The sequence below is a fragment of the Roseibium limicola genome (genome assembly GCF_017313085.1).
Lineage (GTDB): Bacteria > Pseudomonadota > Alphaproteobacteria > Rhizobiales > Stappiaceae > Roseibium > Roseibium limicola.
Genome location: NZ_JAFLNF010000002.1, coordinates 57,672 through 115,342 on the forward strand (window position 1 = coordinate 57,672; position 57,671 = coordinate 115,342).

Here is a 57,671-nt window from a genome sequence, read left to right on the forward strand (position 1 = left end):
TCAAGTTGCAGCATCTTGGCCGCCTTGTCGGTGCGGGCTGCGACTTCCGCCTTCGGGTGGCCGGTCATCTTCAGGCCGAAGCCGATGTTTTCAGCCACGCTCATATGCGGGTAAAGCGCGTAGGACTGGAACACCATCGCGACACCGCGCTCCGACGGGCCAACCCGTGTCATGTCCTGCCCGCCAATGGAAAGCGCGCCGGCGGTGATCTCTTCCAACCCGGCGATCATCCGCAAAAGGGTGGACTTGCCACAGCCTGAAGGGCCGACAAAGACGCAGAATTCGCCGTCTTTCACCTCAAGGTCGAGGTCCTTGACCACAGTGACATTGCCATATTGCTTGCGGATGCCACGAAGGGTCACATCAGCCATGATCGGGGTCTCCCGTGGTGGGTTCTAGTTCAATCAAGAGCGCGCTTTCCGGCCGCAGCATGGGCAGCGGCAGACCGGCAGAGGTCAGGCTGACGAGACTGAAGTCGATCTTGCCGGCCAGCAGATCGGATTGGCCTTCGGAGATGCGGATGAAATCGGGCTGCTGCGGCGTACGGTCGGCGATCCGCCACCGCCCGCCGAATTGGGTGATATGGGTCGGCAAGCGCAAAGGTGCGGGCTGTTCTCCGACCATCTGCGAGCCTTGTGCAACGATGACCGCAATCCGCTCAGCAGAGGCCGCTCCCCAGACATACCGCCCATCGACAGGGTCCAGGCGGAACTGTGTCCCAGGCGCATGCAACAGCTTCCGCAAGCGCTTGTGCAAGGCGATGAACTGGGCCAGTTCGTCCTGCTCAGGCAGCGTCATGTTCAGCGGGTTCAGCTCGACGCCGAAATGATAGGCCATGGCGACCAGGGACCGGAACGACAGGCTGAGCTGTCGGCCGGTCTGGTGGTTGGGGCTGGCCGATACATGGGCGCCCAGCAGTTCAGGAGGAAAGAACTTCGAGGCGCCGTGCTGGATTTCCAACCGCTCCAGAGCATCCGTGCAGTCGGAGGTCCAGACCCGATGGGTATATTTGAGCACGCCATAATCCACCCGGCCGCCGCCAGAGGCGCAACTCTCGATTTCCACCTTCGGATGCGCTCTGCGGATGCGATCCATCAACCCGTAAAGGGCGCGCATTTGTCGGGCCGTTGCTGCCTTGCCGTCTCGTCCGCCGACATGGGTCAGATCGCGGTTCATATCCCATTTGATGCAGGAGATATCATGGGATGACAGCAACGAGTCGATCTTGGCAAACAGATAGTCGGCAACCTCGGAGCGCGTCAGGTCCAGAACAAGTTGATGACGCGACAGACGAAGCGGGCGCCCTTCCACCTGCAGCACCCACTCCGGGTGTGTCTCGAAAAGCCGGGAAGTCGGATTGACCATTTCAGGCTCGAACCAGAGGCCGAACTCCATCCCGAGCGACGTTACATGATCAACCAACGGGGCAAGTCCGTCGGGGTATTTGGTGGTGTCGATGTCCCAGTCACCCAGACTGGTGGTGTCGTCATCGCGACGGGCAAACCAGCCGTCGTCCAGGACAAAACGCTCAATGCCCAGTTCGGCTGCCTTGCTGGCCTGATCTTTCAGCGATGCCACCTTGTGATCGAAATAGTTGCCTTCCCAGGTGTTAAGCGTCACGGGGCGTGGCGTCATGACATCGCCTGGCCAGGTGATCAGCTCCTGCCGCACGAAGCTATGGAAGGCGGCACTATCGGCCCCGGCATAGGCGAGCGGGCTGAGATAGCTTTCACCGGGATCAAGCAACATTTCCCCCGGCTCGAACAACTCCCCCATATGCACGAGGCGTCTGCCGTCGTCGCAGCGGTCGATAACGATCTGGTGGTTGCCGCTGAAGCCGAGGGCCACGCCAAATCGTTGGTTCGCGCTTTCAACGAAGAGCATCGGAAAGCGGTCATGCGATGTGCGCCCGCGGCGGTTTTCCTGCAACCAGATGCCGGTTCCCAATTTCTCGCGGCGGGTCTGAAATTCCCGCCCCCACATCCCCGTGAAGCTCTCGACGGTTGCGTCTTCCGCCAAGGTTGGAAAGGACCCGGCCATGCAGCGATCGAGCTGATAGGGCGCATCTCCGTCATTGGTCAGGCAAACTTGCGAGGAAACAACGCCGCCCTTGTGTGCAGACAGAGTCAGGCGCAGGGACATCCGGGCGACTGTATCTGTCGCGGCGAGGGCAAGGCGACCTTCGCTTTCCTCTGCAGTCCAGTTGCAAAAGCCGAGGACGAAATCCCTGCCGGAGCGGTGGCCGCAAATCGCCGGCCAGCCGAAAAAACCCATGCCGCCTGTCGGCAATAGAACCGCGGAGGCAACAGCTTCATCCATGCCGTTGATACGGCTGGCACGCTCAATAATCGGCGCATCAGACGCTTCGGACGGGCCGAAGGAGATGACTTCGGGCATGGCAATCGACCCGTCCGCCGCGGGCAGGCGAAGTGTAACCGTCAGCCCGTCAGGGGAAGAAAGCGAGACGATACGGCTCATCCTTTGGTTGCTCCAAGGGTTAGCCCGGCAATGAAATGCCGTTGCATGAGGAAGAACATCAGAACCGGCGGCAGTGCGGCAATGATCGATCCGGCCGAAACAAGATGCCAGGCGGCGACCCATTGGCCGTTGAGGGCGTAAAGCCCGGCGGTTACCGGCATGGCGTGCTGGCCCTGAACCAGAACGGTGGCCCAGAAATAGTCGTTCCAGATGAAAGTGAAGACCAGCACGGACAGGGCGGCGATTGCCGGGCGCATCAAAGGCAACACGATGCGGGTGAAGATCTTCCACTCCGAAACGCCTTCGACACGGGCTGCCTCAATCAGCGCAAAGGGCAGGCCCTTGATGAAGTTGCGCATGAAGAGGGTGCAGAAGCCTGTTTGAAAGGCCACATGGAACAGCACCAGTCCGAAGGTTGTGTCGTACATGCCTGCCTTCAGGGTCATGTCGCGCACCGGCACCATGAGGATCTGGAAGGGAATGAAATTCCCGGCGATGAACATGAAGAACAGCAGAAGATTGGCGCGGAAATTGTAGACCGCCAAGGCAAATCCAGTAAGGCAAGACAATGCCACGGCACCGATTACCGTTGGAATGGTCACCTTGAAGGAGTTCAGGATGTACCAGCCGATGGGCGAGTTCTGAAAGACGGCGGTATAGTTCTCCACGCCGGCGAAGCTCGATGGAATCCCGAAGTAATTTCCGGCAGCAAGATCACCGGCGGGGCGCACCGAGGTAACGGCAACGCCGATGAGCGGCAGCAACCACAGCACCAGTGCCATGGGCAGCAGCAACTTGTAGCCGATCTGCGCCCAGCGTGCGGATTTCTGAATGGGTGTGGGGAACATCAGCTGTTCCTTTCCTGGGACAGCATGCGCACGATGAACAGGGTGATGAACACCATCATGATCAGGAACAGCACCACGGCAATCGCCGCGCCATAGCCCATGCGGTAGCCATACTCGGACAGGGCCTGCTCATACATGAAGTAGGAGAGGATCTGGCTTGACCCGTAAGGACCGCCAGCCGTCATGATCGACACCAGGTCGAAGGACCGCAGCGAGCCGATGACCGTGACCACCAGCGCGATGAAGCTGGCTGGGGCGAGCTGAGGCAGGATCACATGCCACAACAGCTTCAACCCCTTGGCACCGTCCATGCGAGCGGCTTCTACCTGCTCTGGGTTGATGTTGTTGAGCCCGGTCAGATACAGGATCATGCAATAGGCGGTTTGCGGCCAGAGACCGGCGACGATAATGCCGTAGGTGACAAAGCGTTCGTCGGCCAGGATGGCGATCTGTTGCCCGGTCAGCTTTTCGATCAGGGCTGAAAACAGCCCGAAGTCCGGTGCGTAGAACCAGGTGAACATCAGGCCGACGACAACCTGAGAAATTACGAAGGGAAAGAAGAACAGCGACTTGTAGAGCCGGATGCCCATCACATTCTGGTTCAGGAAAAGTGCCACGGCCAGACCGCCAGGGATCGCCAGAAGATACAGAACCAACCAGAGGAAGTTGTTTTTCAGGGATGTGTAGAACGTGTCGTCGTCCAGGAGTTCGATGTAATTGCCGAGCCCGATCCACGCCTTGTCGCCAAGGCCATCCCATTCGTGAAAGCTGATCCAGATGGATTGAACAATCGGGATGAGCACATAGATCGCGAACATCAACAACCCCGGGAGCAGAAACAGCCAGGGTGTGAGAGTGCCTTTGTGCTTTTTCCAAAGCGCAAGCGACGGGGCAGGGGCAGGGATCACGGGTTCCATCCTGATGAACGCGGCAACGACAAAGATGAACGGGGACCCGACCCGAAGGCCAGGTCCCTGCTCGGGAGGAAACACCTCTTATTTGTAGACGCGCGCGCGCACCTTCTCGAGACGCTTCAGGATGGCATCGGCCTTATCCGGCTTGACCATGAATTCCTGAAAGCCTTCCATGCCTGCCTTGGCCATAGCTGCCGGAGCGTCCCGGTCATAGAACTGGGCCAGCGCATAGGCGTTTGACAGCATGTGGAAACCGGCATCCAGATACGGGTCTTCCGGGGTTTCCGACTGGCTGTTGACCGGAAGTTGGCCAAGCGTCTTGTTCATGCGGGTCTGTGCCTCCGGAGAGGCGAGGTAGGCCAGGAACTTCTTGGCATCTTCCTTGTTCTTCGCGCCCGATGGAATGTGGAACGTGTCGGTTGGCGCTTCCTCAGCCATCGGCAGACCAGGTGTGATCTCGGGGAACTGCAGGAAGCCGATCTGCTCGTCGGTCAGGCCGCCATCCTTCATGGTGGCGACGGCAAAGTTACCCATCAGATACATGGCGGCCTTTCCCTGAACCAGATGCGGAATGGCATCCTGCCAGTCGATGGCGGCGTGATTGGCAACGAAGTACCCGGGCTCAACGAGTTCGGCCCATTTGTCGAAGACGGCTTTCACACGCTCGTCTGTGTAAGGGATCTTGCCGGAAGTGAGGTCCATGTGGAACTCGTAGCCATTGACCCGCAGATCCAGGTAGTCAAACCAGCCTGCCGTCGGCCAGAGCGCCTTGCTGCCGATGGTGAAGGGTGTAACGCCGGCTTCCTGCAGCTTGGCGCAAGCGGCCAGAAGCTCGTCCCAGGTTTTGGGGGGCGTGATGCCCTGCTCGGCGAAAATGTCTTTCCGATAATAAATGCCCCACTGATAGTAGGTGTAGGGAACACCCCACTTCTTGCCGTCGATGGTCATGGAGGCTGCAGCCGACTTCAGCTGGTCGTTCAGTCCGTTGTCTTCCCAGACGTCGCTGACATCTTCAAACAGCCCTGCGTTGACGAAAGGCGCCATGCGATTGCCGGCATACCAGGCGGCAACATCCGGCGTCTCGGCAGTCAGGAAATTGCGAATGGCGGACTTGTAGCCCTCGTGATCGAAGTTGTTCCATTTCACCGATATGTCGGGGTGCACTTCCTCGAAGCCGGCGATCAATTCTTCCATCGCCTGTTTCGGCGCCGGATCGGTTTGATCGGAGTTGAGAATGATCTCGCCCCCGAAGGCAGACGTCGACATTAGGGCAGCCGAAAAGGCCAGTCCTGCAAGCTTGTGGAGCCCGGCAAGCTGTTTGATGAAGGTCATAATTTCCTCCCTATGACCATGTGAAGTCATTCTTTTGAGCCTTGCGAGGGCCGTCTCCTCTACGGGTGTCCTCAAAGGCGTAGATTGATTTTCGGGAAAAGGAAGATAGGATCTACCCATATTCCAAGGAACAGTTCCGGGATCCTAAGATTATGCAATTTACGCGTAGGGAACTCAAAGACGAGTCCGTCCCGGTGCATCCCGAATTGAACCCGCGTCACCCCATGGTGATTTTTGACGATCACCGGTTTTGTGCCGGTGAAGCGCTTGATGTCCACGCCATGCCGGGACCGCACATGCACAGCCAGATCGAGTTAAACTTCCTGCTTGAAGGCCGCATGAGCTATTGGTTCGATGGCCGCGAGCTGACAATTGATGCCGGACGGCTGTGCCTGTTCTGGGGCATGATCCCGCATCAGGTGACCGACACGGAGGCGCCGACCCGCTTCGTCTGCTTCTATGTGCCCATGGCCGTGTTCCTGCGGTTAGCGAACATGGATGGCCTGCGCGACGCGATCTTTCGCGGTGCCATGGTGGAAGCGCTGGAAGTGCGCTCCTATGATAGGGAGATCTTCCTGAGATGGCGCGAAGAGCTGCTGTCCGGCGACGAAGGCCTGGCCGAAATTGTACGGAACGAGCTGACGGCCCGCCTGTTGCGCATTGCCCGTGATGGTTGGCGGGACCTGCGTGAGGAAGGCTCGGCGATTGCCGGCTTTCACGCCATGGAAACGGAACGGGCCCGTCATGTTGAGGGAATGCTGCGGTTCATCACCGAAAATGCGCTGGAGGGTATCGGAGTAAAAGATGTGGCCTCGGATCGGGGGTTGCATCCAAATTACGCCATGACCCTGTTCAAGAAGGCGGTGGGACACACCATCAATCAGGCGATAGCCCGCAACCGGTTGGACACGGCCCAGTCACTGTTGATCTCCACCGACCTGCCAGTGGTCGACGTGGCCTTTGAATCCGGCTTCGGGTCGGTTTCACGCTTTTACGAGGCCTTTTCCCGACGCTTTCACGACAAGCCGACGGTGTTTCGCAAGCGCATGCGCGAAAAAGGGCTGGCGACGGCGGCGTCCAACTGGAGCATCAGCGCCCAGGGAGCTTCGGGGGCAGGCTGAATATAGAGACCTTTAGGTCGCGCTCCTCATGCCGTCTCGACGTCATGCGCACGGACGAAATCGGCAACAAAGGTCTTGAGTGTTTCGGTCTGGCGGTAGCCCTTGCGCAGGATCAGCGAAAACGTACAGGTATAGGAAATTTCTTCGGGGAGGACCGGCACAAGCGCGCCGGTTTCCACCAGAGGCTGAGCAAAGTGTTCAGGAAGAAAGCCGAGATACTGGCCTGACTGGATCAGCATCAGTTGCGGCTCGATCTGATGGACGGTGGCCTCGATCGGTCCCAGCATAAGTCGTTTTTCATCTGCTGCCCGCCAATAGCCGCGCCGAATGAACGCGTGGTGTCGCAGACTTTCCATTGACACAGTCGCGCCGGGCGCAAACAGCGGATGGTTGTCGGCGGCGTAGAGATAGTGCTTTTCATCATAGAGCTTAGTCGCTCCCAGCCCAGAAATCAGGTGGGGAAAGCTGCCGATGCCGCAATGGTAATCGCCGTCATAGACCTTTTGCTGCAGCACCTGGGGACGCTCCTGCATCAATGTCAGAGAGACCGACCCGGCACGCGATTTGAACAGCGAAATAGCGTCGGAAATACGCGCCTTCGGATCGCTGACCATGCTGTCCACCAGACCGATTCTCAACTCGCCTGCCAGTGTTCCACGTAGGGCGCCGATTTCCGCATCGAAGTCGCTGATGCCCTTGAACAGGCGCCGGGAGGCGTCCAGCACCACCTGACCTTTTTCCGTCAGCCGAAAGCCGGTGCGGCCCCGCTGGCACAACTTGATGCCAAGCCGCTGTTCCAGCGCTGTCATATGGTTGGAGATGGTGGAGGCGGAGATGTTCAACTCAGCTTCTGCCGACGAGAACGCCCCGTGACGGGCCACGGCTTCAAAAACCTGAAGAAGCCGCAGGTCGCTACCGGAAAAACGCATGAGAGGGATCTGGCTCTTACTTTGAGAATTGCAAAAGTGAGATTTGATAATCGCTTATTTTATGAAGCTGGGCCAGAGGCTAGTTTGATTAAAGAGTTGGCGTGATTAATTCGCAATCAGAAGAGGCTGGAATGACGTTCAATCAACCGCTTGGCGGCAATGATATGCCGCGCTTTGCCGGTCCGGCCAGCATGATGCGTCTGCCGGTTCAGGAAACCTTCGAGGGGCTCGATGCCTGCTTTGTTGGCATTCCCTTGGACATCGGTACGTCGAACCGCTCGGGCACCCGTTTCGGGCCGCGCCAGATCCGGGCTGAATCTTGCATGCTGCGACCTTACAACATGGGCACCGGGGCGGCGCCCTTCGACAGCATCCAGGTGGCTGATACAGGTGATGTGGCGCTGAACACCTTTGATCTGAAGGACAGCGTCCGACTGATTGAAGAGCATTATGACCGCATTCTGCAGTATGACTGCATTCCTCTGGGACTCGGCGGCGACCACACGCTGACCTATCCCATCTTGCGGGCCATGAAAAAGAAACATGGCCCGGTGGCGCTGATCCACATCGACGCCCATGCCGATATCAACGACGAGATGTTCGGCGAGAAAATCGCTCACGGCACACCCTTCCGCCGCGCTCTGGAGGATGGCTGTCTCGCCGCCGACAAGGTCTTTCAGATCGGCTTGCGGGGCACCGGTTATTCACCCGAGGATTTCAATTGGTCGCGGCGCCAGGGCTTCACGGTCATTCAGGCGGAAGAATGCTGGCACAAGTCGATGACGCCGGTCATGGCCGACATCCGTGCGAAGATCGGCGATCATCCCGTTTACATCACCTACGACATCGACAGCCTCGATCCGGCTTTTGCACCGGGAACGGGCACTGTTGAAATCGGTGGCCTGACCATCTGGCAGGCCTTGGAAATCATCCGCGGCTGTCGAGGCCTCAATGTGGTGGGCGGCGATCTGGTGGAAGTTTCTCCGCCCTATGACACCAGCGGCAATACGGCGCTGATCGGCGCCAATCTTCTCTACGAAATCTTGTGCATTCTGCCGGGCGTCAAATACGAACCCCTCTGACCGTCCGGCCAATAAACAACAAATAAAATAGCCTTTCAGATAGATGGAGCAGTCATGACCAGCAGTACTTCCAGCAGAAATCGACGTCGTATGTTGAAGACAGCGGCCGCAACCTGCGCCCTCGTGGCCAGTACACTCGGCGCCCAGGCGACCGAGGAATTGAATGCCCTTGTCTGGTGCGACCACACGGACCCGGAATTGATCCTGCCGTTTGAGGAAAAGTTCGACGTGCGCGTCAACCTCAAGGAATATGAAGGCACCGGCACGGCCATGGCCATTGTCGAGCAGTCCCAGCCGGGCGACTGGGATGTCTTCGTCATCGACGGCGTTGACGTGCCACGGGCCATTGATGCCGATCTTCTGGCACCTCTACCGAAAGACCAGTTGCCGACCGGCGATCTGTTCCCGGCACTTGTCATGCCTGAAAACCATTCGCGCGATGGCGAAGTCTACGCCATCTCCGAGAAGTTCGGCTACAACACCATTTCCTTCAATAAGTCCAAGGTCGACCCGGAAGATATGAAGGACATGACGGTTCTGTGGTCCGACAAATACAAGGGCAAGATCGCCGTCTATGACTATTATCTGCCTGTGATGGGCATGGTTGCGGCGGGTCTCGGCAAGACCACGGCCGACCTTACAGCCGACGACTTGCCGGAGATCAAGGAAACCCTGTTCAAGATCAAGGACAACGCCAAACTGGTCGGTGAAGTGGTCTCCTCCCAGACCGCGATTGCGACTGGTGAAGTCGACATTCTTGTCGGCGGCGGCGAATGGGTGACTGCAGGCCTCGCGGCCGATAATCCGGATCTTGACTGGATCCTGCCGGAGCAGGGCGCCATGCGCTGGTCCCAGTCCATCGGGGTCTTCAAGGACAGCGAGAAGAAGGATCTGGCGACCGAGTTCGTCAAATACATCCTGTCGCCGGACGCCCAGGCCAAGCTCGCCACGTCCTCCTGCTATTGGGCAATGCCCGCCAATGCCAAGGCTGGTGAAAAGATGACCGATCAGCAAAAGACTGCTCTGCGCTGGGACGATCAGGAAGCCTACATCGCCAACTCCCAGCTTTATCCGGCGCCGAGTGCCGAGCTGGATGCGCAGATGCAGGATGCCTGGACCGAGTTCCTGCAACACTGAGCCTGACGGCGATCACACTGAACGGGATCCACGAGAATGACTGCAAGAGCCAGGCAAACCTCGCATGACCTGAAGCCCTGGGGCTTTGTCGCCCCCGCCCTGCTTTGGACCCTCTGCTTTTTCGTGGCTCCATTCCTGGTGATGGCTGCCATGAGCCTTTGGGAGAGGGTCGGAACGGATCTGGTCGCCAGCTGGAGCTTCGTCAACTACGCGAAGTTCTTCGAGCGCGGCCATTACCTTGAGGCCATGCTGAACTCTCTGGAAGTGACGGTCATCGTTACCGTCACTTCCATTCTTCTGGCCTATCCCTTCGCCTGGATCCTGGCGGAAAAGGTTCCCGCGCGGTGGCAGCGTCTGGCGCTGGTGCTGGCCATCCTGCCGTTCTGGACCTCCTACGTCGTGCGCTCCTATTCCTGGCTGCTGGTGCTCGCCAACAACGGTGTCATCAACCAGGTACTTCTGGCCATGGGTATCGTCGACGACCCACTGAGCCTGGCCAATTCACGTTCGGCCACGGTGATCGGTTTCGTCCACTTCTTCGTCATGCTGCTGACGCTGACAATCTACGCCAACCTGGTGCAGTTGCCGCCGAATTACCGCAAGGCGGCGCAGGATTTGGGGGCAAACGGTCTGCAGACCTTCTGGCATGTCATCCTGCCGCTGACCCTGCCGGGCATCATGGTCGGCGCGTTTCTGACTTTCGTTCTGTGCATCGGCGACTACATCACGCCGCAGATCCTTGGCGGCAATCAGGAACTTCTCATGCCGCAGGTGATCATGCTGCAGATTGGCCGCAGGGCGGATTTCCCCACTGCTTCGGCGCTTGCAATCTTGTTGATGGTGGTCGTCACCATCGCCTACCTCGGATTTGCCCGGTGGATCCGGCTGGAAAGGGCTTGAGCAGATGAAACGCTTTTCCGGACGATCCATTGCGTCGGTTCTTTATGCCCTGGCGATCTATGGCTTTATCTTTTTGCCGGTTGTGGTGCTGGTGCTGTTTTCCTTTCAGGATGGCCGCTTCCCCATACCGCCGTTCAAGGGATTTTCCCTGCGCTGGTATGAGGCCGTTCTCGCCGACAGGCGATTGATGGAAGCGTTGACCAACTCGCTGGTCGTCGCCATCCTCTCGTCAGCCATGTCGGTTCTGCTCGGGTTTCTCGCAGCCTACGGGATTGCGCGGTTCATGCTGCCGGCCAAAGGGTTGCAACGCGGCCTGCTGACGGCGCCGCTGACGGTCAGCTATCTGATCATCGGCATGGGCCTGCTGATCACCTTCAATTGGCTCGGCATACCCAAATCCCTGCTTGCGGCGGGCATCGGTCATGTGGTGATCAACATGCCGCTGTGCTTTGCCATCATCTACAGCCAGATGGGCGACCATCAGGCCAACATAGAGCGCGCCGCCCGCGATCTAGGTGCCAGGGAGTGGCAGGTTATGACCCTGATCACCGCGCCAATGCTGTGGCCCGCGCTTTTCGCCAGTTTCTTCCTCTCCATGACCTTTTCCTGGGACGAGTTCATCATTTCCTTCCTGCTGACACGTTTCGACGTCACTCTGCCGGTCGAGATCTGGAACCTGTTGAGATCCGGTCTGAACCCGAAGACCAATGCGGTCGGCAGTCTGGTGTTCGGCATCTCGGTGGTGCTCCTCCTGGTGCTTGAACTGGTCGTCTTCCGAAAGGCCAAACGGTCATGACGCAGCTCGCCGTTGACGTTCGTTCGCTTACCCATTCCTATGGGGACTTCAAGGCACTTGATAATGTCTCTCTGGCCGTTCCGAACGGTGCCTATACGGTGCTTCTGGGCCCGTCCGGCTCGGGCAAGACCACGCTTCTCTCCGTGCTGGGCGGCTTTCTCGTGCCTCAGCAGGGAGAAGTTCTGATCGAGGGGCGGGACATGACGTCCGTGGTGCCGGCCAAGCGGCCGACAACCACCATGTTTCAGGACTATGCATTGTTCCCGCACATGAGCATTGCCGACAATGTGGCTTTCGGGCTGCGGATGCGCGGCGTCGGCAAGAAAGAACGACTGACCAAGGCGATGGAGATGTTGTCGCTGGTTGGTTTGGCCGATGAGAAGTCCAAGAAACCGCATCAGTTGTCCGGCGGTCAGCGCCAGCGTGTTGCGCTGGCCCGTGCCCTTGCGGTGGATCCGGTGGTGCTGTTGCTGGATGAGCCGCTGGGGGCTCTCGACTTGAAACTTCGTCGGCAGATGCAGAGCGAGTTGAAAGCCATTCAGCGCGAAGTTGGCACGACCTTCGTTCACGTGACCCATGATCAGGAAGAGGCGATGGCCATCGGCGATGAGATCGTCGTGATGAACAAGGGCCGGATCGAGGATCTCGGCCCGCCCGAGCGGGTCTATTTGAAGCCGTCCAGTCGCTTTTCCGCGGGGTTCATGGGGCAGAGTTCTTTCGTCAGTGGCACGGTCGTGTCACAGGACCCTCAGACATTGCAGATCGATACGGTCTTTGGTCGTCTGCGCGTGCCGACCAGGGAACAAATATACTCCGCCGGAAGTGCTGTCGTTCTGTCCATGCGCCCGGAACACCTTGTTCTTGGGACGCCGTCGGCAATCAATCTGTCTCTCGGCACGGCGACAATTCGCGATGTGACCTTCCAGGGTGCGCACCACTTGGCGAAACTGCAGCATCTCGACGCCAGCGGCCTTGAGCTGACAGCGCAAGTGCCCCAGAGCGGCCATCCGCAAGTCGGAATGGAAGTTCAGGTTTCCATTCATCCGGATCATCTCGTGATCTTGAAGGACTAAGGGAGATCTCGATGCTGGAACGGGTAGGGGCGGACGAATGGTACAAGGTCGAGAGGGTGGGCGATGACGTCACCTACATCTGCGAGCCGCACATTCTTGAGTTCTATCGTTGCAACATCTGGCACGTACGCGGGCGCGATCAGGACATGCTGGTCGACAGCGGCATGGGGGTCGTCTCCCTGCGCGAGCATGTGCCGCTGGTAACAGAGCGCGCGCTGGAGGCCGTGGCCAGCCACACCCATTTCGACCACATCGGCTGTCATCACGAGTTCGACAAGCGCACGGTGCATCGCTGTGAATGTGATCTCCTGGCTCATCCGACCCGCAAGAACACTCTGGCCGACCCTTACGCCACCGATGAGATCTTCACCTGCCTGCCACCTGAGCCCTACGTTTCCAGCACCTATGCCGTCAAAGGCGCGCCTGCGACTCGGGTGGTTGATGATGGCGATGTGATTGATCTTGGCGACCGGCATTTCGAGGTAATTCACACACCCGGACATTCTCCCGGCGGCATAGCGCTTTGGGAAAAAGCCAGTGGCATCCTGTTTTCAGGCGATATTCTTTATGATGGGCCGCTGATCGAAGACACCTATCACTCCGACATGGGCGACTATATCGCCAGCATGAAGCGGCTTGTCGATCTGCCGGTGCGCATTGTCCATGGCGGGCATTTCCCAAGCTTTGCTGGCGAGCGCTACCGCCAACTCATTCAAGACTGGCTCACCACGCACGACGCGTGAGGCGCACTCATTAGGTTCACTACGGGTTCCAGGTGCGGGTCAGGGCTGAGATCAGGGCCTGTACTGTAGGGCGTTCCAGATGACGTTCCATGGTCAGGAAATTCAGGCTGGCGGGTACGCTGACGGCCTCGGCAACCGCCAGGCCGGAGGTTTGGCGCTCGTGCAGTGCGATGGATTCCCGGCATAGGCTCAGGCCGACGCCGGCCCTCACCATTTCCAGCATGGAGGCTTCCTGGTCGACCAGCGCGACCACGTTCTGCCGGGTGTGATACTTGTCTGAAATCGCGGCCAGAAGCCCGTGATGGGCCGACGTCGGCGGCGTACCGATCCAGGGCAGGGCGGCAAGCGCTGCCCAATCGGCATGTTCCACCCGTGACTGCCAGCCTGGCGGAGCAATAACCCGGTAAGAGAACTCTGCGAGTTCAATCCGGTGCAGCGGTTCATCACCTTGCTGCGGCAGGGTTGCATCCGGAGCGCAGAGGAAGAACCCTGCGTCGATCTGGCCGCGCGTCAGCCGGTTCAGGATGTCTCCGCTGACGGCGTGGCCAAGCTCCGTCGTGATGTCCGGAAACTCCGAACGCAGCCGCTTCAACAGCGGGCCCAGGCGGATAAAATCCGGATCAACGATCGTACCTATGCGTAGGGTTCCTGCGATGCGGCCGCTGCGGCGCCGGGCACTTCTCCGAAAATCCGCCATTGCCTCCAGCACCTGATCCGCCTTGGCGACCAGAGCTGTCCCATCGTCAGTCAGCTCCAGACCGTTGCTTGTCCTGCGAAAAAAGGTGGTTCCGGTTTCCTGCGCCAGTCGCTTCAACTGATGACTGACCGCCGGCTGAGTCAGGTTGAGGATCTCTGCGGCGCGCGAAACACTGCCCTCTCGGGCGACGGTAGCAAAAGCCAGGAGGGCGTTGATGTTGAGCAGGTGAGCCATATAAATATTTTTAATATCATTCTGAGGGAATTGTCATTGGATATTTTCGTCCGCGCTCGCTAGCAATTCTGGCAATGGGTTGAGGGAGGAAACTATGCCGGGCGACTTGACGTTTGATTATATCGTGGTGGGCGCAGGGACAGCCGGTTGTCTGCTGGCCAATCGCCTGAGCGCCGATCCCAACAACCGCGTCCTGTTGCTGGAAGCTGGCAAGCCCGACAACTACCACTGGATCCACATTCCTGTCGGCTACCTCTACTGCATCGGCAACCCGCGCGCCGACTGGCTCTACAACACCGAACCGGATAAAGGACTGAACGGTCGTAGTTTGCGCTATCCGCGCGGCAAGACGCTCGGCGGCTGCTCGTCAATCAATGGTATGATCTACATGCGCGGTCAGGCGCGCGACTATGATGCCTGGGCGAAGATCACTGGCGAAGACGCCTGGTCCTGGGACAGCAGTCTGCAGGATTTCAAGCGCCACGAGGATCACCACAAGCTCGACAAGGGTGCTGATCCGGAAACCGGCCACAACAGTCGCTTTTCCGACATGCATGGCTCCGGCGGGGAATGGCGGGTGGAAAAGCAGCGATTGCGCTGGGATGTACTCGACAGTTTTGCTGATGCCGCTGAACAGATTGGCGTCGAGAAGACCGATGACTTCAATTCAGGCGATAATGCCGGCGTCGGTTATTTTGACGTCAATCAGCGCTCCGGTTGGCGGTGGAACACCTCCAAGGCATTCCTGCGTCCCATAAAAAACCGCAAGAACCTGACGGTCTGGACCGAGGCACTGGTGGAAAAGTTGACTTTCGATCAGGCCGATGGTCTGCGCTGCAATGGTGCCGTCGTCCAGCGCGCCGGTCAGTCCGTCAGTGTTTCCGCGCGCAAGGAAGTGGTCCTGTCCGCGGGGGCAATCAACTCACCGCAGATCCTGCAGGTCTCTGGCGTCGGTCCGGCCGGTCTGTTGCAGAGCCACGGCATCGATGTGGTGCTGGATGCGCCGGGCGTTGGTGAAAATCTTCAGGACCATCTGCAGATCCGGGCGGTCTTCAAGGTGGCCGGCACCAAGACGCTGAACGCGCTTGCCTCTACGCTTTTCGGCAAGGCGATGATCGGTCTGGAGTATGTTGCCAAGCGCTCCGGCCCGATGAGCATGGCCCCCAGCCAGCTCGGGGCTTTTACCCGCTCTGACCCGGCCCGTCCGCACGCCAATCTGGAATATCATGTTCAGCCGCTCAGCCTGGATGCCTTCGGCGAGCCGCTTCATGCCTTTCCGGCCATCACGGTGTCGGTCTGCAATCTGAACCCTTCGTCTCGCGGTCATGTGCGCATCGGCTCAGGCGACTTTCGCGATGCGCCAAAAATCCTGCCGAACTATCTGGACACGGAGGAAGACCGGAAGGTTGCCGCAGACAGCCTGCGGCAGGTGCGCCAGATCATGGCCCAGCCGGCCATGGCGGCCTATGCCCCGGAAGAGCATAAGCCGGGCGTTCAGTATCAAAGCGATGCAGAGCTGGCGAAACTGGCCGGTGACATTGCCAATACGATTTTCCATCCCGTCGGCACTGTCCGCATGGGGCGCGCTGATGATGCGGCAGCGCCGCTCGATCCGCATCTGCGGGTCAAGGGAGTTGCCGGATTGCGCGTGGTCGATGCGTCGATCATGCCCGAAATCACCAGCGGAAACACCAATTCGCCCACCCTGATGATTGCCGAAAAGGCATCTCAGTGGATCCTGGCAGGAGCGTGAGGCACCGGGCTGACCCGTTGGCGTGTCAAGAGATGTGATAGGCGGTAGCACCCCTGAGATGAGTGCCGCATTGCGCAGAATGGGTAAGCACTTACCGTTTTGGCATGGCATAGTGGCGCAGGTGGCGTTTCTGGGCGGCGATGCGGAATTGGGCATTGGCGGCGCCATATCCGGAATAGCCGCCTTTTCTTTCGACGATCTCGAAGAAAAAACCTTCCGCATAGGTCGGACTGTAGAGCTGGAAATACTCGCCGCCCTGATCGTCCCGGTCGTAGAGAATGCCGCGCTGCTTGAGCATTTCCATGCGGTCTTCCTCCAGGCCGAATCGCGCATCCAGGTCATCGTAGTAGTTGGGCGAGATCACCAGCGGTTTGAAACCGTTGCTTGTCAAAGCCTCCACCGTCTTGAAGATGTCGTGGCATTCGAACGCGAGATGCTGAACCGGCGAGCCGAAGCTTTCCTCCAGAAAGCGTCCTGCAAAGGTTCGTGCGTTTTCGGCCCCGTTAAGAGTCACGCGGAAGCTGCCGTCGGCGTTCTCGATGGCCTGACTGCGGACGAGACCGGCTGGATCGACCACATCAACCATCGGCGTCTTGTGAGTGTCAAACAGCGAGGTGTTGAAAAGAAGCCACGTGAGCATGTCTTCATAGGGCATGGTCTCGGCCACATGATCAACACGGGTCAGGCCCGCGTTGATGACATTAGCCCCGGTGCTGAGTGGCGTGAATTCCGTTTCCCAGACCTTCGCAAGATCACCTGACCTATCGACAAAATGCATGATCCCGCCTCCCAGTCCGCGGATCGCGGGGATTTCCAGCTCTCCCGGTCCGACAGGCTGAGAGAAGGGCGCAGCTCCGAGGGCCTTGGCACGTTCGACCGTTGCCTTGGCATCTGACACTTTCAGCCCGATGTCGCACACATTGGTGCCATGGGTCAGATAGGAGGAATGGGCAAACCCGGTCTGGTCCGTATTGACGACAATTCGGATATCGCCCTGCTGCCAAAGGTCAACCGCCTTGGCGATATGCCGTTTGGTCTTGGCAAAGCCGAGGGTGGAGAGCATGGCACCGAGTTCGCTGGCTTCCTGCTCGTTTGCAGCGAATTCAACGAACTCGATCCCTTCCACTTCGACGCGGGGTGGCATCGACGGCACCTCGATCTTGATGTCGGGTTCGGTGCGGCGAACCTGGTCCATCAGGTAGACGAGTGAGCGGTGACCATCCTGTGAAATCGAGCGGGCAGACCCGCCGCGGAATTGGTCGTTGAAGATCTCCAGAGAGATCACACCGTCATATCCTGTGGCCGCAATCGCGCTCATGAAGCCGGTGACGTCCAGATCGCCTTCGCCCGGCATGTTGCGGAAGTGGCGGCTCCAGTACAGCAGGTCCATGTCGATCATCGGCGCATCGGCCAGCTGAACGAAGAAGATCTTGTTGCCCGGAATGGAGCGGATGCTCTCGTTGGGAACCTTGCGGGCAAGCGAATGGAAGGTGTCGAGGATCAGACCGACCTGATCATGGTCGGCCCGGCGGACAATTTCCCAGGCGTCGCGGTGGTCATTGATGTAGCGACCCCAGGCCAGCGCCTCATAGCCAATGCGCACACCATGCTCTTTTGCAACATCACCCAGCGCGTTGAGGTCGTTCGCCGCACGGTCGATGCCTCCAAGCGCCAGTGGAGAGACATTGGAGCAGATCAGTACCAGATCAGTGCCCAGCTCGTTCATCAGGTTGAACTTCCGCCTGGCCCGTTCGAACGCCCTGGAGCGTTGCGGTTCTGGCATTCCCTCAAAGTCGCGAAACGGCTGAAACAGAGAGATTTCCAACCCGTGATCGCGCACCATCTTGCCAACGTCCCGAGGACTGGCGTCAAAGGCGAGAAAGTCGTTCTCGAAAATCTCCACCCCATCGAAACCGGCGGCAGCTATGGCCGCCAGTTTCTCACGCAGGTCTCCGGAAATCGAGACGGTCGCAATCGCGGTTTTCATCTGAAGTTTTCTCTCGATCAATAGCCGAACAAGCGCGGCAGCCAGAGGACAGTTGAAGGCATGAATGTGAGGATGAAGAGCACCAGAACCTCCACCAGGAAGAACGGTAGGATGGCCCTGGTTATTCGGGCCATGCCGACTTGCGCGACCCCTTCGGCGACGAAGAGACACAGGCCAAGGGGCGGTGTGATCAGGCCGATCATCAGATTGAAGATCACCAGAATGCCGAAGTGCACGGGATCCACACCCAGCCCGACGGCAATTGGGTGAAGGATCGGCACAAGCACCAGCATCGCCGCAATACCCTCCAGAAACAGGCCGACGAAGAGGAACAGCAGCATCGCAGCCAGCAGGAACGTCGTCTGGCTATCGACGTTTGTCAGTACCCAGTCGGTCAGCATGTTGGGCACGCGGTTGTAGGTCAGCACCCAGTTGGCAGCCGATACCGCACTGATGATGATCAGGATCACCGAGCTGTCGCGCATGGCCCCGGCGAAAAGGCGCGGCAGAGCGGACAGTTCGATGTTGCGATAAACGAACAGTCCGAGGATCAGCGCATAGGCAACCGCGAAACTGGCCGCCTCTGTCGGCGTGACGATGCCCAGCAAAATAGATCCGACGACGAAAACCGGCATCAGCAGCGGGAGAATGCCGCCCAAGACTGCCGAGCGCGCAGACGGAATTTCCATGTCGTCATCTACGTCGGACTGGTCGATCTTGACTGTCAGCATGACATAGGCAGACAGGAAGACAGCCAGCAGGATGCCCGGCATCACACCGGCAAGAAAGAGCGCTGGGACCGAGACGCCAGAGACGATCAAGGCATAGATGATCACCGGAATAGACGGCGGAATGATCGGCCCGATGACCGAAGAAGCTGCCGTGAGCGCGGCAGCGAAAGCCCGCGAATAGCCGTGCTTTTCCATTTCCGGAATAAACACGCGGCCAAGTGCAGAGGTATCAGCCACAGCGGAGCCCGACAGACCGGCAAAGATCACAGAGGCCCAGATGTTGACCAGTGCCAGACCGCCACGCAGACGGCCCACAAGCACGTTTGCGAAGGCAATGATACGGCCGGTGATGCCGCTTTCATTCATCACTTCGCCGGCCAGCACGAACAACGGGATAGCCAGAAGCGGGAAGGAGTTCATGCCCTTGAACATCTCCGTTGCGACAATACGCAGGGAGTAGGGGGCTTCGCCGAAGCCCATAAAGACCAGCATGCTGGCGAAAATCGTCACGGCGATGGGCACACCGGCGACCAGCAGCAGGATAAACAGCGCGTAGATCATCTTATGCTGCCTTCTTGTTGGCCGAGAGGCGTTCGATAAAGCGGATCAGGGCAGCAACGGCCAGAATGGCGCCGCCGATGGCCATGGCATATTGCCAGGTGCCGACCTTGCCGATCCAGTTCAGCCATTCCAGGCCAGTGGTGTCGGCAAGCCAACGTCCGGTGGAGCGCAGGCCGGAAGAGGTGATATGGCCGCGTCGTGCTGCGTATTCATGTCCGGACACCATCAGTCCGACGCCGGCAGCAACGGTGATGAGATCGACTGCCGCAAAAAGGCGTTCGCGCAGTCGGAAGGACAGAAAATCCGTGAAGATCGTAAAACGGATGTGGCGGTCCTGGAGATAGGCCAGGGCCAATCCGAACATCACGCCGTAAATGGTCAGATAGATGGGAAGCTCTTCACCCCAGGACACCGATTCACCGACGGTGTATCGACGCAGCGAATTGATGAAGATGATGGCGAAGACAAGCGCCATTGACAGGCCTGCGCCAAAGCCGAACAAGCGGCGCGCAAGAAAACCGACCATAGACATGATATTCGTCCTGAAAAAGGGGACCCGGACAAGCCCGCCCGGGTCCTTCGTTATTGCTTATTCGCTGGCCGAAGCGGTCGCCGTCTGGAGACGATCGATCCATTCTGCATCCGCGCCGAGTTCACCGCGCAGATAGTCAATCACAGCTGGCTGAGCTTTTTCAGCAAAAGCTGCGATTTCGTCGGCTGTTGGAGAATAGACCTGCATGCCTTCTTCCTGAACCTTGTTGACACCTTCAGCCGAAGTCCACTGCTGAATGGAGCGGCCCATGTTGCCGGCGACGACGGCAGCGCGCTTCACGACGGCCTGATCTGCGGCCGAAAGACCAGAGAAGAACTCGTCAGAGATGACAAGGAAATCAGCCGCGTAGACGTGACCATCGAGGGTCATGTACTTCTGCAGCTTGTGCAGGCCGTTGTTGTAGATCACGCCGACCGGGTTTTCCTGACCATCGACAACACCGGTGGACAGTGCGTTCGGCAGTTCGGTCCAGGCAATCGGGGTCGGCTCGCCACCCAGCCCATTGACCATTTCCAGGTACAACGGGATTGGCTGAACGCGGAACTTCAGGCCCTGCATGTCTTCCGGCTTGCGGATTTCACGGGTGTTGTTGGTGAAGTTACGGAAACCAGTTTCGCCATATGCAAGTGTGCGCAGGCCGGTCTGCTCCAGGCAATGTTCCGCGAGCGCGTCGCCGAATTCGCCGTCCAGAACCTTCCACGCAATGGTTGCGGAAGAGAAGGTGTAGGGAATGTCCAGAACGGAAGCCGCCGGGCAAACTTTTGACATGGCGCCGGAGATCAGAACCATCTGAGTGACATTGTCGATCGCCTGGTTGACCAGCTCGTCTTCGTTGCCGAGCGCACCGGCCGGGAACAGATCGACGGTCAGATCGGTTTCGCCTTCAACGATGTTCTTGAAGACGTGTGCGGCCGCACCCTTCTTGGATGCAGTCCAGTCGTCCGGATCAACGTGAGCAAGACGGATTGTCTGGGCATGAGCCGCGCTGGCCAGGCCGATGGAAAGCAGCGTACCGGCTGCCAGCTTCACAAAATTGAATTTCATACTGTCCTCCCAAGAGACGTTAGGTTTCCGCAGCTTCCTGCGAAAGAGTATCGAAGGCATCAAACGTTGCCTTCATCCGTACCGGGTCGGCAGACCGACCGGTAAAGAGCTGAAAGGCTCGCACGGCCTGGAACACTGCCATGCCGGAGCCGGGCAAGACGCGGCAGCCTTTGGCGCGCGCACTTGCAAGAAATTCGGTTTCCAAAGGGAAATACACAATGTCGGCCACCCACAGATCCGGGTGGATCAGGTCGGCAGGGAAGGGCATCCCCGGTGATTTGGCCATGCCGACTGGTGTTGCATTGACCACTCCGTCCAGACCGGCGGTCGACTGTTCCGTGATCGCCGACAAGGCTTGCGCTGTAACGTCGGACCGGTTTCCGGCCACCTGCTCCGCCAAAGCCGCGGCCCGTTTCGGGTCTGCATCATAGATTTTCAGGCTTTTGACGCCGCAGTCAGCCAGTGCATGGGCAACGGCGACGCCAGCACCACCCGCACCGATCAACAGAACTTCGTCACGTTTTGCTCCGCCCATGCCACGGGTAAAGCCTTCGGCAAAGCCCCAGAGATCCGTGTTGTGGCCATAGGTCTTGCCATCGCGGAAGACAACCGTATTGACCGAGCCAACAGCCCGAGCGTTGTCCGAGAGCGTATCGAGCAGCGGCAGAATGTCGATCTTGTAGGGGAAGGTGATGTTCAATCCATCGAAGCCGGACAGTTCCGCAGCGCGCACCAGATCAGCCAGTGCCGGAGCTCCGCTTGAGAATGTGTCTGTATCGATGATCTTGTAGACGGCGCGCATGCCCTGGGCTTGCGCTTCCGCCATATGCATCTCCGGCGTCCGGGATTTCTGGATCCCCTTGCCGATAAGACCAGCCAGCAAAGACCCTTTTTGGGTGCTCATGACCGGTTCCTCCCATTTCATTTCTTGTTGTGACGGAAATTGTACTATTCAGTTAATTGTGTCAATCACTTTGTACACAGGGGTTAATTCTGCTATCCAGCAGCCTTGAGAGGGAGGCACCGAGCACATATGGCCGTTGAAGATTTCGCAGCAGCACCGAAGGGCGGAAAAACCGGGTGGAAACAAGACCCTGAGGGGGTTCGCGCGGATATCCTGGCGACGGCTCTGGCAGAGTTTGCCGAGAGTGGTTTATCGGGCGCTCGCATGGATGAAATCGCGGCGAAAACCCGCACATCCAAGCGCATGATCTACTACTACTTTGGGAGTAAGAACGAGCTGTATCAAAAGGCTCTGGAGGAATCCTACCGGGCAGTGCGCTCAGGCGAGGAAGCCTTGGAGCTGGATCACCTCGACCCTGTATCCGCCCTCAAGCGACTGACGGAATTCACCTTCACCCACCACCGCGAGAACCCGAACTTCATCCGCCTCGTGATGATCGAGAACATCCACAAGGGGCAGTATCTGGCCCAATCGGATACGATCAAGAACCTCAACCGGGCCGCAATTGCCAACCTGGATGCACTCTATGAGAGGGGGGTCAAGACGGGCGTATTCCGCGAAGGCCTGTCACCGCTTCGAATCCATTGGCTCATTTCGGCTATCAGCTTCTTCAACGTCTCCAACGCGACGACATTCTCTCTGCTGTTCGGCTCGGAGCTCTACGGAGACCTTGGCCAAAAAACCGCCTGCCAAGACGCCAGCGACGCCGTCCTGAATTTCGTTCGGGCGCAGCCGTAACAACCAAAAGTTCCAGCTTTGTGGAGGTAGTTTCCTTGGCTTTTCTCTGGTGCCGATGCCAGCGAGGCTTAGTCGTCGACCTCTGTCGTTACAATCTCGATGAGGGCGGAGAACATGGAAATGCCGTTTTTGAGGATCTCGTCCGGAAAGTCATAATCAGGATTGTGCAGGTCAGGCTGCGCTTCGCCCGCGCCCAGCCCGAACATAGCACCGCCGTACCGCTTGGTGATCTCGCCAAAATCTTCGCCCCAGCGAAACGGCTGATCAATCGCGACAAAGGCATGCCCCGTCATCTCGGTTGCCTGCCGGATCATGTCGAAGCCGATTTGTCCATTTGTGGTCGCCGCGAACTCTTCGCGGATATCGAACGACACAGTCAAGCCATCGGCCTCAGCCAGTTCCGTCGCACAGGCCATAAGCTCTTGCCACATCTCCTCAACAACCGCGCCCAACTCGGCACGCAGCGTGAAATGCGCTTCGCCCTGTCCGGGACAAATGCCTGATGCCTGAACACCCACCTGGGAATAGACCGGAACAACAAGAGCGTAAGCATCCGGGCGATCATACTTCGCCTGAATCTCGCGGGCCTTCAGCGTCAGTTGCGCCAGGGCAAACGACGGACTGAAGCCGGTTTCCGGCTGGGCGCTATGGGCTTCCTTGCCCGCCATTTTAATGCCGGCATATTTGACCTCTGAAGCGAAGGTTCCCGTCTTGCAAATCACAGCACCTGCGGAAAACCCCGGTAGATTGTGCAGGGCGAAGGCATGGTCCGGCTGAATTTTCTCAAAATTTTCATGCTGGCAGCAAGAGCGCGCACCACTGCCTGTTTCTTCATCCGGCTGAAAAAGCAGAACCACACGGCCCTTTTGCGGCCTGTCTGCAAGCGTCTGCGCCACCCCGGCAAGGATCGTCATGTGTCCGTCGTGGCCGCACTTGTGTCCAACCCCGTCATGAAGCGAGCGATAGGCAATATCATCGTTGATTTCATGGATCGGAAGCGCATCAAGCTCACAACGGATCAGCACCGTTTTGCCAGGCGCCTTGCCCTCGTAGATCGCAGCAAAGCCAGCGCCACCAAGCTGAACAAACGCATCCGGCTTGGCGTGATCTTCCAGGAAACGCCACATATGTTTCGCGGTTTCCATCTCCTGGCGAGACACTTCAGGATGGGCATGCAGCCAATGACGCAGGCTGATCAATTGATCCATGTTGATGTTCAACGATTTGCCTTTTCTCTCAAGCAAGCGCCGCACGGACCATGCCCGCGCGGCCTGTGTTCAATCCCGGTGTGTTACCCCAAGGCGCTTCAGCCCAGGGTTTCACGCACCACGGCTTCTGTGGTCGTGATAATGATATCGGCCTCATCCTTGGTCAGGCAGAACGGCGGAGCAAACCCAAGGATATCGCCCTGTGGCATGGCCCGAGCAATGACCCCCTTGGCAGCCATGGCTGCCGAAATCTTGGCGCCCACACCAGCGGAAGCATCAAAGAACTTGCGGCCATCCTTCTCCTCGACGAACTCGATCGCCGCTAGCATGCCGACGCCGCGAATATCCCCGACGTTCGGATGATCCGCAAGACGCTCACGGAAGCCAGCCCGCAGATAATCCCCTGTGACCGTATTGTTTTCGATCAGGTTCAGGTCATCCAGCAGCTTCAGGTTTGCCACCCCGGCCGCCGCCCCGATCGGGTGTGCAGAATAGGTCCAGCCATGACCGATCGGACCGAACTCGTCAGTGCCGTCTTCCAGAACCTTCCAGACCTTGGCCGACACAATGGAGCCGGACAGCGGTGCATAGGCGGATGTCAGCCCCTTGGCGATGGTGATGATATCCGGCTCCATGCCGTAGTGAGACGAGCCCATCATGGATCCGGTCCGGCCGAAGCCCGTCACGACTTCGTCGGCAATCAGCAGGATGTCGTGCTTCTTCAAGACCGCTTGAATGGCGGCCCAATAGCCTTCCGGCGGCGGCACGATGCCGCCCGTGCCCAGAACCGGTTCGCCGATAAAGGCTGCAATGGTGTCCGGCCCTTCTTTTTGAATAAGCTCTTCCAGCTTCTGCGCGCAATGATCGGTGAAGTCAGCCTCCGACATGTCCAGATCATCGCGGCGGAAATAATACGGCGCCTCGGTGTGAATGACCTGATCCAGCGGCAGATCGAACTTCTTGTGGAACAGTTCCAGTCCTGTCAGCGAGCCGGTAACCAGGCCCGAACCATGATAGCCGCGCCAGCGCGAGATGATCTTCTTCTTCTGCGGGCGCCCCAGAATGTTGTTGTAGTACCAGACCAGCTTGACGTTGGTTTCATTGGCATCAGAACCTCCCAGGCCAAAATAGACCTTGGACATATGGGCCGGTGCACGGTCCATCACCATCTTTGCCAGGGTGATGGAAGCTTCGGTGCCATGGCCAACATAGGAGTGATAATAGGCCAGCTCATGCGCCTGGGCAGAGATCGCTTCGGCAATTTCGGTACGGCCATAGCCGACGTTCACGCAGTAGAGCCCGGCAAACGCGTCCAGAAGCTTCTTGCCATCACGGTCTTCGATATAGACCCCCTGGGCACCAGAGATCACACGGCTTGGCGTTTCACCGCGTGCATGCTTTGCCAGATGTGTGGAGGGGTGGAAAAAGTTCTCGCGGTCCCATTGGCTCATTTGATCGTTGTGCAGCATATTTTTGCTCAGCTCCAGTCTCGGCAAACGTATTTGATTTCGGTGAATTCTTCGAGGCCATGGCGCGCACCTTCACGCCCAAGGCCTGATTGTTTGACGCCCCCGAACGGAATGGGAGGGCCGGTAACAGATGTGCGGTTGATCGCGACCATGCCGAACTCGAGCGCCCGCGACATCCGGTAGATGCGTTTTGGGTTTTGGGTGTGGACATAGGCAACCAGCCCGTATTCGGTGTCATTGGCACGGCGAACGACTTCGTCTTCGCTGTCGAACGGCGTCAAGGCAGCCACCGGACCAAAGGTCTCTTCACGCATGATGTCAGCTGAATCCGGCACATCCACGAGCACAGTCGGCTCAAAGAACAAGGAGCCGGCCGAATGACGCTTGCCGCCCAGGGCAAGGCGCGCGCCCTTGGACATTGCATCGGAAACTTGCGCTTCCTGTTTCTGTACCAGCCGCTCATGCATCAGCGGGCCGATGTCCGGATCGTCCTTGCCGGCATCGACCGTCAGCACGCAGGCAGCCTTGATGAAGCGCTTGCAGAATTCGCTGTAGATCTCGCGGGCAATGAACATCCGGTTGGCGCCCAGGCAATCCTGACCACTGGTGGCGAATTTAGCCGCTATCGCCTCGGAGACGGCACGGTCCAGATCGGCATCCGCAAAGACGATAAACGGCGCGTGGCCGCCCAGCTCCAGCACGAGCCGCTTAACGGTGCCGGCGCATTGGCGGTAGAGCAAACGCCCGACCTCGGTTGAGCCTGTAAACGACAACGCCCGCACGCGGGTATCAGAACACCAGGGCGTCACCACCGTTTTGGCATCACCTGGCAGCACGTTGAACACACCCGCCGGCACTCCGGCCTCATGCGCCAGCTGCGCCAGAGCCAGCGCCGATAGCGGTGTCTCCTGGGAGGGATGGGCGACAATCGTGCAGCCTGCAGCCAAGGCCGCAGCCGCCTTGCGCGTCACCATCGCGGAGGGAAAGTTCCAAGGAGTGATCAAAGCCACGACGCCAATTGGCTCTCGCCAAAGCTCGACTTCGGCGTCTTTCATGTGGCTGGTGATGCCCTCCACATTGGCGCGTTTGGCCTCTTCGGCGTAAAACTCGACAAAGCTGGCGGCATAATCAATTTCGCCCCGCGCCTCAGAGATCGGCTTGCCTTGTTCTGCCACCATGATCTGGACGAGCTGTTCACGACTTTCGACAATTTTTGCGTGCCATTGCTTCAGGACAAGGCTGCGGTCCTGAGGCAGGAGAGCGGCCCACGCTCCGAAGGCGTTCCACGCCGCGGCGACGGCCTCTTCGGCCATGTTCGCGTCCATTGCGTCGACCGTAGCGATTGCTTCGCCCGTCGCCGGATCTGTTACTGCAAAGCTGGGTTCGGCTTGTCGCCAAGTGCCATCGATATAGCCCCCGGATTTGACCAAAGGCAGCTGCTTCAGCGGCACTGTCTGTTCGTCGTTCTTCGTGGCCAACATCAGATGCCCTCCATTGGAGGGACTTTAGGAGTTTACAATAGAAGATGGAGCCGAAGCTCTCTGCAAAGCCAGAAGAAAATTCTGACGAATGGCTTAAAAGCAGCTCATTCGTCTGCGTCGATTGAAAACAGGTGCAACGGCGGACCTGAACGGCGAACCGTTTTGGTGACGACATAGGAATAGTAGCGAGCGATATCGCCAGAGGATTCCAGCACAGATTCAATCAGGTCCTGATAGGCCTCGATGTTGGGTGCAACAACCTGGATCAGATAGTCATAGCCACCTCCGATGGCCCAGCATCCAGTGATCTCTGGATGTTCACCAACGGTCCGCTCAAAAGATTGAAAACGCGCAGCCGCATGGGAATCCAGCTCAATTGTGACGAAAACCGTCACTGCACCCGGCAGCTTGCGCAGATTGATTTCAGCCCGGTAGCCTGAAATCAATCCGGATTGTTCCAGGCGTCGTAGCCGCTCCCAGCAAGGCGACGGCGACAGCCCGACCTTTTCCGCAAGGGCAGCTTTGGTAATCCGTCCGTTATCGGACAGAACGCGGAGTATCCGAAAATCAATGCGATCTAACTTGAGCATCTCGCTTCTATATCGGTGCACCCAAACGGGTTCAACTCATGAGACTAACCGCAGTCACCCAGACCCAAGCCCGATTGAGCCCAAGAAAGCCCGTCGAATTTCTTCGAGGGGGCTTTTGCCCCAAGTCGCGCAAACACCCTACGACCCATAGCGTTAAAATCGAGACGGGGAAAACCCGCCTGAGGTCGCCGGGCAAATGCCAAGCCTGTGAGATACCTCTAGGACTTATCGATTTTCTGGTTTGCGAGCTCACGCTTGCGATTTCCGATGTAAATCAGCGCAATGGCTGCAAGAAGCAGGAAGATGGCGCCCCAGCGTTGCCCATCAAGCGGATACGCCTGATTGCCCAGCCAAGCGAAATTGTCGATCAGCAGGCCCATGGTCAGTTGTCCTGCCACGACAGCGACAGTCGCTGCGGCAATGCCAATGAGCGGCACCGAAAAAACCATCGCGACAATGTAGAACACACCAAAGAACGCGCCCGTGAGTTGCCAGCGCGGCGCTTCCAGCAGGCTCGTTTCCTGCGGAACCTGGACAAACAGAACCAGCAAAACGCTGATCAAAGCCCCCAGCACGAATGTCAACCAGGCCGTCGCCAGAGTGCCAACCGCCGAACCGAGACGACCGTTGATGCAAGATTGCACGGCCAGCGTGACGCCCCCGATAAGGGCGAGGGGGATGAGAATGAAGCTAAGCATTTTGACCTCAACGCGTAAGAATGAGAGCAGCTGCGATCAACGCAAGGGCACCGAGGCGATACAGGTCGACCCGTTGCCGCGGCACACCGAAGGCACCAAAGTGGTCCAGCGCCAACCCTGACGCAACTTGCCCAAAAAGGATCGCCACCATGGTGGTGCCGACCCCTATGAGCGGTGTCACAGTGGTGATGATAACGACGTAGACGGGCCCGAGGACACCACCTGTAAGCATCCAGCGCGGTTGGGCGAACATCTCCGGCAAGGCACGATGCCGTGCAAAAACAAGGGCCAACGACAAAAGCAGGCTTCCGACAAGGAAGATGCAAAGCGTTGCCGACATATGTCCAACGTTCTCGCCCAAGGGCCCGAGCAGTCCCGCTTCGACCGACAGGCCCATACCTGCGACGAAGACGACGAGAAGTGTAAGAATTTGGGTCACGATGCCTCCTTTGGCTTCTCGCCAGAGCTAGAGACATGTGCGATGGACAACAATCTGCGATCTAAGGTAATATCATTTGCAATATGAGCAATAATCTTAATCTGAATGGACTTCGTCTTTTCGTTGAGGTCGCCGCGCATGGCAGCTTTAGCGAGGTCGCCCGTCGGCGTGGCTTGCCCGTTTCTTCTGTGTCGCGGCACATCAGCGCTTTGGAACAGAGCCTGGGACAGAAACTACTGGTACGAAACACACGCTCGCTGCGATTAACCGACCATGGCCACGGATATTACCAGGCCGTGCGCGATGTTCTGAGTACTCTGGATCTGGCGTCAGAGCAGGTTCGCGGCAGTGCAAGCGAACCGCGTGGCGTCTTGCGCATCAACGCTCCCCTGGCGTTTGGGCGCCGCCATATCGCGCCGCATCTAGCGCTCTTTCAGGCGCGTTTTAATGCGCTTGAAGTGGAGCTGACGCTCACCGATGCATTGATCGACCCTATCGCGGACGGGGCGGACGTCATCGTGCGCATCGGAAGCCTGAAGGATTCCACGCTGCTCCGGCGAAAGCTCGCAGATCAGAGTTTCGTCGTGGCAGCGGCACCTGCCTATCTCGAACGGCATGGAGTGCCTGTCAAACCGGATGATCTCAGCAAGCACAATTGCCTGATTTACAGAGGCCACAATGGCGAAATGCCATGGCGTTTGCGACAGGGGGAGGAGCAAGTGCCTTCTCTGTCTGTGAACGGAGACCTGCGCAGCAATGATGCCGAGAGCCTCATTGCCGCTGCTCTTGCGGCTCAGGGCATCGTGCTTTTTCCGACCTGGCTTCTGCATGAGCATCTCGCCTATGGGTATTTGCAACCAATCCTGACTGATTGGCTTGCTGGCTCGGAACAGACAGATGGCGCCATCCACCTGCTTTACCCGGAAAACCGGATGCTCTCTTCCAAAGTCAGTGCCTTTCTGGATTTCCTGGGCGAAACCGTCGGCCGTCCAGCCTACTGGGACCGACCAGTTTCACTAACCTGACAGCGCCTTTTCGTCTGCAGGTTCAGCAAGAAAAATATCCATAAATTCAGAGAATTTTGACGGGCGAGCCATTCAACGATGGCAGGGATTGGTCTGTTAAAATTGCCAAAATGGATATATCGACCAAACCATTTTCTTTCTAGCACTTGATGAAATTGCACCGGAGATTGAGGTGCTCTGCGACACTGCGAAAAGACAGAAATTCTTCGAAAGGGCCGAAAATGCAAGTGCTGGACCGCGTCGAACTCTACTTGGTAAAAACGCCCTTGCCAGCACCGCATAGGCCCTCATGGATCCCCGGAACGGTCCGAACCCAGGTCTCGATGTGCATTGTTCGGTTCATCACCAATGACGGTATCGAGGGATGGAGTGGTTTTCCTGCGGCGGGTCGCGAGCGCGCCGGGCTTGGAGACCTTCTCGCCAGCCTTTTTCTTGGTCAGGACACTTCAGACATCGAAAGCCTGTCAGAGCGTATCCAGATCATGGCTGCAGGAGGCAACTTCAACTGGTGGCTCGAGCCAGCCTTTTGGGACATCAAGGCCAAGAGCGCCGGTCTGCCACTCTACAAACTTCTTGGCGGATCCCACGACCGTATCAAGCTCTATGCCTCCTCAGGAGAACTTCGAGCCCCTGAGGCACGGCGCGATGAGGCGGAAGCGCGGCTCGCTGAAGGCTTTGACACGCTGAAAATCCGGGTCCATGACTTTGATGAATCCATGGATATCGAACATATTTCCGACGTTGCGACCTATATGCAGGGAAGGATGAAGATCTCGGTTGATTGCAACCAGGCCTTCCGGTTGACCCAGAACGGTGACGCGCCGCTGTGGTCGCTTGAGCGGGCCAAACGCTTTGTCGATGCGGCAGCCGATGTCGGGCTTGCCTGGGTGGAAGAGCCGTTGTTCGGCGAATGGCATGAGGAAATTGCCAGACTCACAACTTACGCGCGCGTTCCCGTCGCCGGTGGCGAACTTCATGTCATGGGCCACCGCGAGCTGGAGCGGATGTTGAAGATGGGCTGCTACAACATCTATCAGCCGGACGCGATGTGGGCAGGGGGTGTTTCACAAAGCCTCAAGGTCGCCGCGCTCTGCCGCGAGCAGGGACTGAAGTTCACGCCGCATTGTTGGTCAAACGGCTTTGGCTTCATCGTCAACGCGCATGTCTTTGCCGCCAGCGGCTTTGCCGGAGAGGCGCTGTTTGAATATCCGGTCTCACCGCCCGGCTGGATCCCGGAAGCGCGCGACATAATTTTCACACATCCCTTCCTGCACGACAATGGCTGGTTCAACCTGCCACAGACATCTGGACTGGGTTTCGAGATTGATTTGCAGAACCTTGAAAAATACGGACGCTGCTTCTTCAAGGCCAGCCGCAAAAGCGTTCACTGGATGCCAGAAGCGATTGCTGATTTTTGATCGGGCAGAAACACAACTTACCGTGGTGCTGCCCGCCTGCCTGGCTTCGGTGTGGCGGGTTATACGAGAAGTGTAGAAGGAGAAAAGATACGACAGCGGATCACGTCGCAGCATACTCTGACATGGGGCGCGCTTGCGGAAAATGCCGGGCCGGAGATGCCGACAGAGAATGACCGGACACGGGCAGAATGATGTCGGAATAAGTCCCGGCCTGTAGGACCGCTTGCGGACCACCAAAATGCCAGACTACACCGCAGAGCCCGTCGTCGCAGCGCGGATAGAAACCCACTGCCAATTCGTTCCTGGTATGCCGCGCTCTAAAAAAGTATTTCCGAAGCGTAAGATTGCTCAGCCATCTTGTTTCGAAGGTCCCTTCGAAAGACACGCCTCTCAACGCCTGCCGTGTCCGACTGAGGCTTTTGAAGCGTGTGCCACGCGAAGCTTGCGCGCTGTGCCCTCCGAACTGGTGCGCCACAGCTTTTATCTGCTTTCACAATATCATCAGACGCAGTAAGCATCCTGATCTTTGAATTTTTGGGACATGTCATGGCGCAAAATGCCGCTATCTATAAAGTCGAGCTTTCAGTTTCCGATATGGATCGTCATTATTACGACACCCATAAACTGACCGTTGCTAAACATCCTTCAGAGACGGATGAACGGCTGATGGTGCGTATTGTCGCTTTCGCACTAAATGCCCACGAGCATCTGGAAATGACAAAGGGCCTTTCAACCGATGACGAGCCAGATATTTGGCAGAAAAGCCTGAGCGGTGAACTTGATGTGTGGGTGGCCCTTGGACTTCCCAGCGAAAAACTGATGCGCCAATCCTGCGGCAAAGCCGACAAGGTTGTCGTCTATCCTTACGGTGGCAGGACGGCCGAGATGTGGTGGGACAAGATCAAAAACAGCACCTCCCGTTTTGAAAATCTTCAAGTGACAAGTTTCTCCGAGAAAGACACGACTGAACTGGCAAAACTGGCGAGCCGCACGATGAAGCTCCAGGTCAATATTCAGGACGGCGAGGTGATGGTCAGCGTCGGTGACAGCATCGTTTACGTTACCCCGTTAAAATGGAAGACTGCCGCATAACTCATGATTTTCTGGTGCAAACATGGACGTGGTTTATGCAGTGGCACATCTGACCCGATGTGATTTCACGAGCGTTTGCACTTAAGCTTTGCTGGGGCGTGCTAGAGATTTCCAGGATGACATGTCCCCGACAGAATGTCGGTCGGATTGCTTAAGTCGCCCAAAAATACTGCGTATATTCAACCAACACATCTTTTCAAGCATTGCATCACGGAGGCGGGCAGGGACTGTCTGTGCCCGGCGCCAAATTTGCCAGAGGTTTTCGCGTTCCCGCGCTGCGGCGGATCAGGAGAAAGCTGATCAACCAGGATTCTGCACTACGCGTTTTTTACCCGGCGGTATGTGGTTTCGGCGCGCTTTGGTGAATTTGTTGCGCAGTGTTTTGTTAATTTTATATACTTGACTATTAAACTCATATTTGTTTTCTGAGGCGCGGGATGATCAGTGTTTGTACTGATATCCGGCCAAAGGAGATTGGTATGATTACCCGGGTTGGAACCTGTCTGGCGTTGTTGATGGCGCTTCCTGTTTTTTCGCCAGCAGCCCTGCATGCTGAGACTGCTTTCATCGATCATCGAGGCAAGACAATCACGCTTCAGGAACCACCCAAGCGGGTCGTGACAATTGTCCGCTCGACGCCGATCATCTACCGCGCGATCGACGACACGGCCGAGCATATTGCCGGCATGAACAAGGATTCTCTGGATCGGTATTTCACCAAGGGCATCTACACCGAAATTCTGCCGGAAATGTCTTCCATAGACATCAGCGCGGCCCAGGAAGGCTTCGTCCCGAATGTGGAAGCGATCCTGGCGATGAAACCGGACGCTGTCATCCAGTGGTCCCATGACGAAAAGCTGATCGAGCCGCTCGAGCGGGTTGGCCTGAAGGTGGTTGGCTGGAAGTGCTGCACGGAACAGGATCGCCTCGATTACCTGACGCTCACCGGCTACATGACCGGCCGCAACGATCGCGCTCAGGCTATTCTGCAGGCGCAGCTCGACACATTGAAAGTGTTGGAAGACAAGGTTTCCGGTCTGGAAGCGGCATCGCTTCCTTCCGTTCTGCATGTCGATCAGGTCGGAGATCAAATTCGCATCATCGCCAATGGCTCGCAGAACCTTGCGCTCAGCGGCGTCACCAATCCGGCCGCCGACGACAGCGGTGAATGGTGGCGCACTGTCGATTTTGAACAGCTGCTGGTCTGGAACCCGGACATGATCGTCATTCCGGCCTATGCGACAGAGCTCAATCCGCAGGACTTCTTTGACAATCCACTGCTTTCCAACCTGGATGCGGTCAAGGCCAAGCGCGTCTACAAACAGCCGGTGTTCGCCCGCACGCCCGATGCGCCGGAAATCTTTCTGACGTCGGTCTGGCTGGCTGCGGTTGCCCATGGTGCGGACTATGCACCGGAGTTCGGAACCAAGATCCACGACGTCTACAAACTGATCTATGGCGCCGACCTGACTGCGGATCAGATGAAGGCCATTCTCGAACTTAAGAACAATGCACCTGCCAAAAACTATGTCGAAGTCTTTGGCTGAGGCTCCTTTTCCCGGACATGAGAAGCGCGGAACCTGGCGGAGACTGGCAACAGTCTCCGTTCTTCCGGTACTGCTCATCTTGCTTGTTCTGGCGATCCTGTATTCCGTCACGATTGGCCGATATAATCTCTCCGTTCACGAGGTCGCGCTGATCCTGATTGACAACATTCAACCGGTCGCTCAGCCGAGCTGGGAGCCGGTGGAAGCGGTTGTCGTCGAACAGGTCCGCCTGCCTCGGATCATTGCAGCCGTCATCATCGGCTTCGGCCTGTCGATTTCCGGCGCGTCCCTGCAGGGGCTGTTTCGCAACCCGCTGGTCGACCCGGGTATCATCGGCGTGACGTCCGGCGCTGGGTTTGGTGGAACGCTGGCGATCCTCCTCGGCATGCAAGGCTATACCAAGCTTTCGACGGCGTTCCTGTTCGGACTGTGCAGCATCTTTCTGGTGAAATTTCTGTCGACTGTGCGCGGACGCACCAGCATGTTGACCCTGGTTCTGGCGGGGGTTGTCATCTCAGCCTTCTTTTCCGCCGCGATTTCAATCGCTAAATTGCTGGCCGATCCGTTCCAGAAGCTGCCAGCCATTACCTATTGGCTGATGGGAAGCATCGCCTCCACCAGCTATTCGGACGTGCTGTTGATCGCCGTCGCCGTCGTGCCAGCATCCATCGCGATCTATCTTCTGCGCTTCCAGATCAACCTCATGTCGTTGGGGGAAGAAAAGGCCCGCGCCCTGGGGACCCGGGTTGTGCTGGTGCAATGGATTATCCTTTTGGCGTCGGCGCTCATTTCGGCGGGTGTTGTCGCCACGTCCGGCATTATCGGCTGGGTCGGGCTGGTGATCCCGCATGTGGCCCGGGCCATCGTCGGCGCCGATCACAAGCGGTTGCTGCCGGTCTCCGGAATTATCGGCGCGATCTATCTTTTGATGGTCGACAACCTGTCTCGCACCCTGACGACGTCGGAGATACCTCTGGGCATTATCACCGCCCTCGTGGGGGTTCCGGTGTTTGCGATCATCTTGCGGCGGCTGCACACGGTCGGGGGATGGTCAAGTGATTGAAGTCAGAAACCTTACGGTCGAGCGCGGAGGGAAACCTATCCTTTCGGGCTATGAGTTCTCTCTCGAAGCGGGCGGAATTTTGGCCGTTCTCGGCGCCAATGGTGTCGGCAAAACGACACTCATCAACACGCTGATCGGTGTTCTCAAGCCGCGGCAAGGAACGGTTCAGGTGAAGGGAAAAGTCGGCTTTGTGCCGCAGCTGTTTGAGGTTCCCTTCGCCTATTCCTGCCTCGACATTGCGTTGATGGGACGCGCGCGCCACCTTGGCCTGTTCGGCTCTCCGGGCAAGAAGGACTTTGAAATTGTCCGCCATTATTTCCGGATGCTCGGCATTGAAAGCTTGGAAACGCACGCATTCAATGCTCTCAGCGGCGGGCAGCGTCAGCTGGTAATGATCGCCCAGGCGCTGGTATCGGAATGCGAGCTGCTGGTGCTCGATGAGCCCTGCGCGGCACTTGATTACAAAAACCAGGACAAGGTTCTGAAACTGCTTCACCAGCTGCAGACGGAGCATGGGCTGACGATCATCTTTTCGACCCACATGCCGCAGCATGCCGTGGAAATCGCCACGGATGTGCTCTTGATGACCAGCGGAACACACTTCATGAGGGGGAAGACGGTGGATGTGCTCACATCCGAGAACCTCTCCACACTATACGACCTCCCGATTGCGCGGGCGAACTTCGACGGATTGCCCAAACATACGTTTGCCCCGGTCTTCAGGCAGCAGGAGGTTCGCAACGATGGACGAAGCGACTAAGCGTATGAAAGGCATTGCCTTTATTCACTGGGGCAACGGCTGGCAGCTGCGAAGTTGTCAGGATTTCCGCTATTACATCGACGATCTCATCTACATTCATGACCTGCCGAAAGTTGACCTGTCCGCCTATCACGCGGTGATCATGCCCGACGCAATGGACGCCGAGGCACCGCGGTCCCATGCGCGGCAGCTGAATGCCTATCTTCATGACGGCGGGTTTCTGATTGTCTGCCTGCAGGGCCACGCCGACTGGCTCGACGTTCCCGGACTCGAATGGCGACCGGGCAATTGCCGCGACTGGCTGTGGTGGACGAAAGGCGAAAAGCTTGAGGTCCGTCTCTCCGATCCGGTCCACCCGATCACTGCATCCCTGCCGATGGCTCATATGAGCTGGCACTGGGGTGGCTCCTACAATGTGCCCGAAGGTGCACGCTCCATTCTGGAAATCGACGACAGCGGGAGGAGTCTGTTTCTCGACTTTCCGATGCTTCCCGGTGGTGGGCGCCTGCTGCTGACGACCCTGGATCCGCATTCGCATAACGGCCAGCGGTTCATGCCGGCGACGACGCGTTTCTTGCAGTCGTTCTATCCGTGGTTGAACCGGGAGCTGGGCATCGAGCGGTGCGTTCCGAACCGCTTCACCTATCTGCAATGTTCTCACGTGCCCAGCGAGTGGCATCCGGAGTGGATTGAACGCAGCCTTCAGGAGGCCGGGTTCGAGACGCTGTTTGCACCGCTTTATGATCTCGGGGCTGACCTATTGGCCAAAACCGACACGCTCTACATTCCCAGCAGCCACGACGAATTCTTCTTGAAGTCTAGGGCCGACGAATTGGTGGCGTTTCTGGCGCGAGGCGGCAACCTCATCATCTGCGCGGAGCCCTGCCAACCGTGGCTTCCCTTCATGGCGCCATTTCAGGCCGTGCCCCCAAGACCCTTCACCAATATCAAGGTTAGGATACGCGACGACCGCTTTGGCATCTTCTCTGGTCTGGGGGAGAATTTCGATGGCTGGCAGGGTGTCTTCGGGCAGTATGCGCGCGGATGGACCGACATGCCACCGGGGGCGCTGTGGCTGACGGATGTCGGCGCCAAAGAGGACCCAAAGCCGGCCGACTGGATCTGGCGCTATCCGACCACAACAGGCCGAGGTGGCTTCGTCTTCATGCACAATGGCGACAACATGACACGCTATCCGGATCATGGCCCGGGCAAGGAAGCGCTGGTTACCAACATAGCGCTCGCCGTGAAGAGGCTGTCGCTTGGGGAGATGTTGTTCTAGCGGGCGTCGGTTTCTCACGAGATCTCCGCAATGTCCGCGTTTGTCGTTTTAATTGGGAACGCCGTTCCTGGTCGTGATCGGGTGCACAAAAAAATGCGAGAACGGCGTTACGCTTCTGTATTGTCTTCAAAGCGCCGCCGCTCCTGATGCTCCCAGCCGTTGTATGTCGGTCGCCAGGGCATCTTTGCGCTATTGGAGGCTAATCGATCAAAGCCACGTCTGACGAGCTTGTCGATGACCTGCTCTTGAGCCCTCCTGCCATCCTGCGGGCAACGGTGGCTGCGTCTCGGGCAATTGCGGAGCTGTCGCCGCAATAGCCAGCCGGGTCGAGTGCTGCGGTGATCTCTGCCTCGCTTAGATGCGCCAGGATGGCGCTGTCCTTGCGCAGGGCTTCAGTGACAGTGATTTCCGGATCGGGAAGGTGCTCTATTGCGTGGTGGATCAGGTCATGTGCCTCGGACCTACCGGTCATCGGGGCAAGCAACATCATCAGTCGTTCGGTCGCAATGGCGCCCCCGGTCTGATTGGCGTTGTCTTTCATTTTCGCAGCTTGGACTTCAGTTCGCGCTAGCAGGTTTTCGAACCGCTGGGCCATTTCCCAGGCGAGCGGTATGGCCCGGTCGAGGACGGAACTCAGCAACTGATTGGTGGCTGAATCCCCTTCATGGCTTGAGCGACCGGTTTCCATCGCCGGGGCGGCGAGGTTGCGCAGTTCGGCCGCGTCCGCGAGGACCCGCACGACGTATTTCGGATTAATCTTGTGCGGCATCGTCGAAGACCCGACGGTACCATCGTCCAGCCGTTCGGTGATCTCGCCGATCTCCTGCGTCATCAGCAAATAAAGCTCAGAGGCGATACGTTCGATCGTCATGGCAAGAAGAGACTGCTGCACGATATAGTCGGCGAAGAGATCATTGTTCGATCTTCCGGGCACCAGTAGCTCGCTCAGATCCAACCGCGCAGCAAGCCTCCGATTCAGCTCTCGTCCCTGCGGGCCGAATGCATGCATCGCTCCCACAGCGCCGCCAAACGGCAGGGCAAAGAGACGACGTCCACCGCCTTCTAGACGGTTAATGGAACGAGAAAGCTCCTCGATCCAGCCGGCAACCTTGAACCCGAAGGTGATTGGCAGGGCATGCTGGCGGTTGGTGCGCCCTGCCATGAGCGTATCCGCATGGGTCTCTGCCATTTCTGCAAGCAGCAGCAGGGCCGAGGCCAAGATTTTGCGGATTTCTAGATCAGCTTCCCGCACCAGCAGGATCCGCCCGGTCTGCATCACGTTCTGGGTTGTCGCGCCCCAGTGGACATAGTCGCCCGCCTTGCCGGCGGCCTTGGCCAAAAGTCGCGTCAACGACAAGATTGGCGCATGGGTGATGCGGATATCGGCCTCGAGTGCATCGACACCAATCCGGTCGAGCACGGCCACCGCGCGAATGCCGCGCGCTGCACTCTCGGGTATCATCCCCATGTCGGCCTGGACCTCGGCCAATGTGGCTTCGACGTCAAGCCACGATTGCCAGAGCGTCTCGCGTGCGAACAATGTGCTCGGCGTCAGGACCGGCGTACTCAGCGTCATTTGATTTCCTTCGGATGTCATACGGTTTCAAAGCGAGGCGCCGCCTCAAGCAATCGCGCAGTGTAGTCGTTGGTCGGGTGCGAAAGCACCGCGCTGGCGGTGCCCTCTTCGACGATCCTGCCGTTCCGCATGACGGCCACCCTGTCAGCCGTCTGGTGGACGACAGCCATGTCATGGGTAATCAACAGCGTGGTCAGGTTCATCTGGTCGCGCAACTCGTCCAGAAGGTCGAGGATCTGCGCCTGCACGGACACATCCAGCGCCGAGGTCGGCTCGTCGCAGATCAGCGCTTTGGGACGGGTCACCAGCGCACGGGCGATGGCGACGCGCTGGCGCTGGCCACCCGAAAGCTGCGAGGGATAGGCATGGAGCAACCGGATGGGAAGCCGCACCCGTTCCATCATCTCTTTCACGGCTGCCAGATTGGTGGCGCTGTCGCGTTCGCCCCGTAGCATTAACGGGCGGGAGATTATCTCGGACAGCCGCCGACGTGGGTTTAGCGAGGTGTAGGGATCCTGAAACACCGGCTGAACAAAGGCTGCGCGTTCGGTCGGCGGGATCTGGTCAATCGGGCGACCGATCAGATCGATTTCGCCCGAGGTGGCGTGGTCGAGCCCGAGCAGTATCCGCGCCAGTGTCGACTTGCCCGATCCGCTTTCACCGATAAGCGCCAGCGTTTCGCCGCGTTTTACCGACAACGACACACCGTCCAATGCCTTGATGTCCCGTTTCGGACCAAAGAGGCCTTTTCTGGCGGTATAGATGCGGCTGACATCCCGCGCGACGATCACATCCTCCACCCGCGGTGTGGCAGGGGCGGGACGCCCCGGTGTGCCGTCCAAACGCGGGACGGCGGCAAGCAACTTGCGGGTGTAGTCATGCTGCGGTGCATACAGCACTTGCTGCGCCGTGCCCTGTTCCACCAATTCCCCGGCAAACATCACGGCCACCCGGTCAGTCCGCTGCGCCACCACTGCCAGATCGTGACTGATCAGGATCAGGCCCATCTGACGTTCGCGTCGCAGATCGTCCAAAAGGTCCAGGATTTGCGCCTGCACTGTTACGTCCAGCGCCGTGGTTGGCTCGTCGGCGATCAGCAGGTCCGGGTCGAGCATCAGCGTCATCGCGATCATCACGCGCTGCCTTTGTCCGCCGGACATTTGGTGCGGGTACTGGCTCATCCGGTCTTCCGGATCGGGAATTCCGACACGGTCCAGCAGGGTGACCGCTTTCTTGTGTGCAGCGGCGGCTGACATCAGGCCACGGGCAACGGACGCTTCGGTCATTTGCCGCCCGATCGTGTAGACCGGATTGAGCGAGGTCATCGGCTCCTGAAAGATCATCCCTATACGTGGTCCGGCGATGGAACGATAAAACTGCGCATCTTCAAGGTCCGGCAATTGCACTCCGTCATAGGCCATGCTGGTTGCCTGATATTCAGCGCTGCGTGGCAACAGACGCATCAGGGCCAGTGCCGTCATTGACTTACCAGAGCCGCTTTCGCCAACGATTCCCAGGGCCTCGCCCCGGTTCAGCTCAAGTGTGAGGTCGCGCACCACACGCAGTGGGCCATTGGGTGAGCGCAGCGTGATGTTCAGGTGATTGATGTCCAGCAACGCAGTCATTCGTTTCGGCCCTCCGGTGAGGTGATGTCGCGCAGCCCGTCTCCCATGAGGTTGGCTCCGATAACGAGAAGGAAGAGACAGATGCCAGGCAGGATCACGAGCCACGGGCGATAGAACATGGCTTGCTTGCCCTCTGCGATCATCAGTCCCCAGGATGGTGTCGGGGGTTGGATGCCGACGCCGAGGAAGCTCAGCGAGCTTTCGGCAAGGATTGCGATGCCAAGCTCGAAGGTGAAGATCACGATGATTGACGACATGAGGTTCGGCAGGATCTCGTGCCAGATGATCTGACGTGGGCTGGCCCCTGCCGCCGCAGCGGCGGCGACAAAGTCGAGAGAGCGGATGCGTTGTGTTGCTGCGCGTGTGACCACCAGGTAGTAGGTCCAGTGGAGCACACCGACAATGCCGATCACCACCCAGATCGACGGGCCGATGATGAAGACGAGCGCCATGGCAAGCAGCAGTCCCGGCAGGGCCAACTGCGCTGTGAGAAGAAAGCTGATACTGTGGTCGGCCCAGCCGCCGAAATAGCCAGCGATCACGCCCAGTGTCACGCCGATCAGCAGGCCCACGGTCGCGGCACCCAGGCCAATGGTGATTGAAACGCGGGTTCCATAGATCAGACGGCTCAGGTAATCGCGACCATTCTGGTCTGTGCCCAAGAGATAGTCCCAGGTGCCGCCTTCACTCCAGACCGGCGGCAGCATCCTGTCGGCAAGGGACTGCTCGAACGGACTGTGCGGAGCCAGCACCGGAGCGAGGAGTGCCACGATGGCGATGATCAAGATCAGCGTTGCGCCGATCAGGAAGCCCTTGTGGCCGAACATCCGCTGGCGGAAAATCTGACCTGGTGTCAGCAGCGTGGTTTGGTCGAGTTCCACCGCGGCTAGTGTGATGTCGCTGTCGGTCATCCGATACGGATCCTCGGATCAATGGCCGCATTGAGAATGTCGGCAAGCAGGTTCATGGCCACAAAGACGATGGCAAAGACGAAAATCAGCATCTGTACGGTCGGGATGTCCGCTCCGAGAATGGACTCAAGAGCCAGACGTCCCAAGCCGTTGATTGCGAAAATAGATTCGGTGATGACAGATCCGCCGAACTTTTGACCGAGCTGGACAGCCAGCACCGAGATCACAGGGAGGATTGCGTTGCGAAGTGCATGTCGGCGCAACAGTTGCCAACCACGAAAGCCTTTGGAACGCGCCGTGCGGATATAGTCTGCGCCCATCACCTCGATCAGGCCGGTGCGGGTCAGCCGCATAACGGCGGGAACAGAGGACGAACCCAGGACGAAGGCAGGCAGAACGAAGTGTCGCCATGTGCTGTCGCCGGACACCGGGAAGATCGGGATCGTCACTGCAAAGAAGATGATCATGAGGAGCCCGAGCCAGAAGTTCGGTATGGCCTGGGCAGAGACGGCCACGCCGAGGGCGAAGCGATCGATCCAGCTGTTCGGGTTCAATGCGGCGAGGGCTCCAAGCGGGATGGCGATCAGGATGGTCACCGCCAGGGCCGAAAAGGCGAGGGTCAGGGTCTCGTCAACACGATCGGCAACCAGGGAGGCCACCGGCTTGTGCCAATAGTAGCTCTCTCCGAAATCACCTTGCACCACGCCGCCAAGCCAATCGAGGTAGCGGACCGGCAGCGGTCGGTCGAGGCCGTAGCGGGCACGGATCGTTTCAACCACTTCCGCGGTTGCGTCTTCGCCGGCGATGGCCTGCGCCGGGTCACTCGCGACATTCAGCAGCAGAAAGGCAGCCAGCGAGACTGTGAAGGCGACCAGGATCGCCAGGCACCCTCGAAGCATTATGTAGCGCAACATCTCTGTAATTCCTCAGATTTGCAGGGGGCATATCCGCCCCCTGCAGGATCAATCTTACTTCCAGGTGGCGTTCTGCAACCGTGGCAACCCGTCCGGATCGAGCGGGAACTCGAGCTGCGGCGATACCAGGTAGTTTGCCGAGTAGGAGAACAGCGGTGCCCAGTAAGCCTGATCGGCAATCCGGCCAAGCGCCTCGGAGTAGATCTCCTTGCGCTTTTCCTGATCGGCAGTCTGTTCCGCTGACAGGACCAGCCCGGCGAGCTCTTCGTCGCCCGACATGTTTCGGTCGCTTTCGACGTCGAAGTGGATCCGGGCGATGGCTGCAGTGTCAGCGGTGCCACCTGAGCCCCAGGTTCCGAAGTAGGCCGGGATCTCGCGCGCAGCACGGGCCTGGTTGAGGCTTTCCAGCTTGACGTAACGCAGGTTCACATCAATGCCGACTGCCGTCAGGTCGGCAGCGATGGCTTCTGATGCGGCCTTGTCGCGATAGGCCCAGACTTCCATCGGGAAACCGTCCGGATAGCCAGCCTCCGCCAGAAGCGCTTTCGCTTTCTCCGGATCATAGGCGTAGCGCGCCACGCTCTGGTCACAGCCGAATTGAGCCGGATGACAGGCAGCATGAATGGCTTCTGCCGAACCGCCGATCAGGTGTTCGGCCATTTCGGGCGTGTTCAGCGCGTGATTGATCGCGCGGCGCACCAGCACATTGGTAAGCGGTCCGTCAGGGTCGGTGTATCCACCGGCATCAAGCACCATGAAGCCGACGCGCAGATCCGGTCCGCTCAAATGGGTCGCCATGGGTGTCTGACCAAGGCTTTCGGCCAGATCCAGCGGTACCTTGAATATCCAGTCGATGCCGCCCGACATCAGCTCGGCCTGTTGTGTTCCGATATCCGGGATGTTGCGCACGACAATCGTTTTGATGGCTGGCTTTTCGCCAAAGAAATCCTCGTTGCGCTCAAGCACCAGTTCGGTGCCAGGTTCGAAACTCGAAACCTTGTAAGGACCGGTCGCGATCAGGCTATTGGCCATGGCATCGCGGTTAATGGCATCGCCTTCGCCATAGGTACCCGCCTTACGTAGCATGACGCGATTGGCCATATCGCGCAGGACCAGCGGGTAGACAGACTTCAACTTGAAGCGGAGAGTGTTCGGTCCTGTGACTTCCGCTTTGTCGAGCCAGCGCGCCACCACGCCATTGGCGTTGGACTCACTGCGCTCGTCTGCGATCCAGTTGTAGGTATAGGCGACGTCTTCTGGCGTCAGCGTCGTGCCATCATGAAATTTCACGTCGTCGCGCAGCGTCAGATCCAGCGTCAGGTCATTGACCCATTCGTATCCGGTGGCGATTGACGGTCTGAACTCCTGTGTCGCCGGATCGAGCTCAAACAGGGTTGCGTCGGTCAACTGGGCGAGAATGATGTACTCGCGTTTGGTCGTGTAGTTGTAATCCAGGTTCAGGATCTCTTCGGCCATTGCCGCACGAAGCGTGTCATCCTCGGGCCCGGCCATGGCGGGGCCTGTCGCGGCTGCCAGCGCAAGGGCACTGGCGGTGCAGAGAGCGCGCACAAGATTAAGGTTCATTGGTTCCTCCCAAAATGAATGTAATGCGTGGTGTCAGCGCTTTGATCGAGGCGCGGACACCACGAAGGTCGAGGGCCTTGTTACTGTTTCCAGCTGGCCTTGTAGAGGCGCGGGAAACCGTCGTCGTCCAGCGGGAAAACAAGGTCCGGGTCTGTCAGGTAGTTGACCGAATAGGACCACAGCGGCACCCAGTAGACCTGATCCGTGATCCGGGCATGGATTGCCGCGAAGAGCTCCGCCTGCCGTTCCGAGTCAAGCTCGGTGTAGGCATCGGTCACCATCTGGGCAAGCTCGGCATCGCCCGACAGGTTGCGGTCGGAGTCTGCATCGAAATGCTGCCGGATCGGGGGCGCGGTGTCGCCACCCCAGGTGCCGAAATACGACAGGATCTGCCGGTTCGCGCGCGCCACGTTGAGGCTGTCCAGCTTGACCTGGCGCAGCTTGGCATTGATGCCGACGGCCTGCAGGTCCGAGACGATGGCTTCCGACATCGGCTTGTCGCGATAGGCCCAGATCTCGGTTTCAAAGCCGTCGCCATAGCCGGCTTCGGCCAGTAGGGCACGCGCCTTTTCCGGGTCGTAATCATAGACGGTGACAGGGTAATTGCAGCCCAGTTCGGAGGGGTGACATGCCCCTTCGATGCGAGCAGCAGCGCCGCCGATCAGGGCTTCAGCAATGCTGGCACGATCGATGGCATGGGCCATGGCGCGGCGAACCTTGAGATCGGTAAGCGGTCCGTCGGGACTGACCAGCCCGCCTGCGTCCAGGATCAGGAAGCCGATGCGTCGGTCAGGGCCGGAAAGATGCGCAACATTGGGCATCTGTCCCAGACTTTCTGCAATGTCGCGCTGTACGCCGTAAATCCAGTCGATCCCACCGGAGATCAACTCGGCCTGCTGGGTGCCTTCATCAGGAAGCGAGCGAATGACGATCTTGCTGATTGCCGGATCACCCTTGGGACCGCCGGAATAATAATCGTCGAAGCGTTCCAACACGAGGTCGGAGCCCGGTTCGAACGAGGCAATCTTATAGGGACCCAGACCGACAGGACCACCCGAGACGGCATTGGGATCGAAAGTTCCGTTGGCGTCGTAGGTGCCCGACTTCCGGATTGGGACCCGGATCGCCATGTCCTGAAGGGCAAGAGGATACTGGGTCTTGAAGTGGAAACGGACCTTGTGCGGCTCCAGAACCTCGGCGCTATCGAACCAGACCGCGATGCGCCCGCCGGACAGGCTTTGCGCGTCTTCAGAGGTCATGATGTTGTAGCTGTAGGCGACGTCCTCCGCAGTCATGGCTGTGCCGTCGTGAAAGCTCACGTCATCGCGCAGTGTCAGATCCATGGTGACGGGATCAATCTGCTCATAGCGTGTCGCCAGAGCGGGAAGATAGCTTCCGTCCGCCGGATTGATCGCAAGCAGGGTCTCATCCACCAGCTCGGAAATGATGATGTATTCCCGCTTGGTGGTGTAATTGTAGTCGAGGTTGATGATGTCTTCGGTGAAGGCCACGCGCAATGTGTCATCGGCCTTGTCGGCATAGGCTGCGCTTGCGCAGAAATGCGCAGCAGCAAAGGCGCCGACCGCAACGAGCCGTGCAGCTTGTATAAACATGTTTCTCCTCCCAGAGCCGTGCGCTTCATTGTGTCTGATGCACGGTTGCTTTGACTTTAGCCGTGGTTGGCATTTGAAAAAATTGCTATTATGGAGCCAACAGTTGCAAAAAATGAAAGAGTCATCGGGATGAATCTTCGCGGCCTTCAAATCTTTCGCGACATTGTGCTGACCGGCACGCTGGCGGATGCCGCCGAGCGTTCGAACCTATCCACATCCGCTGCCAGCCGCTTGGTGGGGCAACTCGAAACCCAGCTTGGCCTGACGTTGTTCTCGCGTGCCCGCAGGACACTGGCGCTGACCGAAGAGGGAACGCTGTTTTATCGTCAGATCTCAAGTACGCTGGACGCCTTGAAGGAAATTCCTCAGATAGCACGGGAAGTGGCTACACGCGGCAGCCGAACCCTGTCGATCGTCGCAGCGACACCGATCGCCAATCAACTTGTTGTCCCGACGCTGGCCAAACTGAAGGCGACTACGCCGGAATGCGACTTCAGCGTTGGGGTCGAGAGCCGGTTTGCGATCGAAAGCAAGGTGGCGGCCGGTGGCTATGATCTCGGCTTGATCTCGCTACCGGTCGAAAATGTTATCGTGCCCCTGGATATCGTGCCTCTGATCAGGGCAAGGCTTTGTGTCTTCATGCCAGCCGATCATCCGCTGGCGCGACAGGCGTCGGTGACGTTGGAGCAGCTTGCAAGCGAAGTGTTCGTAACGCTGGCAGCAGGACAACGTTGGCGCGATCGGCTGGACGCGCTGCTTGGGGCAGTAGGCTATCGTCCGATCATTAGCCATCAGACCGGGTCGACCGTTGTAACGCTTGAAATGGCGCGTCACGGCATCGGCATCACGATCAGCGACGCCGTCTTTTCTCCGCCCCAGCAGAGCAGTGCCATGGCGCTCCTTCCGATCGAAGGCGATCACTGGATCACATACGCTGCCATCCATGCCCGCGGTCAGCGGCCCCCGCATGCCGAACCGTTCCTCGATGCGTTGAGTGAACATATCGAACGGCAATGCGCCGCAAACCCCACCACTGCCGAACTCATGCATCTCATATAAAGTGCGACTGCGAACATGAGAGCTCATGCGAATTGCAGCTCTCACCAAAACACCGTCTCGAAAAAGCGTATAAACTCAAATGGTTAGGCCGCTATTAATTTTCGTGGCATTGGTATCCTAGAACTCAACGATCAGCGTAGTTCCCAAGCACCGTCAGAATCCGGTCCTGATGGTGGCAGGCCATCGCGGTGAAACTGTTCGGCCATGCTGTCTGCGAGCACGGTATGACTTCCGCGTTCTGGGGTCGCGACGGCTTCCGTCAGACTGGACACATCCACCGAGTTATCCCCCAGGGGCCAGAGAGCCTGTTCTGCGAGTTTACGCTTCCGTTGCATCAGGCTTTGCAAGAGGCCATCGAAACTCTGAGCCCCCAATTCAGGGTGCAGTGCCATGGGAATGTGAACGGAGACAGGCCGGGTCTGGCCGATGCGATGGACGCGGTCGTTGCATTGCTCTTCGACAGCAGGGTTCCACCAACGGGAGAGGTGGATAACATGAGTTGCAGCCGTCAGTGTCAGGCCTGTGCCAGCCGATTTCGGCCCCAGGATCAACATGTCAAAGCCGCCATCGGCCGTTAGGTGCCTCTGGAAACGGTTGACGATTTCTTGTCGGCGGGGGATAGGCGTGTCCCCGTTGATCACGTCGATGCGCTCAAGGCCGAAGAAATGGCGTATAATTTCGGCAAACCGAAATTGCATGTCACGATGTTCTATGAAGACGAGAACCCGCTCGCCGGCAGCCTGGATCCTGCGCAGGACGTCCATCACCGCGTCCAGTCGGGCACTTTTGGCGATGAACTCGTCCGGGTTTATCGGACCTGTGTCGCCGGGGTGGACGGAAACTGAGCGGATGTGGTGCAGCATCTTCAATGCCGCCCCCGGCCCTCCGTTTGCTAGTTTCATCTGCGCAAGGTCATAGGCTTCTGCCTGCACCTTTGGCATCAGTCGGGGGTGCAAGTACCGGCGCTTTTTCGGAAGGTCGCGGGCTACTTCGTCCTTCAGGCGGCGCAGGCCTAGTGGTGGCACGTACCCTCGTGGCTTAAATACGCGGGCGTGCAGTTCCGCCATGTTCGCGGGGTCCGGAACTGCGTAGTTTTCTTTGAACTCTACGCCAGACCCAAGACATCCTGGCGCGATCCGGTCCATGATCGTCCAAAGATCAATCGCCGCATTTTCGATTGGTGTACCGGTCAACCCAATGCGGAAATCCGCATTCATCGCCTCGACCGCTTTGGAAGCAAGCGTCGCTCGGTTCTTGATGTTCTGGATTTCATCCATCACCATCGCGGAGAAAGGGATTTTTCCAAGCGAATGCTGGTAATTTGCCAGCGTCGTATAGGTGGTCAGGAACCAAAAGCGATGCGCACGTTCGTCTTCGAATGCTTCCTTTAGCCAGTCCAGATCAAGTTGAGGCAAACCCGATTGGGTTTCCGTGCCACGCGTATCACGAAGTTTCTGGGAGCCAAGCGAACTGCCGTAAAGGCGGATGAGTGTACCAAAGCCACGGCCTTTAACGTGAGTTTCCACTTCCTGTTCCCAGTTCCGCAGCAGCGAAGTGGGAGCAACGATCAGGATGGGACCACGGTTCTGCGCAACCGGCTTTTTCATGTGGTCCTTGAGCCAGGTCAGGAAGGCGATGGTCTGAAGCGTCTTTCCGAGCCCTTGTTCATCGGCGTTCAAGATACCCGGAAGGCCCGAGTTCCAAGCGTTTATTGCCCAACTAAAGCTGTCCAACTGGTGCTGGTGAAGCGGGGTTTTTACACTTGCTGGCAGGCTCACCTGGATCGAGGCAGTCCGTGGAATTGTCGGCGCAAGGTAGTTCAATTCGTAGTAATTGTCCTTCGTGCCGAGGATCAGTGCGCCGGAATCATCTTTTTCGGGGCCAGGCTTGTCATCGTGCAAAGCGGGAATTGTTGCCCGCCGCTCGATCTCTCCATCGATTGCCGCCAGGCGCGCCGGGGTGACTTTGACCGCCTCTCCCGCGATCTCCATCGGGGTGTCAGTTCCGCTCTGGAGCACGTCAGCCATGTGTCTGCGCAAAGCTTGCAGCTCTGCTTCCGGCATGGATTGGATGGCTTCAGTCAAGTGTTGGGCGAAGGCCTCAGGCAGCCACGTCGTCCCGCTGCCTTCGATTGCATCGGTGGGACGTTCATACACGATGACGCCAGTAACCCGGTCCGAATATTCACGGGTCTCGATGAGCGCAGGACCAGCGAGTGCCTCCACCATTTCAGCCTGCTGTGCGTCGTCCAGCTCGTCCAAGACACCGCTTTTCTTCAGGTGGTGGTTAACCGCTTCGGTTATGAATGCCCTGGGATTCTGAATGAATGCACGCCGTTCCTCACGTGGTGCTTTTTGGACGCGGGCCATTTCCTCCAGGATTGGCGCTGCACCTTTGTCGATGACCAGATAGCTGTTGTTGCCAAGCCGATATGTTGGCTTCGCGCCATGTTGGTGTAATCCGTATTGGAAGACTGCAAGCGCCTCTCCCGTCAGTTCTGCGTTTGCCTCCGAGATCTCGTCGGTAAGGCCGGCGCTTTCCAGTTTTTCGGCGGAATAAGGTACGACTTCGAATTGGCCCAGTGACGTGTCGGGCGAGATGGAGAAGCGATCTGCTATGCGCACTTCTAAACCGCGCAGGAAGGCAGTCATCGAGAGTTTTGCCATTTCCCGGTTTTCGGGCATCTCGGAACCTATTGCCGCTTCCGGCTCGATTGCGCGTCGGAAATCGGCGAGCGCGCGCCAGTGCTGTTCGACAGGTTGTGCGGGGTCAAAGCAATCTGCGAGATCAAGTGCACGTTTCATCCAGAGAGGCAGGCGACGGCTACCCTCGGCCGTTTTCAGGATTGCGCCAACACGAGCTGGCGTTTCGCGGCGACCATGGCGTGACCATTCATAGTGCAGTTTGAAATCGGGGCGGCCGAGCACGCCTGTCACATCGGTCTTGAGCATCAGATCCACGGTTCTCGGTAGACCGAGCGCCTCGGCAGAAGAGGCTGGTAGGCTTGCTGCGGCATCATGGGAAAGTCGAATGCTATCCGAGTTGACGGTCACATCGCCGGGGTGATTGTCCACCCAAGCGCGCAGATCGCCGATTGCAAAGAGCAATTCACGGTCGTCTGGAGCAAGGTCAGTGAAGCTTCGCGGCCTCTGTCTTGCTGTGAAGCGCGAAAGCAGTCCTTGCTTGGCTAAAGGGAAGCTGATTTCGATTGCTGCGGCGGATGTGGTGAAAGTTGGCGTTATCTCAGACATTTTTTTTCGACCCAAGTTTCCCAGACCGCCAGCTTACGGCTTTCGCTCCAGTAATGGGTTTGCGAGAGCTTTGAGGAGGTCCGAATTTCTACCGCGTCGTACCTCAATCGATAAAGCTTTGGTGCTTTCGGATCATCGATCCGAAAAATATGTGTTTTGTAGTTGTGGCATCCATCTACAACGATTTTGTTGCCGATCCTCATTACCAAGAGAGAAAGGTCTTGAATGCCAACTTGTTTTCCAAAGCGCGTAGCAGCGCCGCCCTGTCTTCGTAACTGACGTGTCGCTGTTTCATATGCGTCAGCGCTAAATGCGACCCAGGCTTCATCGATCCGGCCGTCGTCATGCATGCTCAACCAGAAGTCTCGACGCGGCGGCCACATATGGTTCTTCTGCGATAGACTAACAATGTTGCAGAAGAACTCCATGTCTTCTCGCGTCATCCAGCGCAGCAGTACGGATTTCAGGTCCGGATCGAACCCGGACCAGATGCCGCCAGTATGCAGTCGGGGATCATTCCAGCCGGCGATGATCAGTTCTGACAATTCGTTGCGAAGGGCATCGGATGGCGTGCGATCGCGCCAAACCGCCAGAACGGCTTCGATCGCGGGCCCGGCACCAGTCTGAAGCACAGGGCCGTTCTCGGGGGCGAGCCAATTGAAGAGTTTTGATCGAGCATCTGCTTCGGCGAGGTCAGGTGCGAGACGCTCCACGAATGTATGGTGCGCGGCCTTTGCAAGCCCTGATGTATGGGGGGTGCTGAGACCCATCGTTTTCAGAGTTTCATAGGGGTGTTCTGCGCCGAGCATCACCTTTGCAAGCTCTTTGGGCGCTTCGTCAGGCCGAAACAGGGAAGGGAGCGCATCAGTCAGCTTTCGATTCCGACCGCCAATGTCTGCACTTCGCACGGCAAGCGCTTGCGCGAGAGTTCTGGTATGGGCCGCACCTGGCGCGAAACTATCCACGTAGACGCCCACCATACCGTCAAGAAAAGCACCCCTGTCACATGTCGAGATTTCAGCCAGATAAAAGTCACGGACAGGCCGTAGATCTGCACGTTCCCGCCGCTCCTCATCGAAAACGGCTACGGCAGCCGAAATGACACGCTGGGTGGTGACATCATCCCACTTCCAGTTCTGGACGCGGAACAGCATGTTGAGCGCAAGCTTCTCGCGATCTTCGGCCGAAGGCTTGCGCACAACGTCAGGCCATGTCGCCAGGATACTGCCCACAGAACGATGAATTTGATCGAGTGGGGGCAGGGCGCGAGTGTGCAATACGCCCTTTCGAGCGAGGAGTGCCCGCGTACTTTCGGGAGCTGCTTGAGTGTCACTCATGGGCGCGACCCAATTGCTTCAAGCGCCTCGCGGATGGTTCTGATGCCCCCTGTATCCTTTGGAGTGACCATAATGAAGCGCAGATCAATGCGGCGATTGGTGGATCGACCTGTTGGCGTTTCGTTCGACGTGACCGGGCGATCTGGTCCATAGGCGGCCACGGACAGAACCGGCTGGCGTTTGAGGTTCAGATGCCGCATCACACCTTGCGCCGCTCCAGTCATAGCAAAAAAGGTGCTATTCGCACGAGCCGCGGAGAGGTTGCGGTTCAATTGATCCGAACCAAGGTTATCCGTATGCCCCTCAATCTGCACTGCTTCAACCATGGCGAAGGACGGATTGCAGCTTTCGTCGAAACGAGAAGCCTCTCCTAGCGTGAAGCAGGGCAGAATTTCGTCGAGACGCGCAGCCAGCCTTGAAACAATCGCAGCCTTTTCTGAAGTCAGTTCCGGGCTTCCCGAAGCAAAAAGACCTTCTCCTTGAAACCTGAGGGCATCGCTTTCCTCACTCAGCTCGACCTTGAGGTCTGGAAAATCCGCAAGGATTGCGTCGCGCAGGCGGGTCAAGACCTCTCGCCGCGCCGAGGAAACCTGTGAGAGATAGGCCTCCAGAGGATCGACCTGTTTCAATCGCTCCAATTCAGACTTCAGTCGTTCTATCTGCTTGTCTTGATCCTTGATTCTTGCCTGAAGCTTTCTGATCAGCTTCTCGAGTTCATCGACGCGGCTGGTGAGGGCGGCGTTCTCCACTTTCAACTCGTCCCGCTCACGGGTCAAATCGGAGACCTGAGCCGTAAGCACTTTGACGGTCTGCAATGCCTCTGCCAAGTCGCTTTCGAGCCGGGCGATGGTCTGCTCGCGGGTCTCAGCCAGTGCCCGCCATTCGTCCCGGTCTGCGACCATCGCATCGAACCTGCTCAGCGGCACCGTTTCGGGATCTCGCGCCTGACTGGCAAAGAACGCCAGCAGGATCATCATGATGAACAGGAACCCGACGGTCATGTCGGTCATGGAGACGAAGGCGCTTTCTTCCTCCTCCTCGTGCCGGACCTGTTTTGCCTGAGCTCTCATGCATGGCTCCGCGGTTGCTTCGGCATGAAGTTCTCAGCTTGTTCAACGACCCCTTTAAGGGTGTCGAGGCCAGGCGCAAGCGTGTCCCGCATCTGGGTCACGTGATCCTGTGCCGTGCCCAGGGCGGCTTCGAGTTGGGTGTTGTAGTCCTTGATGGCTTGCCCCAGCATCTGGTCGATGTGATCGAGTTTTTCTGCTTCCTCGGAAAGCTGGGAGATCGCGGCGCGGGTTGCCTCAAGGTTTCGGCGGATGCCCTCGCGTTCAGTACCGAGGGCCATTTGAGCGCTCTCCAGAACATGCGCGGCGTTTTCTGCCACCGACGCAGAATTCTGCATGAGGGTCTCTGAGACGGTTTCCACAAGGTCGCCTACGCGGCGCAGGGTGGTCTCTATGCGTTCCTGCGATGTCCGAATTGGCTCCGCTGCTGCGGTCAGGCTCTGGCTCGCTGTGCGGAATCCCTCTGATGCGCCATGGATCGCATCGGCGCCAGTGTTCATGCCCTGTGCAGCGCTTTGCGCACCGGAGGCTCCACGCTGGACTGCGTCAGCCATTTCAGAAAGGCGATTTCCGATTTCTTCGAGCCGCGTCAAAAGTTTCTCACCGATAACTTCACCCATCTCGGTGCCAAGCTTGGCGATGTCCTGACTGGTCCGGCCGAAACTGTCGAGCAACGCGCGCCCTGCACCCGAGATAGCCTGGCCAGCTTCCTCAGTTGTGGCGGCCATTCGCTGTCGTGCCGCCTCGGCGCTTTCCTGGCTTGCCGTGTCCAATGCCGACCGGAAGCCTTCGGCTGCCTGTTTCATCTCGTTAGCGGCTGTCCGCATGGCTTCTGCACCTTGACCGGTATTGTCACGAATACCAGCCAGCGTCTCGTTCATGACGGATAGCATGCGTTCTGCGCCCTGGTTCATGGTGTCGGATGCCGTCTGCCCGCTGGCAGCAACTTCCGTACGCATCTCCGTGATCGCTCTTGCGATCTGATCGAGCGCATCGCGCAGGCCATCGCCGGCCTGGTTGTTGGCGCCATTCATCCGGTCGACCATGACGCCGATCCGGTCAGTGGCCTCCCCAAGGGACTCACTCGCCCGCGTCAGGGCATTGCCAACCGAGTGAGACAGCTGTTGGGACAAGTCACCTACCAGGCCCTCCATGTTGCTTGAGCTCATGGAGGAAACACGATCGAAAATCGGGTCCATCTTGCTGGAAATGGCCGTTGTGATGGCATCTGGCAACGCATCAAGCGGCTCGCGCAGCTGAGCGACGAGGCCGGTGCCGATTTCCCGTAAATGCTCCCGCTGTTCGGTGGCCGCGCGAAGTTGCCGAAAACCCAAGTCCTCCAAACTCACGAAAACGAGCCGTCGCTCTATTCCGGAGCATAGCCGATTGAGGGAGGCTTCAATTCTGTTCTGGCGACGACGAAGAAGCATTGTCATGGCGATCGAGCACACGAGGCCAACAAGCGACATCACAAACTTCGCTGATGCGATCTGCATGAAGTCTTGCATTGCCCCATCCATGCCGCCCGAGCCGGTGTTCATGGATTGCGAAAACTGATGCAGGGCAGCGACCAACCCTAGGAAGGTGAGGAGCAACCCGGAAGATACAAAGGTGTTCGGAATGATGCGGTAGAAGCCAGGCCCGAATTCAAGATCATCGACGTTCAGAAATGACGCCGGGCGGATCGAATTGCGCAACCGAAGCGGGCCGTCGAGGTCATCTGGAACGACGGTTTCGTTGAACTCGTCAAAAGCCTCCCAAACCTTTTCGCGTTGGTGGTTGGATTTATAATCGTCGTTCAATGAGGCTCGAAAATGATCGTAGCCTGCTGCGAAGTCATCAATCCCCTCGTGCTTGCGAACACGGCTGTTGAGGTCGTTCACTGCTCTCAACTGAAGCGACGTTCTACGCAGATAGAGGCAGGAAACGACGACAAGGAGGAGTAGAAACAAGCCTGCAATCACGCCCGGGGCGCTGTCAGAGAGCGTGAGGAGCTCGGCCAAATGGATGATGAAGTTTTTCAGCCAAAGGCCGAGCGGGCCGACATCCAGGTATTCCACTTGAAGCTCCTAAGAGTATGGTGCGATTAAAATCAAATAAGATAAGGCTAAAACGGCAAGAGCTTGGTAGATTGAGATTCCCAAAACACTGAATTATTTCATCTTTTTAGCGCGCTACAAAATCAGTTCTCGAAAATGAATGTGAATTTGAGTGTAATTTTTACTATGGGATCGTTTTTGGTGTGTCGAGCCATCTGGTACATTTTAATGAGTCGAAGAAATCTTATAAAATCGCCAATGATGCGTCTCTTCAGGTGACGGCTAGCCTAAAACGCAATCGCCCAACCAGCCATCATGAAGAGTTGGTTTTCACAGGCGCCTCTCTTGCGAACGTCCAGAACTGGGCTTGAAAAGCCAAGCCGATTCAGAGCTTAATCAGCCCTAGGTTGTTTTGGCAATGAGCATCTATCGAGTCTGCTCCACGCGCAAGAACAAGAAACAAGGAAACGTCGTGAGTATCGAGAAGACGCTGTTTGCCGCTGCTGACAAGATGCGCGGCTCCATGGATGCGGGCGAGTACAAGCATATTGCGCTGGGTCTCCTGTTCCTGCGCTATGTCTCGGTCTCCTTCAATCGCCTGCACGACAAGCTCAGCGCTGAAGACTATTCCCATCCGGAAGACCGGGACGAGTATCTGGCGGAAAACATTTTCTGGGTGCCGGAAGAGGCGCGCTGGCAGACCATTGCGCGCCAGTCCAAGGACCCGAGGATCGGCATTCTGATCGATGACGCCATGCGGGCGATCGAGAAGGAAAACGAAAGCCTGAAGGGCGCACTGCCAAAGGTCTATGGCAAGGAGAGCATCGACCGGGCCATGCTGTCCGGCCTCATTGATCTCTTCACCAATGACATCAAGCTGGAAGGCAGCCGCGCCGATTTCGATCTGATCGGGCGCATTTACGAGTATTGCATCGGCGAGTTCGCCTCCTCGGAAGGCAAACGAGGCGGGGAGTTCTACACCCCGAAGTCGGTGGTCGACACGTTGATCGAGATGATCGAGCCGACCAAGGGCCGGGTCTATGACCCCTGCTGCGGCACGGGCGGGTTCTTCGTCCAGTCGGAAAAGTTCATCGACGCCCATTCCGGCAAGAGCGACGACATTGCGATCTATGGTCAGGAGCGCAACCACACCACCTTCGGTCTGGCGCGCATGAACCTGGCGATCCGGGGAATCTTCGGCGATATCCGCTGGAACTCGGAAGGCACGCTGGTCAAGGATGCCTTCCCGGACGAGCGCTTCGATTACATTCTCGCCAATCCGCCCTTCAACATTTCCGACTGGTCGGGCGAGTTGCTGCGGGAAGATCGCCGCTGGCGCTATGGCGCGCCGCCGGTCGGCAATGCCAATTTTGCCTGGATCCAGCATATCAATGCGCATCTGTCCGCAAGCGGCATCGGCGGTGTGGTCATGGCCAATGGCTCCATGTCGTCCATGTCCGGCGGCGAAGGGGAGATCCGAAGGGCGCTGGTCGAGGGCGATGCCATTGACTCCATGGTCGCCCTGCCGGGCCAGCTTTTCTATGGCACCCAGATCCCGGCCTGTCTCTGGATTCTGGCGAAGGACAAGTCCAATGGCATCGCCAGGGACGCCAAGCTGCGGGATCGGCGCGGCGAGGTGCTATTCATCGATGCGCGGAAGATGGGCGCCCTGGTGCCGGGCAGCCGCAAGCAGAAGGAACTGTCGGACGCCGAAGTCCAGAAGATCGCAACGGCCTATCACGCCTGGCGCGGCGAGCCGGACGCAGGGGCTTATGAGGACGAAGCGGGTTTCTGCAAAGCCGCCAAGCTGGACGAAATCGCCAAGCACAATTTCGTCCTGACACCGGGCCGCTATGTGGGCGCTGGTGCGGTTGAGGATGATGGTGAACCGTTCGAGGAGAAGTTTAATCGCCTGATGGGCACGCTGCGGGAGCAGTTCGCAGAGGGACAGCGTCTGGAGCTCGATATTGAGGCTCGGCTGGGGGCGTTGGGATGAGTGAGTGGCGTGAGATCACACTTGGAGACTTTATCGCGCTTCAACGTGGCCACGATCTACCGTCGCATGATCGAGGCGACGGCGACGTTCCAGTCATGGGTTCATTTGGCGTAACCGGATACCATTCAATCCCAAAGGCGGATGGACCGGGCGTCACAGTCGGACGAAGTGGAGCATCCATAGGCACAGTCTCATTTATCGAAGAAGACTATTGGCCACTTAACACGTGCATGTACGTTACCGATTTCAAAGGGAACTATCCTCGATTTGTATTCCATTTCCTATCAACTTTAAATCTCGCAAGGTTCAACTCTGGTAGTGCCCAACCGTCTTTAAACCGGAATTATATTTACCCGATTGAGATAAGGGTGCCTGCATTTCGCGAACAACGCGAGATCGCGGCTATCCTCGGAGCGCTGGACGACAAGATCGAGTTGAACCGCAAGACGGCGGCGACGCTGGAGGAGATGGCGCGGGCGCTGTACCGGTCGTGGTTCGTCGACTTCGACCCCGTCTGGGCCAAACTCGAAGGCCGCGCCCCCGCCCACATGGACGCCGCCACCGCCGCCCTGTTTCCGGATCGGTTTGGCGACGAGGGGCTGCCAGAGGGGTGGGTCTTGACGCGAACGGAAGACTTGTCAGCGAAGATTGCGATGGGACCGTTTGGGTCAAACATCAAAGTTTCGACGTTTGTAGAGAAGGGGGTCCCGATCATCAGTGGCCATCATCTTCACGGAACAATGATGAAGCATGGTGACCATAAATTTATTATGGAGGATCATGCAGATCGTCTGAAGAACTCGAATGTTTTTGAGGGTGACATTGTGTTCACTCATGCGGGAACAATCGGGCAAGTTGCGATGATTGGCACTGGCTCCGGTTATGATCGGTTTGTGATTTCGCAGCGACAGTTCTTTTTGCGTCCAGATAAGAAAAAAGTCTCTCCCTTCTTTCTTCTAATGTTCTTCAAATCAGCTCGGGGACAACACGAGCTTTTGTCGAACGCCTCGCAAGTCGGTGTCCCGTCAATTGCCCGACCGTCTTCACACTTAAAGGCTATAGAGATTTGCGTTCCAAAAGCAGAGGTAATGAGGTGCTTTGACGAAGAGGTTTCTAGATACTTCCAAAAAATCTCTTTGATTGAGCAAGAAAACCAAACCCTCGCCACCCTCCGCGATACGCTTCTGCCGCGTCTCATGTCTGGAGATCTCCGCGTCGGCGAAGCGCGGGAACAGGTGGAGGATCTGGTTGAATGACGCTCAACCTCCAGTATATGCGCCGTTTCGTCTGTCAGCGGGCCGCCTGGGTCCGGAAACTGAACGGCCGCGCTTCAAGATAGAGAGACCGCCAGAGCGTCGGGGTTAGACACCCCCGCAATTCCCGCTACAGTATTTCAGATATTTCAATGCTCTGACTAGACTACGGATTTTTTCAGAAAGATGTAAGTAATGTTTCAGGTCAACCGTTCCGAAAACCGCCTGCGCAAACTGGAAGAAAAGCGCTTTGCTGATCTTCAACTGCGCGAACGGGAAGATTTGCAGGAATGGTTGGCCAACCAGCCAGATGCCCTCGGCGAAGAGCTGCTGATCATCCAGAAGGAGTTCGACGGCTTTGCGGATACGCGGGAGCGGCTCGATCTTCTGGGGCTCGACAAGGACGGTCATCTGGTCGTCATCGAGAACAAGCTCGACGATTCCGGGCGTGATGTTGCCTGGCAGGCGTTGAAATACACCGCCTATGTCTCCAGCCTGACCAAGGCGCAGATCATCGATATCTATCAGCACTACCTCGACCGCTTTTGCGGCGGCGGCAATGCGGTTCAGTCCATTTGCGACTTTCTGGAGGTCGAGGAACTGGACGAGGTGGTTCTGAACCCGGGCAACGACCAGCGCCTGATGTTTATTGCTGCCAATTTCCGCAAGGAGGTGACCTCAACCGTGCTCTGGCTGCGTGAACATCAAATCGATGCCCGTTGTTTCAAGGTTATTCCCTATGGCTTCGGCGAGGAGCTT

Annotated in this window: 49 protein-coding genes (2 of these 49 cut by a window edge); 20 read left to right on the plus strand and 29 right to left on the minus strand. The window is 57.9% G+C overall.

Features of this window, described 5'->3' with window-relative positions; genetic code table 11:
• The 5 genes from J0X15_RS03845 to J0X15_RS03865 form a co-directional block, all read right to left on the minus strand.
• Positions 1-371, minus strand: partial view of an ABC transporter ATP-binding protein gene (locus J0X15_RS03845; RefSeq protein ID WP_206938372.1) — the 5' portion only. It extends 724 nt beyond the left edge of the window; 371 of the gene's 1,095 nt are visible here — the first part of the coding sequence; the start codon lies at positions 369-371; its stop codon lies beyond the left edge, outside the window.
• On the minus strand, positions 364-2,478 hold the full coding sequence (locus J0X15_RS03850) for an alpha-galactosidase (protein WP_206938374.1): 2,115 nt from the start codon (positions 2,476-2,478) through the stop codon (positions 364-366). The genes J0X15_RS03845 and J0X15_RS03850 overlap by 8 nt, the downstream gene beginning before the upstream one ends.
• On the minus strand, positions 2,475-3,326 hold the full coding sequence (locus tag J0X15_RS03855; protein ID WP_206938376.1) for a carbohydrate ABC transporter permease: 852 nt from the start codon (positions 3,324-3,326) through the stop codon (positions 2,475-2,477). The genes J0X15_RS03850 and J0X15_RS03855 overlap by 4 nt, the downstream gene beginning before the upstream one ends.
• Complete coding sequence (locus J0X15_RS03860; RefSeq protein ID WP_206939233.1) at positions 3,326-4,144, minus strand: ABC transporter permease subunit; 819 nt, start codon at positions 4,142-4,144, stop codon at positions 3,326-3,328. The genes J0X15_RS03855 and J0X15_RS03860 overlap by 1 nt, the downstream gene beginning before the upstream one ends.
• A 177-nt stretch (positions 4,145-4,321) precedes the next feature.
• Entirely contained in the window at positions 4,322-5,572 is a 1,251-nt protein-coding gene (locus J0X15_RS03865; RefSeq protein WP_206938378.1) for an ABC transporter substrate-binding protein, read from the minus strand.
• A 152-nt stretch (positions 5,573-5,724) separates the two neighbouring features.
• Here J0X15_RS03865 and J0X15_RS03870 point away from each other — a divergent pair, with 152 nt between their 5' ends.
• Positions 5,725-6,693: a helix-turn-helix domain-containing protein gene (locus J0X15_RS03870; protein ID WP_206938380.1), complete on the plus strand. Its 969-nt coding sequence runs from the start codon at positions 5,725-5,727 to the stop codon at positions 6,691-6,693.
• Positions 6,694-6,719: 26 nt separating this feature from the next.
• Here the strand turns inward: J0X15_RS03870 and J0X15_RS03875 are convergent, their stop codons facing one another.
• Entirely contained in the window at positions 6,720-7,622 is a 903-nt protein-coding gene (locus J0X15_RS03875; protein WP_206938382.1) for a LysR family transcriptional regulator, read from the minus strand.
• A 131-nt stretch (positions 7,623-7,753) separates the two neighbouring features.
• Between J0X15_RS03875 and speB the strand changes: the two genes are divergently transcribed.
• The 6 genes from speB to J0X15_RS03905 are packed head-to-tail and all read left to right on the plus strand — an operon-like array spanning position 7,754 to position 13,353.
• Positions 7,754-8,704, plus strand: coding sequence for an agmatinase (gene speB, locus J0X15_RS03880; protein WP_206938384.1), 951 nt, complete (start codon positions 7,754-7,756; stop codon positions 8,702-8,704).
• A gap of 54 nt (positions 8,705-8,758) precedes the next feature.
• A complete protein-coding gene (locus J0X15_RS03885; protein WP_206938386.1) occupies positions 8,759-9,841 on the plus strand; it encodes an ABC transporter substrate-binding protein in 1,083 nt (360 codons plus the stop codon).
• A 36-nt stretch (positions 9,842-9,877) separates the two neighbouring features.
• Complete coding sequence (locus J0X15_RS03890) at positions 9,878-10,741, plus strand: ABC transporter permease (protein ID WP_206938388.1); 864 nt, start codon at positions 9,878-9,880, stop codon at positions 10,739-10,741.
• A 4-nt stretch (positions 10,742-10,745) separates the two neighbouring features.
• The gene (locus J0X15_RS03895) at positions 10,746-11,537 is read left to right on the plus strand and encodes an ABC transporter permease (protein WP_206938390.1); all 792 of its coding nucleotides are present in this window, start codon (positions 10,746-10,748) and stop codon (positions 11,535-11,537) included.
• Positions 11,534-12,610 (plus strand): ABC transporter ATP-binding protein, encoded by a 1,077-nt coding sequence (locus tag J0X15_RS03900; protein WP_206938392.1) that lies wholly within the window; start codon positions 11,534-11,536, stop codon positions 12,608-12,610. The genes J0X15_RS03895 and J0X15_RS03900 overlap by 4 nt, the downstream gene beginning before the upstream one ends.
• A gap of 14 nt (positions 12,611-12,624) precedes the next feature.
• Positions 12,625-13,353: an MBL fold metallo-hydrolase gene (locus J0X15_RS03905; protein ID WP_408015327.1), complete on the plus strand. Its 729-nt coding sequence runs from the start codon at positions 12,625-12,627 to the stop codon at positions 13,351-13,353.
• A gap of 19 nt (positions 13,354-13,372) precedes the next feature.
• Here J0X15_RS03905 and J0X15_RS03910 read toward each other — a convergent pair whose 3' ends face one another.
• Positions 13,373-14,284 carry a LysR family transcriptional regulator gene (locus tag J0X15_RS03910; protein WP_206938394.1) on the minus strand — a complete coding sequence of 304 codons (912 nt, stop codon included), beginning with the start codon at positions 14,282-14,284 and terminating at the stop codon, positions 13,373-13,375.
• Positions 14,285-14,378: 94 nt separating this feature from the next.
• On the opposite strand from J0X15_RS03910, the gene J0X15_RS03915 reads away from it, so the two are divergent.
• A complete protein-coding gene (locus J0X15_RS03915) occupies positions 14,379-16,037 on the plus strand; it encodes a GMC family oxidoreductase (protein ID WP_206938395.1) in 1,659 nt (552 codons plus the stop codon).
• A 91-nt stretch (positions 16,038-16,128) separates the two neighbouring features.
• Here the strand turns inward: J0X15_RS03915 and J0X15_RS03920 are convergent, their stop codons facing one another.
• From J0X15_RS03920 to J0X15_RS03940, 5 genes are read right to left on the minus strand one after another with little or no spacing between them, the layout of a single operon-like run.
• On the minus strand, positions 16,129-18,024 hold the full coding sequence (locus J0X15_RS03920) for a bifunctional sugar phosphate isomerase/epimerase/4-hydroxyphenylpyruvate dioxygenase family protein (protein WP_206938396.1): 1,896 nt from the start codon (positions 18,022-18,024) through the stop codon (positions 16,129-16,131).
• A gap of 17 nt (positions 18,025-18,041) precedes the next feature.
• On the minus strand, positions 18,042-19,316 hold the full coding sequence (locus J0X15_RS03925) for a TRAP transporter large permease (RefSeq protein WP_206938397.1): 1,275 nt from the start codon (positions 19,314-19,316) through the stop codon (positions 18,042-18,044).
• 1 nt (position 19,317) lies between these two features.
• Positions 19,318-19,848, minus strand: a complete 531-nt coding sequence (locus tag J0X15_RS03930; protein ID WP_206938398.1) for a TRAP transporter small permease — start codon at positions 19,846-19,848, stop codon at positions 19,318-19,320.
• Between the two features lie 57 nt (positions 19,849-19,905).
• The gene (locus tag J0X15_RS03935) at positions 19,906-20,913 is read right to left on the minus strand and encodes a DctP family TRAP transporter solute-binding subunit (RefSeq protein ID WP_209015068.1); all 1,008 of its coding nucleotides are present in this window, start codon (positions 20,911-20,913) and stop codon (positions 19,906-19,908) included.
• Positions 20,914-20,932: 19 nt separating this feature from the next.
• Entirely contained in the window at positions 20,933-21,817 is an 885-nt protein-coding gene (locus J0X15_RS03940) for a shikimate dehydrogenase (protein ID WP_209015069.1), read from the minus strand.
• A 129-nt stretch (positions 21,818-21,946) separates the two neighbouring features.
• On the opposite strand from J0X15_RS03940, the gene J0X15_RS03945 reads away from it, so the two are divergent.
• Positions 21,947-22,615, plus strand: coding sequence for a TetR/AcrR family transcriptional regulator (locus tag J0X15_RS03945; RefSeq protein WP_206938401.1), 669 nt, complete (start codon positions 21,947-21,949; stop codon positions 22,613-22,615).
• Positions 22,616-22,683: 68 nt separating this feature from the next.
• Here J0X15_RS03945 and J0X15_RS03950 read toward each other — a convergent pair whose 3' ends face one another.
• From J0X15_RS03950 to J0X15_RS03975, 6 genes are all read right to left on the minus strand, one after another.
• Positions 22,684-23,823, minus strand: coding sequence for an amidohydrolase (locus tag J0X15_RS03950; protein WP_206938402.1), 1,140 nt, complete (start codon positions 23,821-23,823; stop codon positions 22,684-22,686).
• Positions 23,824-23,921: 98 nt separating this feature from the next.
• Positions 23,922-25,292, minus strand: a complete 1,371-nt coding sequence (locus J0X15_RS03955) for an aspartate aminotransferase family protein (RefSeq protein ID WP_206938403.1) — start codon at positions 25,290-25,292, stop codon at positions 23,922-23,924.
• Positions 25,293-25,300: 8 nt separating this feature from the next.
• Positions 25,301-26,773, minus strand: a complete 1,473-nt coding sequence (locus J0X15_RS03960) for an NAD-dependent succinate-semialdehyde dehydrogenase (protein WP_206938404.1) — start codon at positions 26,771-26,773, stop codon at positions 25,301-25,303.
• 104 nt (positions 26,774-26,877) lie between these two features.
• Positions 26,878-27,363, minus strand: a complete 486-nt coding sequence (locus J0X15_RS03965; protein ID WP_206938405.1) for an Lrp/AsnC family transcriptional regulator — start codon at positions 27,361-27,363, stop codon at positions 26,878-26,880.
• Positions 27,364-27,581: 218 nt separating this feature from the next.
• Positions 27,582-28,061 (minus strand): DMT family transporter, encoded by a 480-nt coding sequence (locus tag J0X15_RS03970; protein ID WP_206938406.1) that lies wholly within the window; start codon positions 28,059-28,061, stop codon positions 27,582-27,584.
• A 7-nt stretch (positions 28,062-28,068) separates the two neighbouring features.
• Positions 28,069-28,500 carry a DMT family transporter gene (locus J0X15_RS03975; RefSeq protein ID WP_206938407.1) on the minus strand — a complete coding sequence of 144 codons (432 nt, stop codon included), beginning with the start codon at positions 28,498-28,500 and terminating at the stop codon, positions 28,069-28,071.
• A gap of 83 nt (positions 28,501-28,583) precedes the next feature.
• Between J0X15_RS03975 and J0X15_RS03980 the strand changes: the two genes are divergently transcribed.
• Together J0X15_RS03980 and J0X15_RS03985 are read left to right on the plus strand one after the other, a co-directional pair.
• Entirely contained in the window at positions 28,584-29,525 is a 942-nt protein-coding gene (locus J0X15_RS03980) for a LysR family transcriptional regulator (RefSeq protein WP_206938408.1), read from the plus strand.
• 221 nt (positions 29,526-29,746) lie between these two features.
• Positions 29,747-30,943 (plus strand): mandelate racemase/muconate lactonizing enzyme family protein, encoded by a 1,197-nt coding sequence (locus tag J0X15_RS03985; RefSeq protein ID WP_206938410.1) that lies wholly within the window; start codon positions 29,747-29,749, stop codon positions 30,941-30,943.
• Between the two features lie 100 nt (positions 30,944-31,043).
• Here J0X15_RS03985 and J0X15_RS03990 read toward each other — a convergent pair whose 3' ends face one another.
• Complete coding sequence (locus J0X15_RS03990) at positions 31,044-31,232, minus strand: hypothetical protein (protein ID WP_206938412.1); 189 nt, start codon at positions 31,230-31,232, stop codon at positions 31,044-31,046.
• A gap of 257 nt (positions 31,233-31,489) precedes the next feature.
• On the opposite strand from J0X15_RS03990, the gene J0X15_RS03995 reads away from it, so the two are divergent.
• The 5 genes from J0X15_RS03995 (at position 31,490) to J0X15_RS04015 (ending at position 36,687) form a co-directional block, all read left to right on the plus strand.
• A complete protein-coding gene (locus tag J0X15_RS03995) occupies positions 31,490-32,035 on the plus strand; it encodes a YaeQ family protein (protein ID WP_206938414.1) in 546 nt (181 codons plus the stop codon).
• A 479-nt stretch (positions 32,036-32,514) separates the two neighbouring features.
• Entirely contained in the window at positions 32,515-33,582 is a 1,068-nt protein-coding gene (locus J0X15_RS04000) for an ABC transporter substrate-binding protein (protein ID WP_206938416.1), read from the plus strand.
• Positions 33,563-34,645, plus strand: a complete 1,083-nt coding sequence (locus J0X15_RS04005) for a FecCD family ABC transporter permease (RefSeq protein WP_206938418.1) — start codon at positions 33,563-33,565, stop codon at positions 34,643-34,645. The genes J0X15_RS04000 and J0X15_RS04005 overlap by 20 nt, the downstream gene beginning before the upstream one ends.
• Positions 34,638-35,405, plus strand: coding sequence for an ABC transporter ATP-binding protein (locus J0X15_RS04010; protein WP_206938419.1), 768 nt, complete (start codon positions 34,638-34,640; stop codon positions 35,403-35,405). Before J0X15_RS04005 ends, J0X15_RS04010 begins: the two co-directional genes overlap by 8 nt.
• Positions 35,389-36,687 carry a hypothetical protein gene (locus tag J0X15_RS04015; RefSeq protein WP_206938420.1) on the plus strand — a complete coding sequence of 433 codons (1,299 nt, stop codon included), beginning with the start codon at positions 35,389-35,391 and terminating at the stop codon, positions 36,685-36,687. The genes J0X15_RS04010 and J0X15_RS04015 overlap by 17 nt, the downstream gene beginning before the upstream one ends.
• Positions 36,688-36,886: 199 nt before the next feature.
• Here J0X15_RS04015 and J0X15_RS04020 read toward each other — a convergent pair whose 3' ends face one another.
• The 6 genes from J0X15_RS04020 to J0X15_RS04045 form a co-directional block, all read right to left on the minus strand.
• Positions 36,887-38,263 (minus strand): lyase family protein, encoded by a 1,377-nt coding sequence (locus tag J0X15_RS04020; RefSeq protein WP_206938421.1) that lies wholly within the window; start codon positions 38,261-38,263, stop codon positions 36,887-36,889.
• A 17-nt stretch (positions 38,264-38,280) separates the two neighbouring features.
• A complete protein-coding gene (locus J0X15_RS04025) occupies positions 38,281-39,888 on the minus strand; it encodes a dipeptide ABC transporter ATP-binding protein (RefSeq protein WP_206938422.1) in 1,608 nt (535 codons plus the stop codon).
• Complete coding sequence (locus tag J0X15_RS04030) at positions 39,885-40,799, minus strand: ABC transporter permease (RefSeq protein ID WP_206938423.1); 915 nt, start codon at positions 40,797-40,799, stop codon at positions 39,885-39,887. Before J0X15_RS04030 ends, J0X15_RS04025 begins: the two co-directional genes overlap by 4 nt.
• Positions 40,796-41,713: an ABC transporter permease gene (locus J0X15_RS04035; RefSeq protein WP_206938424.1), complete on the minus strand. Its 918-nt coding sequence runs from the start codon at positions 41,711-41,713 to the stop codon at positions 40,796-40,798. Before J0X15_RS04035 ends, J0X15_RS04030 begins: the two co-directional genes overlap by 4 nt.
• A 54-nt stretch (positions 41,714-41,767) precedes the next feature.
• Positions 41,768-43,297: an ABC transporter substrate-binding protein gene (locus J0X15_RS04040; RefSeq protein WP_206938426.1), complete on the minus strand. Its 1,530-nt coding sequence runs from the start codon at positions 43,295-43,297 to the stop codon at positions 41,768-41,770.
• Positions 43,298-43,377: 80 nt separating this feature from the next.
• On the minus strand, positions 43,378-44,910 hold the full coding sequence (locus J0X15_RS04045) for an ABC transporter substrate-binding protein (RefSeq protein WP_206938427.1): 1,533 nt from the start codon (positions 44,908-44,910) through the stop codon (positions 43,378-43,380).
• 129 nt (positions 44,911-45,039) lie between these two features.
• On the opposite strand from J0X15_RS04045, the gene J0X15_RS04050 reads away from it, so the two are divergent.
• A complete protein-coding gene (locus tag J0X15_RS04050) occupies positions 45,040-45,969 on the plus strand; it encodes a LysR family transcriptional regulator (RefSeq protein WP_206938428.1) in 930 nt (309 codons plus the stop codon).
• A gap of 131 nt (positions 45,970-46,100) precedes the next feature.
• Here J0X15_RS04050 and J0X15_RS04055 read toward each other — a convergent pair whose 3' ends face one another.
• The 4 genes from J0X15_RS04055 to J0X15_RS04070 form a co-directional block, all read right to left on the minus strand.
• Positions 46,101-48,920 (minus strand): DEAD/DEAH box helicase, encoded by a 2,820-nt coding sequence (locus J0X15_RS04055; protein WP_209015071.1) that lies wholly within the window; start codon positions 48,918-48,920, stop codon positions 46,101-46,103.
• A 287-nt stretch (positions 48,921-49,207) separates the two neighbouring features.
• The gene (locus tag J0X15_RS04060; protein WP_206938430.1) at positions 49,208-50,557 is read right to left on the minus strand and encodes an EH signature domain-containing protein; all 1,350 of its coding nucleotides are present in this window, start codon (positions 50,555-50,557) and stop codon (positions 49,208-49,210) included.
• On the minus strand, positions 50,554-51,627 hold the full coding sequence (locus J0X15_RS04065) for an OmpA family protein (RefSeq protein ID WP_206938431.1): 1,074 nt from the start codon (positions 51,625-51,627) through the stop codon (positions 50,554-50,556). Before J0X15_RS04065 ends, J0X15_RS04060 begins: the two co-directional genes overlap by 4 nt.
• On the minus strand, positions 51,624-53,684 hold the full coding sequence (locus J0X15_RS04070) for a hypothetical protein (protein WP_206938432.1): 2,061 nt from the start codon (positions 53,682-53,684) through the stop codon (positions 51,624-51,626). Before J0X15_RS04070 ends, J0X15_RS04065 begins: the two co-directional genes overlap by 4 nt.
• Before the next feature lie 451 nt (positions 53,685-54,135).
• On the opposite strand from J0X15_RS04070, the gene J0X15_RS04075 reads away from it, so the two are divergent.
• From J0X15_RS04075 to J0X15_RS04085, 3 genes are all read left to right on the plus strand, one after another.
• Complete coding sequence (locus tag J0X15_RS04075; RefSeq protein ID WP_331461878.1) at positions 54,136-55,659, plus strand: type I restriction-modification system subunit M; 1,524 nt, start codon at positions 54,136-54,138, stop codon at positions 55,657-55,659.
• Positions 55,656-56,915 (plus strand): restriction endonuclease subunit S, encoded by a 1,260-nt coding sequence (locus J0X15_RS04080; protein ID WP_206938434.1) that lies wholly within the window; start codon positions 55,656-55,658, stop codon positions 56,913-56,915. Before J0X15_RS04075 ends, J0X15_RS04080 begins: the two co-directional genes overlap by 4 nt.
• 192 nt (positions 56,916-57,107) lie before the next feature.
• Positions 57,108-57,671, plus strand: partial view of a DUF4268 domain-containing protein gene (locus J0X15_RS04085; protein ID WP_206938435.1) — the beginning only. The gene runs 573 nt beyond the window's last position; only the first 564 of its 1,137 coding nucleotides appear in the window; its start codon is at positions 57,108-57,110; its stop codon lies off the right edge, out of view.

What these genes read in the sequence shown, in the direction of transcription:
- J0X15_RS03850 (WP_206938374.1), bottom strand. Translation starts at nt 2,478, where the DNA reads ATGAGCCGTATCGTCTCGCTTTCTTCCCCTGACGGGCTGACGGTTACA.
- J0X15_RS03855 (WP_206938376.1), bottom strand. Translation starts at nt 3,326, where the DNA reads ATGTTCCCCACACCCATTCAGAAATCCGCACGCTGGGCGCAGATCGGC.
- J0X15_RS03860 (WP_206939233.1), bottom strand. Translation starts at nt 4,144, where the DNA reads ATGTTCGCGATCTATGTGCTCATCCCGATTGTTCAATCCATCTGGATC.
- J0X15_RS03865 (WP_206938378.1), bottom strand. Translation starts at nt 5,572, where the DNA reads ATGACCTTCATCAAACAGCTTGCCGGGCTCCACAAGCTTGCAGGACTG.
- J0X15_RS03870 (WP_206938380.1), top strand. Translation starts at nt 5,725, where the DNA reads ATGCAATTTACGCGTAGGGAACTCAAAGACGAGTCCGTCCCGGTGCAT.
- J0X15_RS03875 (WP_206938382.1), bottom strand. Translation starts at nt 7,622, where the DNA reads ATGCGTTTTTCCGGTAGCGACCTGCGGCTTCTTCAGGTTTTTGAAGCC.
- speB (WP_206938384.1), top strand. Translation starts at nt 7,754, where the DNA reads ATGACGTTCAATCAACCGCTTGGCGGCAATGATATGCCGCGCTTTGCC.
- J0X15_RS03885 (WP_206938386.1), top strand. Translation starts at nt 8,759, where the DNA reads ATGACCAGCAGTACTTCCAGCAGAAATCGACGTCGTATGTTGAAGACA.
- J0X15_RS03890 (WP_206938388.1), top strand. Translation starts at nt 9,878, where the DNA reads ATGACTGCAAGAGCCAGGCAAACCTCGCATGACCTGAAGCCCTGGGGC.
- J0X15_RS03895 (WP_206938390.1), top strand. Translation starts at nt 10,746, where the DNA reads ATGAAACGCTTTTCCGGACGATCCATTGCGTCGGTTCTTTATGCCCTG.
- J0X15_RS03900 (WP_206938392.1), top strand. Translation starts at nt 11,534, where the DNA reads ATGACGCAGCTCGCCGTTGACGTTCGTTCGCTTACCCATTCCTATGGG.
- J0X15_RS03910 (WP_206938394.1), bottom strand. Translation starts at nt 14,284, where the DNA reads ATGGCTCACCTGCTCAACATCAACGCCCTCCTGGCTTTTGCTACCGTC.
- J0X15_RS03915 (WP_206938395.1), top strand. Translation starts at nt 14,379, where the DNA reads ATGCCGGGCGACTTGACGTTTGATTATATCGTGGTGGGCGCAGGGACA.
- J0X15_RS03920 (WP_206938396.1), bottom strand. Translation starts at nt 18,024, where the DNA reads ATGAAAACCGCGATTGCGACCGTCTCGATTTCCGGAGACCTGCGTGAG.
- J0X15_RS03925 (WP_206938397.1), bottom strand. Translation starts at nt 19,316, where the DNA reads ATGATCTACGCGCTGTTTATCCTGCTGCTGGTCGCCGGTGTGCCCATC.
- J0X15_RS03930 (WP_206938398.1), bottom strand. Translation starts at nt 19,848, where the DNA reads ATGTCTATGGTCGGTTTTCTTGCGCGCCGCTTGTTCGGCTTTGGCGCA.
- J0X15_RS03935 (WP_209015068.1), bottom strand. Translation starts at nt 20,913, where the DNA reads ATGAAATTCAATTTTGTGAAGCTGGCAGCCGGTACGCTGCTTTCCATC.
- J0X15_RS03940 (WP_209015069.1), bottom strand. Translation starts at nt 21,817, where the DNA reads ATGAGCACCCAAAAAGGGTCTTTGCTGGCTGGTCTTATCGGCAAGGGG.
- J0X15_RS03945 (WP_206938401.1), top strand. Translation starts at nt 21,947, where the DNA reads ATGGCCGTTGAAGATTTCGCAGCAGCACCGAAGGGCGGAAAAACCGGG.
- J0X15_RS03950 (WP_206938402.1), bottom strand. Translation starts at nt 23,823, where the DNA reads ATGGATCAATTGATCAGCCTGCGTCATTGGCTGCATGCCCATCCTGAA.
- J0X15_RS03955 (WP_206938403.1), bottom strand. Translation starts at nt 25,292, where the DNA reads ATGCTGCACAACGATCAAATGAGCCAATGGGACCGCGAGAACTTTTTC.
- J0X15_RS03960 (WP_206938404.1), bottom strand. Translation starts at nt 26,773, where the DNA reads ATGTTGGCCACGAAGAACGACGAACAGACAGTGCCGCTGAAGCAGCTG.
- J0X15_RS03965 (WP_206938405.1), bottom strand. Translation starts at nt 27,363, where the DNA reads ATGCTCAAGTTAGATCGCATTGATTTTCGGATACTCCGCGTTCTGTCC.
- J0X15_RS03970 (WP_206938406.1), bottom strand. Translation starts at nt 28,061, where the DNA reads ATGCTTAGCTTCATTCTCATCCCCCTCGCCCTTATCGGGGGCGTCACG.
- J0X15_RS03980 (WP_206938408.1), top strand. Translation starts at nt 28,584, where the DNA reads ATGAGCAATAATCTTAATCTGAATGGACTTCGTCTTTTCGTTGAGGTC.
- J0X15_RS03985 (WP_206938410.1), top strand. Translation starts at nt 29,747, where the DNA reads ATGCAAGTGCTGGACCGCGTCGAACTCTACTTGGTAAAAACGCCCTTG.
- J0X15_RS03995 (WP_206938414.1), top strand. Translation starts at nt 31,490, where the DNA reads ATGGCGCAAAATGCCGCTATCTATAAAGTCGAGCTTTCAGTTTCCGAT.
- J0X15_RS04000 (WP_206938416.1), top strand. Translation starts at nt 32,515, where the DNA reads ATGATTACCCGGGTTGGAACCTGTCTGGCGTTGTTGATGGCGCTTCCT.
- J0X15_RS04005 (WP_206938418.1), top strand. Translation starts at nt 33,563, where the DNA reads ATGTCGAAGTCTTTGGCTGAGGCTCCTTTTCCCGGACATGAGAAGCGC.
- J0X15_RS04015 (WP_206938420.1), top strand. Translation starts at nt 35,389, where the DNA reads ATGGACGAAGCGACTAAGCGTATGAAAGGCATTGCCTTTATTCACTGG.
- J0X15_RS04020 (WP_206938421.1), bottom strand. Translation starts at nt 38,263, where the DNA reads ATGACGCTGAGTACGCCGGTCCTGACGCCGAGCACATTGTTCGCACGC.
- J0X15_RS04025 (WP_206938422.1), bottom strand. Translation starts at nt 39,888, where the DNA reads ATGACTGCGTTGCTGGACATCAATCACCTGAACATCACGCTGCGCTCA.
- J0X15_RS04030 (WP_206938423.1), bottom strand. Translation starts at nt 40,799, where the DNA reads ATGACCGACAGCGACATCACACTAGCCGCGGTGGAACTCGACCAAACC.
- J0X15_RS04035 (WP_206938424.1), bottom strand. Translation starts at nt 41,713, where the DNA reads ATGTTGCGCTACATAATGCTTCGAGGGTGCCTGGCGATCCTGGTCGCC.
- J0X15_RS04040 (WP_206938426.1), bottom strand. Translation starts at nt 43,297, where the DNA reads ATGAACCTTAATCTTGTGCGCGCTCTCTGCACCGCCAGTGCCCTTGCG.
- J0X15_RS04045 (WP_206938427.1), bottom strand. Translation starts at nt 44,910, where the DNA reads ATGTTTATACAAGCTGCACGGCTCGTTGCGGTCGGCGCCTTTGCTGCT.
- J0X15_RS04050 (WP_206938428.1), top strand. Translation starts at nt 45,040, where the DNA reads ATGAATCTTCGCGGCCTTCAAATCTTTCGCGACATTGTGCTGACCGGC.
- J0X15_RS04055 (WP_209015071.1), bottom strand. Translation starts at nt 48,920, where the DNA reads ATGCTCAAGACCGATGTGACAGGCGTGCTCGGCCGCCCCGATTTCAAA.
- J0X15_RS04060 (WP_206938430.1), bottom strand. Translation starts at nt 50,557, where the DNA reads ATGAGTGACACTCAAGCAGCTCCCGAAAGTACGCGGGCACTCCTCGCT.
- J0X15_RS04065 (WP_206938431.1), bottom strand. Translation starts at nt 51,627, where the DNA reads ATGAGAGCTCAGGCAAAACAGGTCCGGCACGAGGAGGAGGAAGAAAGC.
- J0X15_RS04080 (WP_206938434.1), top strand. Translation starts at nt 55,656, where the DNA reads ATGAGTGAGTGGCGTGAGATCACACTTGGAGACTTTATCGCGCTTCAA.